The following is a 42,805-nucleotide window of genomic DNA, read 5'->3' as shown; positions in this document are numbered from 1 at the left end:
GTATTTTTCCAGCACGTGCAGAGGTACATCGGGAAGGGTAATTTCCTCCTGAATGATCTGTTTTTTGACCGCACGCTCAAAGATTTCTGACAGGCACTGCACTTGCGCCTCAAACAGAGTGTTGCCCGCACTCATGCCATTGCTCAAAAACAGGTTCTCTATCAGGTTGGAAGGGAAGTACACCTCTTCGCCGTCGGAATGGCGCACAAACGGCAACGCGCAAATGCCGCGCTTTGCATTGCCGGAGTTGGTGTCTATGAGGTTGGACCCAACCAGTTCATCCTCCGGGTTGTAGATAGGCAGGCAGTGGTCATCCAGAATACCCGACGGCAGCTCGTCATTGGGCCCGGGCTTGAACCACCGCTCTTTTGGGCAGTGAACAAACGCACTGTTGGCGATTTCCTCACCAAAAAACTGATCGTTGTAGAAGAAGTTGCAGTTCAGTCGCTCAATAAATTCGCCCAAAGCAGAACACAGGGCGCTTTCTTTAGTGGAGCCTTTGCCGTTGGTGAAGCACATTGGCGAAGCTGCATCGCGAATGTGCAGTGACCAAACGTGGGGCACAATGTTGCGCCACGACGCGATTTCGATCTTCATGCCCAGATCCGCAATCATAGTGGTCATGTTGGCAATGGTCTGCTCAAGCGGCAGGTCTTTACCCACAATGTAGGTGTTCGCCTCACCCTCTGGCCTGGCCATCAACAGGGCTTGTGCGTCTCCCACCAGGTTGTCGACGATTTCAATCTGGAACTCCGGGCCGGTTTGCACAACTTTCTTGACCGTACAGCGGTCAATCGAACGCAGAATGCCTTGGCGATGTTTCTCCGGCAGATCCTCTGGCAGCTCAACCTGAATCTTGAAAATCTGGTTATAGCGGTTCTCGGGGTCAACAATGTTGTTCTGGGACAAGCGTATGTTATCGGTCGGGATATCACGCGCCAAACAGTAAACTCGGACGAAATAAGCCGCACACAACGCCGAGGAAGCTAAAAAGTAGTCAAACGGACCTGGCGCCGAACCGTCGCCTTTATAGCGTATGGGCTGATCGGAAATCACCGAAAAGTCGTCAAACTTGGCTTCAATTCGGAGATTGTCGAGATAATTGACGTTGATTTCCATTACGAGGGTACCCGGTTTGTAGAATTTGACGCGCGACGGCCTTGAATTGCGACAGACTTGTATCGCGACTATTATCCAAATTTTGGTGCCACCCGTCTGTTCAATTTTTGAAATGTGGTTTCAGCGTCGCCGGCCGATCGGAAGAATAAACCGTTTGTGGGCTGGGTCTTGAGGGGTGGCTAAACTTTGCGCTTGTTTCCACGCGCGCGCGGGCTTTGGCCGAACCAACGCTGAAAGGCCCGTGAGAATGCACTCAGTTCGGAGTAACCCAGAAGGCTCGCGAGCTGAGTCTGGCTGATGTTGGAGTTTTTCAGATAACGCTGGGCCATGGACTTACGGGTGCTTTCCAACAGGCTTTGGAACGACGTGCCTTCTTCCGCCAGAAGGCGCTGCAACGAGCGCTTGCTCAGCAGCATGTAGTCGGCAACAAGATCGATGGTTACCCGACCGTTGGGTAAAAAACTGCGCAGCAGGTGCTGTACGAAACTCGGCAACTCCTCCGGCGTCAGTTGCTCCATGTCTTCAATAATGTGCTGGCGCATGAGTCGGTGCAGGGTTTGGTCGGCCTCGCCCAGTGCCGGCCCAACAAACTCTGCAGCAGTCGACACGCGACGCCCATCGCCAGCTCCTGCAGCGATTCGCCCACCGTGCGCGCATTCCGGATCAGGTAGAACAGGGGGCCAAAAATGGCAACGCCTTGGTACAGACCGTATTCAAGGCCAAACAGCGGGTTACCGGATTTTTCGGCGCACAGGTCCAGCAAGTTGAGAAATCTTGAATAGGGAATCAGGCTTTCGGGATTCGCAAGCGTATCTGCCGGCAACCTGGCGGCTTTCAACATATTCGTGGAATCAAGCCCGCTTTGCAGGCAATACTCGTTGAACAGAGCGAGCGAGGAGGCTCGCGAAAAGTCCGTCATGATCCGTGTCCCATACACGCTATCAGGATGATACCCACGAAAAGGGAGCGAACGTAAACGTTTCCTTACGCTACCTTGAAACGATTCACCATGGTCTGTAGCTCCGTTGCCAACTCTGAAAGCCCCGCGCTGGCTTGGCTGGTTTCTGCGGCGGCAGAGGCGCTCTGTTCAGCCACATCGGCGATGGTAACGATGCGCCGGTTCATATCATCTGCCACGGAGCTTTGTTCCTCGGCAGCACTGGCAATTCGGATGTTCATGTCGTTGATACTGGCCACGGACTGGCGAATGGCCACCAGCGCATCACCGGCGGCACCGGCCTCGATGACCACTTCGCTGGCGATGGTTTGGCCGTGCTTCATAACAGACACAGTGCTGCCGCTTTCTTGTTGCAATTGCTCAATCGTTTTCTGAATTTGGTCGGTAGATTCCGACGTGCGCCTGGCGAGTGCTCTCACCTCATCGGCTACCACCGCAAACCCGCGGCCCTGTTCGCCTGCGCGCGCAGCCTCGATAGCCGCATTCAGAGCCAGCAGGTTGGTTTGCTCGGCAATACCTCGAATAACATCCAGAACGCTGCCGATGGCCGCACTTTTTTCATCCAGTCTGCTAATGGCCTGAGCGGCTGTTTCTACTTGTGCTGCCAGTTCACGGATACGATCAACGGCATTAGCAACCACGGCACTGCCGCTATTGGATTCCTCGGAGGCCTGGTTGGCAGCTTCTGCACCCTGGGCGGCATACTGGGCTACTTCCTGGACGGTGGCGGCCATTTCATTCATGGCCGTGGCAATCTCTCTGGTTTCCTGTTGCTGATTGGCCACGGCGTCGCGATTGCGGTTGGAAATCGCTGCGGTTTGCTCTGATGCCGACGCCACCTGGGTTACCACCGTTGAAATTCGCGCAACCAGTTCGCCGAGGTCGTGCTGGATTTTCTGCGCGCTGCCTGCCACCTGGCCCAGTTCGTCCTGGGTGCTGCGGCGCACTGGCTGTGAGAAGTCACCGTCGGCCAGGCGTGCCAAATCGGTGACTAGCTCCCTTGCAGGCCGAACGATGCTGCGCTGGAGCAGCATCAGGAAGATAATAAATGCGATTACGATGGACCCCGCGATAGCCGCCACGCAGGCTTTGAGGTTTCGTGCCGTGCTGGTCTGGGTGGCGTTGGCCAGCGCCGAGGTGCGTTTTTCCATATGGGCGAGCAGGCTTTCTACGGTCTCCTGCGACTGTGTGCTCAGTCCCTGGACTACAGCGTAGGCGCTAATGGCATTGAAACCGGTGTCGTAAAAGAACTCGAGACCGTCTCGGTAACCGTCGCTCATCTTTTTATGGGCAGCGATAAACTGTTCCAGTAAGTCGACAGATTCCGGATCGGAAAGATCGCCAACGAGCGTTTGCGCATGTGTAATCAGGGTCTCTCCCCTGGACCAGAAGCTCTCCTCGAAGTCCCGCCGGCCCGGATCTGCGCCCAATAGCAATATCTGGTTCCAATCCGCCAGTTGTAGCTCCAGTTGGTGGCCCAGTTGGGTCACCTGCCGCTCGTTGACCACGTCGTGACTCAGCAGGTTCTGATAGCTTTGTATGCTTTGCCAGGCGGTGGCCATGGCGATCATCGCGGCCGTTACCACCAGCGCTGTGCCTAAACCGGTCGTGAGGAGCATCTTGTTGCGAATACTGGACGTGATCAAACGGAACATGGCAATTACTACCTTAGTGAGCACGGATCAATGACTTAAACAAAGTTTACGCGAGCTTGGTATCTCTTGGCGAGAATAGGATCGGTGCAAACTGACCACTTTTGTTGTTTTTTTGCATCATTTTACAAGCATAGTGTGTTTGAGCCCGTGGCCCTCAGGCAGGTTACTGGTTAGACTCAACAAGGTGCATAATGGTGCGTAAAAGCATAAACAACAGAGCTCCAGTTTGCGGGTGTAAGCAGGACCGGGCTTGTGCTGTGTATAGTGTTCCCGTCGATTAAACTCTGGCTTCCAGGAATGACGAACCAAGCGGCGAATGTGGATGCTCGATATGGCTATATTGAGAAGCCCGCAACGAATTCGGGATAGTGTGTAATGCGCATAGGTCGGAAACGCCTCGGGTGGGTGCTGTTCACGGTGTGGTTGGTTTCCATACTGGTGAGCGCGCTGGCTGTTCGTTACTTCTGGAACGAGGCACTGGAACGCAACGGTATTGAAACGCTGGAGTGGCAGGGGCTGGATCTGTCACTGAGTGGTGCGTCGCTGCTTGATCTGCGGGTGACTCAGGTCCAGCCGACGCGGAATCTTGTTATACGCGGCACCGATTTAACGCTCGGATGGCACTGGCCAGAATGGGGTGCAGAATGGCTCCCTCGGTTAACGGCGCTGCAGGTAGGGCATTTGGAGCTGTACTGGGCCACAAAACCCGATGTGCCGTCGGCATCGAAGCAGGCACAAGCCGACCAGTGGCCGCCTGGACTGCAGGCCTGGATGCCTTCGGAGGTTACCATTAAGCAGTTCGATGCGACCCTGCCTTGTGAGACGGGTCGTTGCTCTCTTGCAGGAAGTCTGTCGATTACCCGTTCGCCATCAAATCCGGATTCCGGACCTGCTTCTTCGCTTGCCATTGCAAACGCAAGCCTTCCTGTAGAAGCCAGGGTTCAGCTTGATCATGAAGGTCATCAGATAGACCTGTTGGCAGCCCTTTCGGGCTCCTGGGACGATGCGTTAAGTTTTTCCGCAGAACTGGATATCGACGGTATACGCTACTTATCTGCGAAGTCGAGTTATAGCAGCCGCAATGCGCACCGTCCTGTGTCTTGGGATGGCTCTTTTGAAATGCCGGACTTGCCCCAGACAGATTGGCTACTGGCATGGCTACAAGCCTGGCAGAGTCTTCCCCTTGAGGACTGGCCAAAGCAGCCACAGGCAGGGTCATTGCAGGCCAGTTGGGCGTTGCAGGGCCCTGAAATTGATAACTTCCTGGCCCAGGCCACGGGGCGTGTGAGCGTTCAAGCGCGGGTGCCTCAGCCTTGGCCGGCCCCCGGATTAGGAAAGATCAGCGGAAGCCTTGCGGTCGTTCTCAATGTTGCGCAAGGCCAGTGGCAGCCAGAAACCCTTGAAGCTGATATAGAGTTGGTTCATCCGGCGGCGTGGATCAAAAGAGTTCCGGCGCTGATGCGGCCTGATTCGTTAACCCTGGCTGTTCGGCCAGGGGACGCTTTAGAGCCTGTCTCTCCAAACAATGTCTCTCAAAATGTCTCTCCAACCGCAGCCGCTAGAACCGGGGTCAAGCGAACGCTGTTGCCGCTGAATGTGGATTTAAGCACGCGCGGAGGTGCCAACCTGTCCGTACGCTCGCATCTTGCCGTAGCAACCGGTGCGCCGTGGAGGGTTGAACTGGGCAAAACCCGGCTGAGCGCTGCGCTGCCGAAATGGGAAGTGGGCGGCTGGCTACTCACCAAACCCAAGGTTCAGGTAGCGCTTTCTGGCTGGTTGGATACCACCACGGCGGCACTGAAATTCAGTGCACCGACCGCAATCGAGGCAGACACCCTGTCGCCTGTTTCAGAATCAGCGGCTGTTAAAAAGAGTGCCCCTATCGTCAAAGGCCTTCGTGTTGAGCTTGCTCAAACTGACGTAAACGCCCGTTTCCGACTTGCGGAAGGTGAGCTGGATGCGTTTACTCTGAGCGGACCTGTTGGCGTGAAGGCACAGCAGATCGAGCATCCTCAGTTGCTGGCCCAATCCTGGCAGTTCAACGGCAGAGTAGACAGCAGACTCGCTCAAGTCAGCGTTACGGGTGTGCTCAAGGCCCACGCCGGAACAACAATGAACCTTGATTTGACCGTGCCGCATCGTGGTCTTCTGACGCTTGAGGGCAAGATGCGGATAAGCGGGAAGCAAGAAGCCGAGGCCCTGTCTCGAATAGTCGCCGCCTGCTCACCCTTGCTCACGGTGTCGGGAGGCACGATCAGCGCCAACGCTACTTATGAACAACCGCAAAACGGGGAAAAGCGATTGGCTGGCAAGCTGGTGTTTGCGGATTGGAGTGGCACATTTGATCGCACCGCCTGGAGCAGAATGAACGGCTCCGCTGACATTAGCGTTAAAAATGATCGCATCCGTGTGACAACGCCAGAACTGTCGGTGGAGCAAGTGAGCTCCGGGCTACCGATTGGGCCAGTACAGCTGGCCGCACACTATGAAGCACCTTTGGGGCAGATGGCTGCCGGGCAATTAACGTTGGAACGGGCCGAATCTGACGCCTTGGGTGGGCAGATACGCATTCAGCCCGGAAGCTGGAATTTGGCGAACGCGCCGGTCACTGTTCCCGTTGAGCTCACACAACTCAGCCTTGCACGCCTTTTGCAGATTTACCCGACTGAGGGGCTTGCAGGCACCGGTATTCTCAGCGGAACCGTGCCAGTACTGTTTGATCCTGCAACAGGAGTTAGCGTAGAGCAGGGCCGTATTGATGCGCTCAAGCCCGGTGGGCGGTTGCAACTTACGGCAGAGCGGTTGAAGGCGCTCGCTAGCCAGAGCAAGTCGATGGAACTGGTCGCCAAAGCCCTTGAGGATTTTCGTTACTCGATTCTGGACAGTGGTATCGATTATGGTGAAGACGGCACGCTGGTTCTAAATCTCCACCTTGAGGGCAGCAGCCCGAAAGTTGGCAATGGCCAGGCGGTGGTGCTGAACATCAATCTGGAAGAGAATATTCCCGCGCTGCTGACCAGCCTGCAATTAAGCGGCAGGGTGAGCGACGCTGTGACGGAAAGAGTCAAAAAATTACTGCAGAAGCGTGAGCCGGTTCCCGGCGACCTGTTACAGTAAAGGGTAACAAAGGAGTACATCGATATGACGCAATTTGGTTCCAGGATTTCCCGGCATGTGACCACTCTGCTCGCAGGTATGGTTATGGGTGGTTTGCTGGTCGCTTGCACCCCGACCGTTCAGGTTGCTGCGCCGAAGGAGCCGATTACCGTGAATCTGAACGTGAAGATTCAGCACGAGATTTACGTGAAGGTGGATAAAGATGTGGACGAACTGTTCAGCGAAAAAGGCCTGTTCTGATTGCACAGACGCTTCGCACATATTGGATTATTAAGGAGTTGGTCATGACATTATTTGCGCGATTCAGTGCCCTGGTCTTAACGTTCTGTCTGGCCCTGCCGGCCATGGCTATGAGCTTGGATGAAGCTAAGAATGCCCTGGAATCGTCGAAAAGTCAGGGTTTGGTCGGTGAGACACAGGCGGGTTATCTGGCCGCCGTAAATGCTGACCCAAAGGCTCAGGAGCTTGTCAGTGCCATCAACGATGCGCGCCGCGAAGCTTACAAGAAAATCGCTGAAAAACATGGCATTGCGGTCACCAAAGTCGAGACGGTCGCAGGCCAGAAAGCGGTCGAAAAAACCCCACCGGGACAGTACATTCAGGTGGACGACCGTTGGGTTAAAAAATAGGATAAACCGGCAGGCGTTCGGTCTTGCTGTATATAGGCTTTACTATAACCAGTCGATCTTAAAGCTTAGCCAGTATCTGCCGATAACCATTACATATACGTCCTTGCAGGAGGAAATGGTTATGGTAGAGCCAATTGTTGGTCGTGGACCGGATGCGACCGGTCGAGCAACCGCAGGCCCGTCACAGAGCAGGCCCGCCAGCCGGGTAACCGCTGAGTCGCGAGTCGACAAACAGGCGACGATTCGCACACCCGCGGACGCCATTAATGTTTTGCGCGCGCGCCTGGAACAACGGGTTCAGGAGGCCATGGGTGGTGGGGGAGGAGTAAAATCGCCCGTCGCGGATAAGTACGCTGCACAGTCTCAGCCACCTACCGCTTCTGACGTTGCCAGCCGCATTCTTGGATTTGTGCAAAACCGCCTGCAACAAGAAGCAGATGCCGGGGGAGATGTTGAGAAGCTTACGGATTTGCTGTCTCAAGCCCGCGCGGGCATCGAGAAAGGCTATGCGGAAGCCCGGGACCAGATTACGGCGTTGGGCATGATGAACGAGACGCTTGCCGGCGAGATAGATAAGGGTTTCGACCTCATCCAGGACGGCTTTTTGAATCTGGAGAAGCTGTTTTTAGGTAAAGAACCTGAAGTGGACAGCCCAACCGAAACCGGTTAACTCGCGCCAGAGCTTTCAGGGTGCTTTCCGGTTTCCAGGGCTTTGTTCATCATGTCTGTGGACTCTTCGTGTTTGCCTTGTCTGAGTAGCGCCTCGGCGAGGTTATTCCAGCCAGCGCTGATGTCGGGAAACTGGTCCGTCATGGCGCGATAGTAACCTTCCGCTTCGGACCACTGCGCCTGCTGATAGGCAATGTTACCCAATCCCAGCAATGCCGCCGGCTGATCGGGCCAGGTTCTGAGTGCCGCTTTGTAGGCGGACGTCGCCGCGATGGTCTGCCGGGTCGTTTCCAGATCGTGCGCTGCCATCAAAAAGGTGAGCGGTTCGGCTGTAGACGGTATCTTGTCAGGTGGCAAAATGACCCTCGCCCAGCGTTCCGAGCGGTTCCAGGTTGCCATAAACACCGTTGCGGGTTGGCGATAATTCGCCTGTATGCCCGAATGAAGTATCAGCGTCCTTTTTACGCTGTCATATCCGATAACCACCGCAAAATGCCATTGCGGCCACCATTCGAAGCGCAGATTTTGCAGAATAAGAACGGGGTGTCCCGCCCGGACCTCGTCCAGAATACTCTCAAGTTTTGGCGCCAGCGGATAAACCAGCATTCCATATTGGCGCGCCGCTGCCACCATCTCTACTTGCAGAGCACCTTTGCGCTGGGGTAGGTACACGCGGTCGACCAATTCATCCGGCAAAACGTCTACATTCTGAGCATTAAGCATCATCGCCAGTGATGCCGGGCCACACTGGTATTTTTCCTGTGGATGAAACGGCACGTTAGTAAGAATGGTGCTGGTAAGAGACCGGCGAGTAGACGCAATACTTGTCAGGTTGCTGCTCTCATACGCGTCCGGTCCATACGCGTCTGGCCAATGCGGCTGGTTGGCGCAGCCTGAGAGCAACACGCCCAGCAGCGCTCCCGACAGCACTCTCCATAACACCCGCAAACCAAAACGGCTTTGCCTTTGCCAGAACGTATGCACAGTAATGCGGTTAACGTATGCAGTTAATGAACGGAAAGATATCCGTTGCGCACAGCATGTCTGTGATGATGAAGACCAGCAGGAACAGCACGATGATGCCAACCACGCCTTCGCCGGCGGGAGCCTGGGCAAGCTGTTGCTTGAAATCCGCCAATTCGGAAGGCGTTAGGCTCTGAATTCTGTCTCTTACCTCTTGTTCGCCCACTCCCATACTCGCCAGCGTACTTTTAACCTCATCGCGCTCTAACATGCCCATCAGCGCATCGCGGTCGATATCAGCGCGCTGTTCGGTCAAGAGTTCGCCTGTGCCAACGATGCTTGCCGAGGCGGGGATCGCCCACATCGAACTCAAAATCATCATCAGCGTCATGATCGCCGAAACGGACTGGGTATAGGATCGAATTGCTTGCATCAAGCTGCTCCTGTTGTAGACCTGTTTGTATTTATGGGTTAGTCAACAGCTCAGTGTAAACGCTTGTGCAAGGTTTGCCGATCAAATTGAATTAATAACGATTAATGCCTTATCAAACCTGTTGCCGGAAAAGCATGGCTTTGATTCGACCAATTTCTCTCATGGGATTAAGGCCTTTCGGGCAATAAGCCGTGCAGTTGCCAATCCCTCTGCAGCGGAACACGCTGAACGGATCTTCAAGCTTCGCCAGGCGTTCGGTCGTTGCGGTGTCCCTGGAGTCGAGTAGAAAACGATGGGCTTGCAGCAAACCTGCGGGCCCCACGTATTTTTCCGGGTTCCACCACCAGGACGGACAGGCAGAAGAGCAGCAGGCGCAGAGAATGCACTCATACAAACCATCGAGCTTTGCCCGGTCTTCGGGGCTTTGGAGCCGCTCGATGGCCGGGCGGGGCTTGTCATTGATCAACCAGGGTTGAATGCTTTTGTACTGTTTGAAGAAAAGCGTTTGATCGACCACCAGATCACGAATAACCGGCATGCCTGGCAGTGGCCGAATGACCAGGGTGGTCGATTTTCCAAGAGCGTCACTTACCCGTGTGATACACCCAAGCCCGTTGCGACCGTTAATATTCAGGCCGTCAGACCCGCAGACGCCCTCGCGACAGGAGCGGCGAAAAGAAAGGGTGGGGTCAATGGTTTTAACGTGCTCAAGAACGTCCAGCACCATACGGTTCCGGTAACTCGAATCCACGGTCACATCTTGCTCATAGGGCGAGCCGTCGGTTTCCGGATTGTAGCGATAGAGCCGAACTGTGATGGTATCCATGGCGTGATCTCTCTTTGTTGCACTGAGATATTAAAAAATAGAGGCTTTTTATGCGCTGCATTTCGCGCATCTTGTTAAAACAGGCGTATTCGTTAACACATAAGTATTAGAAGTATTAACAGAGGCGAGGGGCTTACGCCTTTGCATCTGTCAAAAAAGCAGATTGCCGAATGATCTGCGTCATGAGCGGCGTGATCGGAGTAAATGGCCAACCCCCGGAGAGCTTCAGATCAGGCAAGCTTGCTACTATGCTGGGAGATACGTCATTGCCAGACCGAACAAACCGGAGAATACGCACCCCTATGATTACGCCCGCAAATACCACGGATAACCGCGCACTTGCCGAAGCCCGGTTGCCCCGGATGATGTTCGACTACGTTGATGGTGGTGCCTTTTCCGAGCAGACTCTCAGAGAAAACACGGAAGATTTCCAGAGCTTGCGCTTTCGCCAGAGAGTGATGCGGGATGTTGCCAACGTATCTGCCACCGCACGAATACTGGGCCAGGATGTTTCACTGCCGCTGGTGCTCGCGCCTGTAGGCCTTGCGGGCATGCTGGCGCGTCGGGGCGAGGTTCAGGCGGCTCGGGCAGCGCAAAAGAAGGGCGTGCCGTTTTGCCTGAGTACCGTCTCCATCTGCTCGCTGGAAGAGGTTGCCGAGTCAACCGATGTGGCCAACTGGTTTCAACTGTATGTGCTCAAAGACAGAGGCTACTCCAAGGCGCTGCTCAATCGGGCGCACAAAGCAGGGTACTCAACGCTCGTCTTTACGGTTGACCTCCCCAGGCTCGGTGTGCGATATCGCGATGTGCGCAATGGCATGAGCGGCGGCCTCTCACCCTGGGGGAAAATCCAGAAACTGTCTGACCTGCTTTCCCATCCACTCTGGCTTTGGGATGTTGCCGTTAAAGGCAAGCCGTTGACCTTTGGCAATCTTGCCGATGCGGTTCCGTCGGGCCGTAATCCTGAGGATTTCAAAGCGTGGGTCGAGAAGCAGTTTGACGCGTCTGTTACCTGGAAAGATCTGGATTGGGTGCGACAGCATTGGCCCGGCAAGCTTGTGATCAAGGGGATTATGGATCCCGATGATGCGCGTTCGGCGGTGGATGTCGGGGCCGACGGCATTGTGGTTTCCAATCATGGGGGGCGACAACTTGATGGCGCACCTTCAACCATCTCGGCGTTGCCCGCCATCGTAGAAGCCGTATCCGGGAAAACCGACATTCTGTTTGATGGCGGCGTGCAGTCTGGCCAGGATGTAGTCAGGGCGCTTTGTCTGGGCGCAAACACCTGTCTGGTGGGTCGCGCATGGGCTTACGCGCTGGCGGCAGGGGGCGAGGCGGCGGTTTGCCGGATGTTAGAAAACGTCCGCTATGAAGTGGAGTTGACGCTTGCCCTGCTGGGTAAAAATTCCGTGGAGCAGTTGAGTCCGGATGATCTTATCTGATCCATACTTGTTTTTCTGACCGATAAAACGGAGGCCCGATGATGGAAATTCGAATCAAAAGAGCTTATGACGCCGCCGCGCGCTCCGACGGCCCGCGTATTCTGGTCGACCGAATATGGCCCCGTGGCGTTGCCAAAGAGGATGCAGAACTTGAGGCCTGGCTGAAAGGCCTGGCACCCACTACCGAACTGCGAAAGTGGTTTGGCCACGACCCGGAGAAATGGACGGAGTTTCAGCAGCGATACCTCAAAGAGCTGAAACAAAACGATGCGGTTGAGGATCTGGAAAAATTGCAGTCGATTATAGAGAAACACAAGCGCCTGACATTGGTGTTTGCCGCCAAGGACACCGAACACAACAATGCGGTAGCCCTTCGCGACTTCCTCAGTAACGGTGATTTAAAGCAGGTTTAACGCCTGTTGCAGATCTGCGATCAGATCTTGCGCGTCTTCCAGCCCCACCGACAGCCGCAACATGCCGTCGGTGATTCCTCGGCGTTCTCGCTCCTCGCGGCTAATGCCGTGGTGGCTCGTGGCGCAGGGTTGGGATGCCAGGCTTTCCACGCCGCCCAGACTGGTCGCAAGCAGAAAAACCCGTAGATTGTCGGCGACTTTGGCGGCCTGTTCCCGGCCGCCCCTGATCTCCAGAGTCAGCACGCCGCCAAATCCGTCCATCTGTTGCGCTGCCAAATCATGGCCGGGAAAGTCAGGTAAACCGGGGTAGAGCACCTGTTTGATAGCCGGGTGGTTAACCATAGCCTGAGCAACGGCCATCGCGTTGTCGTTATGCTGGCGTACCCGTAAGGGCAGGGTTCGGAGGCTGCGCGAGAGTAGCGCAGCGGTTTCAGGGGCCAGAATCTGACCAAGATTTTTGCGCCATAGTGCAATTGGCCTGATCTGCTCGGCCGATGCCATAACAGCACCTGCGGTGAGGTCGCTGTGGCCACCAAGAAATTTGGTTGCGCTGTGGATGCTGAAATCGGCGCCTAGCACCAGCGGTTGTTGATTCACAGGTGAGGCAAAGGTATTGTCGACGGCCAAAAGGGCGCCTTTGGCGTGAGCTAGCAACGCCAGCTTGCGTATGTCCAGTATGCCGAGGGTCGGGTTAGCCGGGGATTCGCAGTACACCAACATACCGGGCCTGTTCAAAGCATCGGCCAGTTGATCGAATTCGCTCTGCAGCAGAAAAGTCACGGGTATGCCCAGTGGTTCCAGGTGTTGCGTTAATAATTCCTGAGTTCCGCCGTAAAGATCCCCAAAGCAGACAATGCCGTTGCGCCCATGGGCAAACAACGTTGCAGAAATAGCCGCCATGCCAGAAGCGAACGCCAGAGCATCTTCTGCATTTTCAAGGCCGGCCAGCCCTTGTTCAAGTTCCCGGATGGTTGGATTGCTGCCCCAGCGAGTGTAAAGATTGCCTGGCGTGCGGCCTTCAATTACGTCTTGCAAAGCTGCCGTGTTCGCGAAGCGATAGGTGGTTGTGTTGTAAACCGGCGAATAAGGGCTGCCGAAGCTATCCTGATGGCGACGGTTATGAATGATGCGGGTCGCTCTTGACGGTGCTCTTGACGGTGCTTTTGATGGCGCTTTTGACGGTGCCTTTGCCTGGCTAGGTTTGGGTTCGGACGGCATGGGTACTCCCTGACGATAGATATAACGCTAAAACGCTCCATGACAGCGTAACGGGGAATAGTCTGGCAGGCTTGGGCCAGGCTGACTACCTGGCAGGATGACCGCCGACAAGAGACATTACGCTAGTCGCGGTCAGCAGACGATTTACCGGCCTTCTGCTATGCTGCGCGGCTTCCCGTTTCACGCTTCTTGGGCCGGAGTCGTTATCCGTTGTGAACAACTGATGCTGGAGTGTTTGGTATGCCGGTTATGATTCAGGCGTTGGTGCCTGTGTTTGCGTTGATTGTATTGGGGTACCTGTTCCGGCGCTGGGCATTTCCGTCTGTAGACTTCTGGCCTCAGGCCGAACGGTTTACCTACTATGTGCTCTTTCCTGCCATGCTGGTATTCAAGCTCGGCCAGGCCCGGCTGCCGGCTTCGGCCTATGGCGACACCGCTTTGCTTATTGGTTCGATGTTGCTGGCGATGACGCTGTTACTGGCCGTTGCACAGTTTTTCTGGCGCTGGAGTGGGCCAGTCTTTTCTTCGGTATACCAGGGCGCTATCCGGTTTAATTCCTACGTGGGGCTTGCGGCAGGCGGAATGCTGTTGGGTGATGAAGGCCTGTCGCTCACAGCCATTGCCGTTGCCGTCATGGTGCCGATGTTAAATCTGCTGTGCATATTGATGTTTTCGCTGGTGGCGACTCCGGGGCCAGTGCGGGTGAAGCCCGTGTTGCGCGCAATTGCGTCAAATCCACTTATTATCGGGTCGGTCATCGGGGTTATCTGGAGCTTTTTCGAGATTGGCTTCCATCCGCTCATTGCCGGCACCCTGGCACCTCTGAGCAATCTGGCGTTGCCTATGGGGCTCATGACGGTTGGCGCAGGGCTTCAGCTTAAAGCCCTGCGGGGTGGTTCTGTGCCTTTCATACTGTCGTCAGTATTGAAGCTGTTGCTGTTCCCTCTGATGGCTGCCGGTCTCGCCATGGTATTGGGACTTGAAGGCACGCTGGTGCAGGTGGCCGTGCTTCTGGCCACGCTTCCAACGGCAACATCGGCCTACATTCTGGCCCGGCAGTTAGGCGGCGATGCGCCGCTGATGGCGGGCATCATCAGTGGCCAGACGCTTCTGGCCATGGTGTCCATTCCATTAATGCTGAGCATTCTCTGGTAGGCATTTGAGCGCGGCGTCGGCGATGCTCTGTTGGAAGGCCGCATAACCGTTGGCGGTTGTATCAATGTCTGTGGCCATCGGGTCCCACGTGCTGAAGGTGATATCCAACCCCTCGGTGATGGAGCGCCACCATTGTCGGTTGAATTGCGGCTCAGTTAGCAGGCATGGGTGCTTTGCAGCGCTCAAACGTTTTTGAACGTCCGCAATATGCCGGGCTCCCGGCGATAGTTCGGGATTCAGGGTCAGCACGGCCTCAACGTTCAGATTATAATGTTTCGCGAACCGGGTGAAGGCGTTGTGGTACGCAAACAGACTGACGTTCTGTAGAGGTTCGAGATGCTCTTGAATGTGCGTTTGTGTCTGGATAATGGACGCACGAAATGTTTTCAGGTTGCGATCCAGGGCGGATTTATCTGCCCCTTCGAGCTGCGCCAGGGCGTCCCGAATGCTTTCCGCCATGGCAATAGCCCTGAGCGGGTCTACCCAGATGTGCGGATCTTCCCCTTCGCCGTGATCATGCTCGTTGCGGTTAATTTCATGATCCTCGGGACTGTTTTCTGTATCAAGCTTCATCAGCGCAACGGAACGATTAGCAAATTCACGGCCGGTTAAGAGGCGATTCAGGAATGTCTCCATTTCCGGGCCCACCCAGAAGATGATGTCGGCGCTTTCCAGTGCCCGGCGTTTCGATGGCGTTATCGAATAGCTGTGGGGGCTGGCGCCCGCCGGTACCAGAGTGCTTGTGTGCATATCGTCCGTGGCGACCGCGCGCACCAGAAGTTCCAGCGGTTTGATGGACGTCAAAATACGCACATCGGCGAGCGCCGTGTTGGTATAAAGAACGACGCTGGCACTTAGCGCTAGAGCGAAAACTGTTTTGAAGCTACGCATGGAATATTTGGATCCTGACGTGTGTTTGCAATGTTATAATATTACATTACTGACGACGAAATCGCAAACCCTAGTGGTGCGTATGAGGGCAAATGCAATGATACGCTTAGCGATCATGCGAAATAATGCCCGGGCCGGTATAATGCCGGGTTTATCAAACGGCCACCGATTTTCAGGAAGGTTTCATGACTGTACGTACCCGAATTGCCCCATCACCCACGGGTGATCCACACGTTGGTACTGCCTACGTGGCCCTGTTCAACCTGTGTTTTGCCCGGCAGCATGGCGGGCAGTTTATTCTGCGTATAGAGGATACAGATCAGGTGCGCAGCACGGCAGAATCGGAACAGGATATTCTCAAAGCATTGCGTTGGCTTGGTCTCAACTGGGACGAAGGCCCCGACGTAGGTGGGCCTCACGGGCCGTATCGCCAGTCTGAGCGCAATCACTCCTACCGCCAGTACGCGGAAGACCTGGTGACTGCGGGCCACGCCTTTTACTGTTTCCGCACACCGGAAGAGTTGGAGGCCATTCGTGAGGAGCGCAAGAGCCAAGGCCTGAATCCTGGCATCAAAGGGAACCTTGAGCTGTCCGAAGAAGAGGTCAAGCGCCGCCTGGATGCAGGTGAGCCCCACGTGATCCGTATGAAGGTGCCGGATGAGGGCGTTTGCGAAATCGATGACATGCTGCGGGGCAATATCGAAATCGACTGGGCGCAGGTGGATTGTCAGATTCTGTTGAAATCCGACGGCATGCCAACCTACCACTTGGCGAACGTGGTTGATGATCACCTGATGGAAATCACCCACGTGCTGCGCGGTGAAGAGTGGATTAACTCAGCGCCCAAGCACAAGTTGCTCTACCAGTATTTTGGCTGGGATATGCCTGTACTGTGTCACCTTCCGCTGCTGCGCAACCCGGACAAGAGCAAGCTTTCCAAACGCAAGAACCCGACCAGCATCAATTTTTACGAGCGCATGGGCTTTTTGCCCGAAGCGGTCACTAACTACCTTGGCCGCATGGGTTGGTCGATGCCGGATGAGCGTGAAAAGTTCACGCTGGACGAGATGATCGCTAACTTCGACATTCAGCGTGTTTCTCTCGGCGGCCCGGTTTTCGACGTGGAAAAACTGCGCTGGCTCAACGGTCAGTGGCTGCGCGACGACCTCACCGACGAGCAGTTTATCGAGCGTATGCGCCAGTGGTGGTTTAACGAAGACGCGCTTAAAGCGCTGGTGCCGCATATCAAGGGTAGGGCGGAAGTGTTCTCGGATGTGGCACCCATGGCCCAGTTCATGTTCTCGGGCATGCTGGATTTGAAACCAGAAGACTTTGCCCACAACAAACTGGAAGAGAGTCAGATTAAGCGAGTGCTCCAGTTTACCTTGTGGAAGCTTGAAGCTCAGCGCCACTGGAGTAAGGACACTATTTTTGCGGATATCAAATTTTTGGCCAAAGCCCTGGATATGAAGATGGGCGACTTCATGTTTTCTGTGTTCGTGGCCATTGCCGGTACGCCGAACTCCTGGTCTGTTATGGACTCTATGGAGATGTTGGGGCCGGACATGACCCGATCTCGTTTGCGTAAGGCTTTGGACGTGCTTGGAGGCTTCTCCAAGAAGGAAACCAAGAAAGTGGAAAAAGAATACGCGGCGCTGGGCGATTAGCCCTGCTGGGCGGTTAACAACCATTTTGTTGAAGAAGTGAGCAGTCTGAACAGGGAAGTTCAGAAAACTGGAAAAAAAGTGCTGCCAAAGGTTGACGCCCACAGGGCGGATCCTTAATATACGCAGCCGTTGAGGGGCCATAGCTCAGCTGGGAGAGCGCAACACTGGCAGTGTTGAGGTCGACGGTTCGATCCCGTCTGGCTCCACCAATTTTAGTCCCCTTCGTCTAGTGGCCTAGGACTCCGCCCTTTCACGGCGGCAACAGGGGTTCGAACCCCCTAGGGGACGCCAATACGGCTTGACGGTTTAGTCCACCGGATAGCCATCAAAAAAACCGCCTTCGGGCGGTTTTTTTGTGCCTGCAAGAACGATTAGCGCGACGCAATGGCGCCCTTGCCAACGCCCTCATACGCCTTTACCCGAATGTTATCAGAGGGGCACTCAACTTTAAGTTGGCTTGCAATGTGCGCGGCAATCAGTTCCACGGTCGTATCCGTATTCAGCATGTATACCCGCGCCTCGGGCAGCGTTAGCGCGAATTGTCCCTGATTGGCCTCATACTCGAAGGTTATGTAGTGCACATCATGGTCTCCAACATAACGCCGAACCACGTCTTCCTCAGAACCTACGTAGATATCCTGCCAGAGCTTTGCCCAAGCACGCTCAAGGTCGTAATCCCGGTGGCCATTGCGATCAATGCGGATGGGTGAACGATGGCCGTGGGCAATGCGTTGGCAGTTTCCAAGGTGCTTTTTCAGTCCGTGAACATAGTGGTAATAGGCGCCTTCAATCACGTCTTCCCGGAGATTGATTTCCACCGAGATCACATTTGCAGGCAATACCGCCATCAGCTCTCGCTCAAGCAGGGCCGCCACCGCCGATGGCACTACTCGCTCTGAGGACAGCCAGACAACGGCTTCGTCTGGTGACCGGTGCACGATATGGCTGCCGTCGGTTAACGCCCAGCAAAACGTATCGGGTGTGTCCTGGTTCCACGACAGGCCTTCGTAGCCGCGAGGTATAACCAGCCGATGATCCACTCTCTCGTCGATGATACGTTTGATGGTGCGCTTGACGTTGCTGAAATCGAATACCATTCCCTGGTCATCAAGCTCGCCCCCAAGCACCACGTCGGCAATCCAGCTTTCCCCAACCAATCCCCGGCTGGGGTCCAGGTAAGCGAAATCAATAACGGTGAGGTTGTCTACAAACAGGTGGTTCATCAAATTTCCGGGCGGGTATGATTGAATGATCCCGGCATTCTATCAAAATTCATTGGGCGAGTGTCCGGTCAGTGATCAGGATTGCCGGGGGTAATTACCCCAACAGGCCGGCAAACCAGATAATCCCGAAACTGCACACACCAAGACAAAAAGCCAGCCCGACGGCATATACCCTGGGTGGAGCAGAACGCTGCTGCGCCACGAACAAATCAATGGTTCGCTGGGCAACGTCTTCTGCCGTCTCACGGGAGATCTCATGGGTTTGCTGCATGGCCTCAGATTGCAATGTTTGCCACAGCTCGCTATCGATGGTCTGTACGCTGGTAATATGGTCCTTCAGCTCAGCCATCTGGCCGCTTGTGAAACCAGAGTTTTCAGCAGAGCCATCAGAAGGTTCTCTCTTGAGATCTGCCAGTTCCCGGGTCAGATGTTGGCTTACCTCAGCCGTTACTTGGTCACGCAGGCGTGCGATACGCTCTTCTTGCACGTTTTCGTGCTTGGCATGTGACTCGTCCAGGGCGCGACTAAGGAGCTCAAACTGTTCGTCAAACAGCGAACTGAGCAGTTCGTGAAGGCGGTTATTTTGCACAGCCTGTTCGATCAGATCATCGACAGGTGGCATAAGGTTGGGCGAAGTGTCGCCATTCGAAGCAGGTTCCTGATCAAAATGAGGCGCAGCTGGCAGTGCACCTTGAGTGACATCGTTTGCCAGTTGGTCCAGCACCTGAGCGAAGTCGTCCGGCTGTGTAGGCTTTGTCAGAATGCTATAGACGCCAAACTCTCGCGCTTCGTTGGTAAACGATGAAGACTTCTGGGAGGTGCACATAATAACCGGTATGCCAGCGGTATCCGGGTTGTTTTTGATGGCCCTGGTCGCTTCTATACCGTTCATTCCCGGCATCAGGTGATCCATGAAAATGACATCCGGGTGCTCGTGGCTGTTGAGAAACGTGAGAGCCTCTTCAGCAGAGCTGGCCATATTGACGTTCATGTCGCGGCTTTCCAGCAATTTCCTCAGGGCAAAACGGGCTACCTTGGAATCGTCCACCAGAAGAGCATTGTTGATCGCCATCTTACTACCTCAAGCTGTTACTTTATGTTTCGGGCAGGATGCAGCCCGGTAAATTTTGCTCCGGTAAAACGACCGGCCATGGTTTCATCCTACCCAGAGAGTTCCGAGTGAGGTAACTGAAAACGTCTGAAGTTTGCGAGAATGCAGGGCAAATCACACTTTGGCCGGAAGTTGCTCCTGATTGAGTTGCTCCCACGCTCTCATATATACGTCTGCTTCGTATTCGTAAGGGGATTTGAACGGCGTGAGGACAAAATCGAAAATCAGAAAAAAGAAACCGACCGACGCCCAGGCAACGGCAATCGTGCTGAGTGTTGTAGCCTGCACTTCGGGGTTTGAGTCTACGAAGTTTTGCAGCAGGGGAATAAGGTCTGACGCGAGAACCACAGGGTTAAGGCTCGATAGCACCAGCGGTACCCAGACGGCCATGAATACCGGGAAGAAACCGAAAGACCAGATGAGACGCCGCATGAAATAGGCAGCGACTTCGCGCCAGAAACGCCGCCGTATCTCCGGGGCTTTGCGGATGCGCTCAAGATACCTGCGTCGTTCCAAGCAGTAGGCTGCTACGTCTTGAGCCTGCGAGTCGCTGGTTGCGCCTGAACCGGCCGGGCTTGAGGGTGTGCTCATGGATCTGGGGCTACCTTATCGCTGGGTGACGGATACATGATAATTGATACTACGTGTTACCCTGTCATTCTCCAATTGTTTAACGACAGGATAGTTTGAATGGCTGCAGTGATCGATAACGCAACCCATCCGGCTTTTGAGAAGCTTCGCAGTCACCGGATTGATACGCTTAACCTTGACGTTGAAGAGTATCGCCACAAAAAAACCGGTGCCCGCCATCTGCATCTCGCGGCGGATAACGACGAGAATGTGTTTTTTGTAGCGCTCAGAACCTTCCCGATGGATTCTTCTGGTGTTGCCCATGTTCTTGAGCACACGGCACTGTGCGGCAGTGAGCGCTACCCTGTTCGCGATCCGTTTTTCATGATGATTCGTCGTTCGTTGAACACGTTCATGAATGCGTTCACCAGCAGTGACTGGACGGCTTATCCCTTCGCGAGTATGAACCGCAAGGATTTTGATAACCTTTTGTCTGTATATCTGGACTCTGTGTTTTTCTCCAAGCTGGACCCGCTGGATTTTGCCCAGGAAGGTCATCGGTTGGAGTTTGACAAGCCGGACGATCCGGACACGGATCTGGTTTACCGGGGCGTTGTATACAACGAAATGAAAGGTGCCATGAGTTCTGCCACCTCGCAGCTATGGCAGAACCTGAGTAGCCATCTGTTCCCGACGACGACATACCATTACAACAGCGGTGGCGAGCCGGATCACATCGTGGACCTGAGCTACGATGACCTCATCCGTTTTTACCGGCACCATTACCATCCCAGCAACGCGATTTTTGCCACCTACGGTAATATCCCGGCGCACGAGCACCACGAACGATTTGAGGAACTTGCGCTCAAACGTTTTGACAAGTTGGATATTGAACTGCCAGTGCGCGATGAAAAACGCATGTATGCGCCGGTTCGCGTAGAGCAGGGTTATGGTGTCAATGAGGGTGAAGACACCGCCAACAAAACCCACATTGTTGTGGGCTGGCTGTTGGGCCAAAGTTTTGATCTGCAAGAAAACCTGGAAGGACAGCTGTTGTCTGCTGTTCTGCTGGAAAACAGCGCGTCGCCATTGATGCGTGCGCTGGAAACCACCGATATTGGCCAGGCGCCTTCCCCCATGTGTGGGCTGGAAGATTCCAACCGGGAAATGACCTTCGTTTGCGGTATCGAAGGCAGCGAGCCCGAGAAGCAAAAAGACCTGGAAGCGCTCATTGAAAATACGCTTGAAACCGTGGCCCGGGAGGGCGTCAGCCAGGAACGTCTGGAAGCTATCCTGCATCAGCTTGAATTGCATCAGCGTGAAATTGCCGGAGACAGTTTTCCCTACGGTTTGCAGCTTATCATGAGCGCGATTGCGCCCATGGTGCACGGCGGTGATCCGGTTGAACTACTTGATCTGGAGCCGGTTCTGGCCACACTGCGCGAAAAAATTCGCGATCCCCAGTTCATACCCGGCCTTATTCGCCGCAAGCTTCTGGATAATCCGCACCGGGTAACGCTGACTTTACGCCCCGACGACAAGCTTGATGCGCGCCGTCAGCAGGCAATTCGCGAAGCCCTGGCAAAACGCAAAGCGCAACTTACCCACGAGGAAGTGACGCAGATCGTTGATCGCGCCAAAGCGCTAGAAGATCGCCAGACGCGCAAAGATGACGATTCCATTCTGCCAAAGGTAGATCTCACCGACGTGCCGCTGCAAATGCCGGAACCTGAATCTCGCTTTGATGGTGATATTTCGGCAACCCTCTTTGCGCGGGGCACCAACGGACTGGTCTACGAGCAGATTGTGCTCCCTCTGCCGGAATTGACTGAGCAGGAGTTGTTGTTGTTGCCGTATTACAGCGCTTTGATATCCGAAGTCGGCTGCGGCGATCTCGATTACCTGCAAATGCAGGATCGAATTTCAGCGGAATCCGGGGGCATTGGTGCCTCGTTTACCGCCAAAGGCGGCATTGACGACGTCCAGAGCCTGTCTGGCTACATGATCTTCAGCGGCAAAGCGCTCGCTCGCAATCGAACCGTGCTGACAGAACTGCTTCGAGACGTGTACACCAACGCCCGATTTGATGAAAAAGACCGTATACGGGAAATTATTGCCCAGATCCGAGCCCGCCGTGAGCAGGCCGTAACCGGCAGTGGGCACGCGCTAGCCATGGGTGCGGCGGCGCAGGGCATGGGCCCGGGAGCTTGGTTGGCGTTCCGGCTTGGTGGCCTGGCCGGCATTCGCGGCACCAAGGAATTGGACCAATCCCTGAAGGATCCGGCAGCACTTGATGCTTTTTGTAAGAGCCTGGCCGGGTTGCACAACAGAATTCGCAAACAGGCGCGAGAGTTCCTGTTGATTGGCGAGGAAGAGCAGCTTCCAGCTTTGATCGACGATCTGAAAACGTGCTGGCAGGGTGATGAAGGCATTAAATCCGCAAACTGGAAGATGGACCCGGTGAGCTATGTTACCCGCGAAGCCTGGCTGACATCCACGCAGGTCAACTTCTGCGCCCGCGCTTATAGTACCGTGCCGGTCGACCACCCCGATGCAGCGGCGCTCACCGTGCTCGGTGGTTTTTTGCGTAATGGCTATTTGCACCGGGTTATTCGCGAGAAAGGTGGTGCCTACGGCGGCGGGGCGGCCCAGGACAGCGTAAACGGCAACTTCCGATTTTTCTCATACCGGGATCCGCGCCTGGCCGAAACCCTTGAAGATTTCGACAAGGCGCTGGTGTGGCTTCAGGAAACAGATCATGACTATCAAGAGCTCGAAGAGTCCATTCTTGGCGTTATTGGTCAGCTTGATCGCCCGCATTCGCCGGCGGGTGCGGCCCGTCATGCGTTCCACAACAAGTTGTTCGGGCGCAGCCCTGAGCAGCGGGGACGTTTCCGTGCGCGGATCTTGTCGGTAACGCTTGAGGATCTCAAGCGGGTCGCCGCTACCTGGCTGGTACCCGAAAAAGCCAGCACCGCGGTGGTGACGGGCCCGGAGCATCGTAAGCTTGTTGAAGGGCTTGGCCTGACCATTCAGGAGCTGTAGGTAAAAACGCAGGCAGGCCAATGTGAGCCTGCCTGCGTGTCAGCGCAGGTCGGTTTAACGGTTCCGCTTCAATCCCGTAGCCACCATGATGCGCGTCGCGATTTCTTCGACCGAATAAGCCGTGGTGTTCAGAAACGGAATGCGTTCCCTCCGGTACATGAGTTCAATTTCTTCGATCTCGTGCATGCATTGCTGAATGGACGAATAGCGGGAGTTGGGCCGCCGCTCATTGCGGATGGTTGCCAGTCTTTCGGGCTCAATCGTCAGGCCAAAGATCTTTTCCTTGTGCGGGCGGAGGGCTTTGGGCATCTGCTGATCGGTAAGATCCTCTTCCGTAATCGGGTAGTTGGCGGCTTTAACGCCGTACTGCAGCGCCAGATAAAGGCAGGTGGGGGTTTTACCGCTGCGGGATGCGCCTACGAGGATCAGGTCGGCTTCATCGTAATGTCGGGTGCGGGCACCGTCATCGTTGTCCAGAGCAAAGTTCACCGCATGAATGCGGCGCTCATATACCCCTCCGTTGCTGATCGCATGGGACTTGCCCACCGAATACGATGAAGACGATTTCAGCTCTTGCTCCAAAGGGCTCAGGAATGTCCCGAAAATATCCACCATAAAGCCCTGTGCGTCCGAGATGATGTTACGAATAGCACCGTCCAGAATGGTGTCGAACACTAGCGGCCGGGTGCCATCGATTTCGGCTGCATTATTAATGCGTTTCACCATGTCCCGGGCTTTGTCTACATCGTCAATATAGGGCACGGTAACTCGCTCGAACTCTATTTTTTCGAATTGCGCCAGAAGGCTGTGACCGAGCGCTTCAGCGGTCAGGCCAGTGCCGTCGGAAATAAAGAAGGCTGTACGTTTCATGGTGTTAGTCCGGCTCCCTAGGTAAAATCCGAAGGTTACAGTATCATACACGCCAAGTTCGAGACTCCGCAGTGGTTGTTGTCCGCTTTTTACGCTTGATACCGCTGGCCCGGTTTATTTTTTGCCTTACAGAATTGAGGGAGACACGCTTTGGAAGATTACATAATCTGGTTTGATCACCTGGGAATGTCCGATGTTGACCGGGTAGGCGGTAAAAACGCTTCCCTCGGTGAAATGATCAGTAATCTGGCCAACGCAGGGGTGTCGGTTCCAGGTGGCTTCGCCACCACCGCACATGCCTACCGTGAGTTTTTGGCCAAAGATGGCCTGAAGGACAAAATCGACAACATTCTCGACAGTCTTGATATTAACGACGTGAACGAGCTTGCCCGTGTCGGCGCAAAAATACGCCAATGGGTTATTGATACGCCGTTCCCGGACGCCCTGGAAATCGCGCTCAAGGAAGCTTACGAGACAATACTCAACGGCAACGACAAAATGGCCGTGGCCGTGCGCTCGTCTGCAACGGCCGAAGATCTGCCGGATGCGTCCTTTGCGGGGCAGCAGGAAACTTTTCTGAACGTTGTCGGGCTTGAGCAGGTGCGCACGTCGGTGAAAGAGGTGTTCGCCTCTCTCTTTAACGATCGCGCCATTTCCTACCGCGTTCACCATGGCTTTGATCACAAGCTGGTAGCCTTGTCTGCTGGCATCCAGAAAATGGTGCGCAGTGAAACGGCTTCCAGCGGCGTTATGTTTACGCTGGATACGGAATCCGGTTTTAGGGGTGTTGTGTTTATCACCGGTTCCTACGGCCTTGGCGAGACGGTGGTTCAGGGAGCGGTGAACCCGGACGAATTCTACGTTCACAAGTCGACTCTCGATGCGGGCCGCCCGGCGGTACTTCGCCGTAATCTTGGTAGCAAAGCGATCAAGATGATTTACCACACAAAGCCCGGCTCAGGCGAGCTTGTGGAAACGGTGAAAGTGGACCAGGAGGAGCGCGACCGTTTCTGTATTACCGACGCAGAGGTTGAGGAGTTGGCCAAACAGGCCATGATTATCGAAAAGCATTATCAGCGCCCCATGGATATCGAATGGGCGAAAGACGGTGACGACGGCCGCATCTACATCGTTCAGGCACGCCCCGAAACGGTCAAGAGCCGGGCATCCGCGAACGTTATGGAGCGTTATCTGCTGAACGAAACCGGCAAGGTTCTGGTAGAAGGTCGCAGCATTGGCCACAAGATCGGGGCGGGCCCGGTCAAGATTATAACCAGCATCAAGGAAATGGATCGCGTGCAGGCCGGCGATGTATTGGTAACGGACATGACCGATCCAGACTGGGAGCCCGTCATGAAACGGGCCGCTGCCATTGTAACTGATCGCGGTGGCCGTACCTGTCATGCCGCCATTATTGCCCGAGAGCTTGGTATTCCGGCGGTTGTCGGTTGTGGTGATGCCACGGATCTGCTGAAGGAAGGCCAGGAAGTGACGGTTTCCTGTGCCGAGGGGGACACCGGCCTGATCTATGAAGGCGCACTGGATTTTGAACTGCGTGAAAACACCGTCGATTCCATGCCCAACATTCCGTTCAAGATCATGATGAACGTGGGTAACCCGGATCGGGCCTTTGATTTCCAGTCATTGCCCAACGAGGGCGTTGGTTTGGCGCGCCTTGAGTTCATTATCAATCGCATGATTGGTGTGCACCCGAAAGCGCTTCTGAACTTTGATGGCTTGCCCAGAGACATCAAACAAACCGTAGAGAAGCGTATCTCCGGTTACAGTTCACCGGTTGATTTTTACGTGGACAAGCTGGTTGAGGGTATTTCTACTCTAGCCGCTGCGTTTACGCCCAAAAAAGTCATCGTGCGCCTATCTGATTTTAAATCCAATGAGTACGCTAACCTGATCGGCGGCACGCTTTACGAGCCGGATGAGGAAAACCCGATGTTGGGCTTTCGGGGTGCGTCGAGGTACATCTCGGAAACGTTTCGTGATTGTTTCGAGTTGGAATGTCGCGCGCTCAAAAAAGTGCGCGATGTGATGGGCCTGACAAACGTCGAAGTGATGGTGCCTTTTGTGCGCACTGTTGGAGAGGCAGAGCAGGTGGTTAAGCTGCTGGCGGAGAACGGACTCAAGCGCGGTGAAAACGGCCTGCGTTTGATTATGATGTGCGAGCTACCGGCCAACGCGCTGCTTGCAGATCAGTTTCTTGAGCACTTTGACGGGTTCTCCATTGGCTCCAACGATTTGACCCAGCTGACACTTGGCCTGGACCGGGATTCGGGCATTATTGCGCATCTGTTTGATGAGCGAAACGACGCTGTCAAAGTGCTGCTGTCCAACGCGATTCAGGCGTGCAAAAAGGCCGGCAAGTATATCGGTATCTGCGGTCAGGGCCCGTCTGACCATCCCGATCTTGCAAAATGGCTGATGGATCAGGGTATTGATACCGTATCCCTTAATCCGGATTCGGTGCTGGATACCTGGATCTTCCTGGCGGATGAGAAAATAGACTGATTAACGTTCTGCACGAAAGGAGCGAAATAGCGTGGCAACGATTATTACCCCGGATTTGTGTGACGAGTATCCGGAAGTTGAGGTGGTGGCACCTGGCTTCAATAATTACGGCGGAATAAAAGCCTTCGGTGGCGAAATCGTCACCGTAAAGTGCTTTGAAGATAATTCGGTCGTCAAGGAGCAAGTAGGGTTGCCCGGCAAAGGGCGGGTGATGGTCGTCGACGGCGGCGGTTCAATGCGGCACGCGCTGCTGGGCGATATGCTCGCTGAAAAAGCCGCCAGTAACGGTTGGGCGGGGCTGATTATTTATGGCTGCGTGAGGGATGTCGACGAGATAGGCAAAACGGATTTGGGGGTCCAGGCGCTTGCGACCTATCCTCGAAAGAGTGAAAAGCGCGGCTTGGGCGACCTGGATGTGCCGGTGACGTTCCATGGCGTAACGTTCCGGCCGGGGCACTACGTATACGCTGACAATAACGGTATTGTTGTATCACAGAGGCCCTTGGTTTAGGGCCTCGCCTTTGGTTAACAAGTGCGAGGGCAGGACTGCAGACTAACGGGTGACTTTGCTGATGTTGGTTCCCAACAAGAAGCCGTCACCCTCCGATTCGCACCGGATGACCTCACAGATCGTTTCCAGCGGAGGGAACTGATCACTGCCTGGGTGCAGTACCGTGTTCAGTTCTTCTCCCACGGCCACCGGGTTGCGCACAAACAGCTGCATACCCGTTGCGCTGAGGTCCCTGCAGGTACCCGCAAACGTGTTGCCCTTGCTATCGGTGATCTCGATTTCCGATTCAACCTGCATGCGATGAAAATCGCGCTTCTCTGAATAGTCCTTCATAACGTTCAGGCCCAGTTATCGGCTTTTCTTGTGGGTTTGAGCATCGGTATAACCAACGCGAGAAGTACCCCTCCGAAGACGAGCCCGGCCCCTACCAGCATGAAATCGGATTCTTTGCTGGCTTCAAGTCGCTCGTTCTCTGCGGTAAGCACTTCGAGATCATTACGCAGCTTCTGACTTTCCTCCAGTAACTCCCCGTTCCGACGCTTCAGATTAATCGAATCCGACGCAATATTCTTAATGCGCCTGAGCTCTTGCTGCAACTCCTCCGAGCGGGTCGACAAAGACGACTCTGCGTTGCTTAGTGAATCTCTTTCACTGGAAACCTCGCTCAGCTGGCCTTTCAGCGTAGACAGTTCAGTCTGGGCCTGTTCAAGCTGACGGCTTACGGTTCTCAGCCGGTCTGCGGCAATCGGTGTGTCACTGAGATACTGGCTGGATACCCAGCCGTCGTTGCCTTTTGGGGTGCGTACTCGAGTATAGCCGGAATCAGATGTTTCAATAACTTCCAGTGCGGTGCCGCTGGGCACAGCGTTCTCAATGATACGGTATTGAGAACCGGCGCCAGATCGCACGGGAAGATAGAGTTGATCATCAACCCAAGCGGTTTTGGCCTGAGCCGCAGCGATGGAGGACAGTATAAAAAGCGCACTGATGGCAAGGCGAAAGAGCGTCACTGGCAAAATTCCCACGATATTCGGTTTAAAAAATACGTTGTGTCAAAGCCGCAATTTTGTCACAGATTTCCGGTTGTTCAAGCGAGCTGTCATTACAATAAGCTCATGGAAGGATTCCCGCGACCCCGGCGATTCTAAGGCAGCACAACCTTGAACGGCTTAACGATCACTTTATGGTAAACGCCCGCGTCCACATAGGGGTCGCTGTCTGCCCAGGCCTGAGCTGCGACCAGAGAATCGAATTCCGCGATGACAAGACTCCCCGAAAAGCCCGCGTCGCCGGGGTCGGCGGTATCAACAGCCGGGTGAGGTCCTGCCACCAGAAGCCGCCCTTGTGCTTTCAGTTCGTGCAGTCTCTCGACGTGAGCCGGTCTTGCGGTCTGGCGCATAGGCAGGCTGTTATCGACATCTTCACTGATAATGGCGTAGTACATGCAGTTCTCCGGGTCTGTGATCGAGCTTGTTAAGTAATGCATGGAGTTGAATGGCTGGTACACTGTTTCACACCACCCTGTTTCGCACCAACCCTGTTTGACCAACGTTGGTGTGCCACTTACTTCACTCTGGAATTTTTGTGACTATACCGCAAGACCCTGTTTTGTGCATTGATCTGCATTGCCATAGCACCGCGTCAGACGGGGCTCTCACGCCAACAGAACTCGTCAATCGGGCTGCAGAAAAAAAGGTTACGCACCTTGCTCTTACTGATCACGATACCATTAACGGTCTCGAAGAGGCGCGCAGCGCAGCAAAAGCCAACGATATCGTGTTGATTCCGGGAATCGAGCTCTCCTGTGTCTGGCGTAGCAACACAATACACATTGTGGGTCTGGATTTTGACATCGACAACCAGGATTTCCAAGAGGCACTGGCGCAGCAGAACCGCAATCGCTGGGCGAGGGCGAGTATGATTGCCGAGCGGCTGAGTAAGCTTGATATTCCTGATTTGCTGAAACGTGCCACCGCAGAGTCCGGTGGCGACGTGCCAGGGCGACCACACTTTGCAAGGGTGTTGGTTGAAGCGGGTATCGTGAAAAACGCCGCGCAGGCGTTCAAGCGTTACTTGGGTAGTGGCAAGGCGGGTGATGTGAAGGCGTATTGGCCTGAGTTGCCGGAGATCGTGCGGTGGATTAATTCAGCCGGCGGAATTGCCGTGTTGGCTCATCCGAGGAAATATAAGCTTACGGCAACGAAGCTTCGAGACCTTACAGCCGATTTTCGCCGCGCGGGCGGGCAGGCTATCGAAGTGTCGACCTCAGGACAATCCAGTGGAGACCTGGGCTTCCTGACGGAGCTGTGCATGCGAGAGAAACTGTTGGCGTCTCAGGGCAGTGACTTTCACTTTCCCGGCGCACCCTGGTGTGAGTTAGGTCGCATTATGAAAATGCCAGACGGGCTGGAGCCGGTCTGGCATAAGTTCAGGCAAGTTCCTGGCCTTAACGCGTCGGCTTAATCCGGCGCGTGGAACAGCAGATAAAGGTCCGTCAATGAGTCCGGAATAGCGTCTGCCATCTGACTTGACAATTTTTCGCTGTTGCGAACGTTCTGGAAATCTTCGTCGTCAAACAGGCCCGACAACGTAAGCATAGGCACCATCAAATCGGCGGCCTCCTCCTCGCTTGCGGCATCCAGCCACTCGTCCTCATGTTCCAGAAACGTGTCGACAAATCCCGCGCACCAATTCTCAAGTGCGTTCATGGGATCCCCGTCCTCAGGCTCTGGCAATTCCAGAGACTGACCCATTTCAAGTGCCTGAGCCATGGCTCCCGCCAGTTTTGTGACGCACTGGCGGAAGGTTTCCGGTATTCCGCCGCCAGGTGTCTCATCGGTACCTGTAACCAGGCGGAAGATCGTTTCTACGCTCGGTTTGACCGGTCCGACAACGCTGGCGCAAACAGCCCCATGGAAGCCGAAAAAATCCAAAGCATCGTCGCCCCAGGGATCTGCAAACAATATGTCTTCCAGCGCTTCAATGTCGGAATTGCTCAGCATGCCTTAATTACTCCCGGAATTTTTCGCGGCTTCGGCTAATCGTTGACGCTTGCGAACTTCACGGGGGTCGTTGTAAGCACGCCCGGGTGTTACTGGAACGCCCGTTTCCATTTCCGGCTTTGCGGCAGGCTCTGGCGCTTTTTCGCTCTGGGCCGTTTCGGAAGGCGCTGTCGGTGATTCTACTGGTGATTCTGCCGCAGGTTTTTTCGCCGCAGTCGCCTTGCTCCGGCTTCTGGCAGGCGTTGCTCTCGGCTTCTTCACAGGAGGCGCAGTGTTTTCATCGCTAGATGGGTTCGTCTCTGTGCTGGCCACCGATTTTTCAGTTTCTGCGGTTGAAGGTTCCTTGGCTGAAGGCTCTTCACCTTCTTTGGCTGAGAGCTCTTCACCTTTTCTAGCTGAGAGCTCTTTATCGTCGCTGCCTACGGGTTTGCTGGCTACCGTGGTTTCACCGGTCTGAGCCGCTGGCTTCGGACTTGTGTCCGCCGGAGACTCGACTGCTGCCGGGTCTGCGGCCGCTGTTGCATCGGTAGGTGCCGCTTTCGGCTTAGCGGCGGGAGCCTTTTCTTCGGCGCTTGAAACTGCAGAAGCCAGATCTGCAGGCTTTTCAACCTGCGATACTGCCTGCGTCTCAGGCTCAGGTGTCGAAGCTGCCACGGGTGCCTTCTCTTCCTTGCTCTCGGCGGCGGCCACCGGCTTTTGCGCAGGCTTGTCTTCAGAAGCTACTTTCTGTTCAGGTAACGTCTGTTCGCTTTGCTGTGTTACCGGTGTTTTGGCTGCGGCTTGGTCCGCGCTTTTGCCTGCTACCGAAGTTGATTTTACATCGGCATTATCGCCGTCACGATCGCCTTCTGGTTGGGTATCTTTCTGGTGTTTCTCGTTGCGAGCGTTCTTGCGAGCTGCGGGATTAGACGCAGGCGTCTCGGAAGATGATCCGTCGCGATTACGCGGGCGGCGCGGCTTGCGACGAGTTTCGTCAGACCCGGGCTTTTCAGCAGCAGGTGCTTTTTGCGGCGCCTCTTGCTGATTCGTGTCTTTTTGATCCGCGTTGTTTTTGGCGTCACGCTGAGGCCGGTTGCGGCTCTGTCCGCGACTCTGGCTGTCTTTGCGACCATCACGACGGTTATCGTCACCGCGATTGTCGTTGCCTTTACTCTCGGGCACTTTATTTTCGGTGCCCTTGTCGGCTGCCTGGCGATTCTGGCTAGAACGATTCGGGTCATCGTTGCGGTTGCGGCCGCGCGAACGAGAATCATCGTTGCGGTTTTGCTGGCCGCTACCTGGACGACGATCATTGCCAGAGCGATTGTTGCTGCCGGAGCTCTGGTTGCCAGAACTCTGATTACCGGAGCTCTGACCGTCGCGCGCAACGCGGGTTTTGCGACGATCCTGACGTGCTGGCTGGCTGCGTTGATCCCCGGATTTGGCGTTCGCGTTGTCGCGGGTTTCGGTTTGCGGCTCTTCTTCACCACTGAAGAAGAAAGAAATCTTGCGGCCAATGCGACGAAGAATGCTGTCGTCCTGTTCTGTTGAATCTGTGCTCTGTGCTTCTTTAGGTGTCGAGGCAGGGGCAGCAACCGGGCGAATAGCCCTAACGGCAGCCTGTTCGCGAGCCGGTTTCTCTGCTGCAGGCACCTCAAGCACCTCTTCTTCACGCTCACTGTATTCTTGCGCTACCTGATGGCTTGAGATGTGCTCGGGCGTGGATTCATCATCGCGCATGCGCAGAATTTCGAAGTGCGGCGTTTCCATGTGGGGAACGGGCACAACGACAACACTGACTTCTTGGCGAGCTTCAATATCCGCCAGTTGTTTGCGCTTTTCGTTGAGTAGGAAAGTGGCCACTGAAACCGGCACAATCGCCCGGACTTCGCCTGTCTTCTCTTTGGACGACTCTTCGTAAATCAGGCGCATGATGCTCAGGGCAAGGGATTCGATACCACGAATGGTGCCCTGGCCTTCACAGCGGGGGCACACTTCACTGCGGGTCTCGCCCAGCGAAGGCCGCAGCCGCTGACGAGACATCTCAAGCAAACCGAACCGGGATATTTTTCCAACTTGCACCCTTGCCCGGTCAATTTCCAGCGCTTCGCGCATTTTCTGCTCAACTTCGCGCTGGTGCTTGGCGGGAGTCATGTCGATAAAATCGATGACAATCAGGCCGCCCATATCGCGTAGGCGAAGCTGACGTGCGATCTCTTCCGCTGCTTCCAGGTTCGTCTGATAAGCAGTCTCTTCAATATCGTGACCTTTGGTGGCACGAGATGAGTTGATGTCGATCGATACCAATGCTTCGGTAGGATCGATAACGATCGATCCGCCAGAAGGGAGTTTTACTTCCCGTTGGAAGGCGGTTTCGATTTGGCCCTCAATCTGATAGCGGCTGAACAGTGGGATCTCGTCCTTGTACAGCTTGATCTTGTTCTCGAAGGTGGGCATGACCGCCCGTACGAAGTTCAGAACATCTTCGTAAACGCTCTCCGAATCGATCAGTACCTCGCCGATATCCTGGCGTAGGTAGTCACGCACCGCCCGGATAATAACGTTGCTTTCCTGATGAATGAGGAAGGGAGCTTTGCGCTCGCCGGCTGCCTGGGTAATGGCCTCCCAGAATTGCACCAGGTAATCGAGGTCCCACTGCAACTCTTCAGTGGTACGGCCGATGCCGGCGGTGCGCACGATGATACCCATGGACTTGGGTACCTGTACGCTATTCATCGCTTCTTTCAATTGTGCCCGCTCTTCACCCTCAATGCGGCGCGAAATGCCACCGGCATGGGGGTTGTTGGGCATCAGGACAAGGTAGCGGCCTGCGAGGGAAATAAACGTGGTGAGGGCGGCGCCTTTGTTGCCGCGCTCTTCTTTGTCGACCTGAACGATGACTTCCTGGCCTTCAGCAATCACTTCCTTGATGTTGACCTTGCCTTCCGACTGGCCAGAGGATTTTTTGAAGTAATCCCTGGAGATTTCTTTCAGAGGAAGAAAGCCGTGGCGGTCAGCGCCGAAATCAACGAAGGCGGCTTCCAGGCTAGGTTCAACCCGGGTAATGCGCCCTTTGTAGATGTTAGCTTTTTTCTGCTCGCGGGAGCTGGATTCGATATCGAGATCGAACAGGCGCTGGCCGTCAACCAGGGCGACGCGCAACTCTTCTGGATGAGTTGCATTAATAAGCATTCTTTTCATGGAAAGAAGATTTTCCTGTCGTTTAATTTTGACAGAAAACCAGAGGGCGACGCATCTGCGAAGCAGGACGAGCGTGCCGAGAGCCCCGTTACATTAGGGGCGCAGCGGCGGACAGACAAATCAAACCGTCTCGGGGTATGATCCTGTTGATCTGAGACCACCGCTGACATCCCGCCTGCCTGATGGCAGGAGGGTATCGTGTAGGGTTCGTGTCTGTTGGCGCATATAATCCGTTTTCAAGTTCACACAAGTGCCTGGGTCTCACGTCGTATTCGTAAGCTGGACGGCCCGGCCTTGCGTGGCAGTGATTCTTTGCGATATCGCCCGGCGGTTTTCCGCACGGTTTCAGTTTTTCCGGTGCCAGTTCGCCGCTTCTTTAGCGGGTCTGACCTGGCACTTCGGAAGCGTTTCTTGCGCCTTGCCCGATAGTGATTGGGCGTTCGGCGTTCAAACTCTTGAATAGTGTCGGTATACTTCTGCCGCTCCGGCTTCTGACTCGATTTGGCCAGGCCGTAGACAAACGACAGATCACACCGGAATATAACAGTATTCAGGGCACCGTTCAATCCCGCTCGCACCGCCCGTTAACCACTGCATCGTTCACCACTGCATAGAGGAATCGTATGTCTCGCAAGCCTGCTAACGGAAAGCCGGTCAAGGCTCAGGCCAAAAAAGCGCCGCCGCGCTCAGGCGACGGGGCTGGCTCCAAACCGGCAAGTAACGAGCAGGCGTCCGTTCAGCCGAAGGTTCTGTGGGTAACGGTTGACGAAGACAATCATGGGCAGCGGTTGGACAATTTTTTGCTGGCGCAGCTCCGGGGTGTGCCCAGAAGTATTATCTATCGCATTATTCGGAAAGGCGAAGTGCGGATTAACAAGGGGCGCGTGAAGCCTGATACGCGCGTTGCCACGGGCGATCAGGTGCGTATTCCTCCGGTTGTTCGAAAAGAAAAAGCGCCCCAGGCTGCGCCGGGCAGCCGGGTTCAGAGCATGGTGGAGGCCGCCGTCATATTTGAAAACGAGCAAATGCTGGTGGTCAATAAGCCCTCTGGTATTGCGGTGCATGGTGGCAGCGGCCTCAGTTTTGGCCTGATCGAGGTGCTTCGAGCGGCGCGGCCGGAGGCGCGGTTTCTTGAGCTTGTACACCGTCTGGACAGAGACACCTCCGGGCTTGTGATGGTCGCCAAAAAGCGATCAGCGCTGCGTTATCTCCAGGATGAACTCAGACAGAGGCGCATTCGTAAGCAATACCATGCGTTGGTGGCCGGGAGTTGGCCCGCTAAGCTCAATCGCGTTGATGAGCCGTTGTTACGCTATGAAATGCCTAATGGCGAGCGAAGAGTAAGGGTGGATGAGGCCGGTAAGGCCTCGCTAACGGCCTTTCGTTGTCTGGTACGCTATGCCGGCTACAGTCTGGTGGAGGCGTCACCGGTCACCGGGCGTACCCATCAGATTCGCGTTCACAGCGTCTACGCCGGTCATCCGATCGCAGGGGATGACAAATATATGGATGATGTCAGTCTTAAGGCATTCCGGTCGGTGGGCGGCCAGCGTTTAATGCTGCACGCCAGGGTACTTGAGTTGGCTATGCCCGTAACCGGCGAGGCTGCACGGTTCGAAGCACCTTATGATGATGTGTTCAGCCACGTACTTAACCGGCTCGAAGTGCGGGCAACAGGAGCGGATTAATGGATGTGAAAGTTGTTATTTTTGATTGGGACGGAACGCTCGTCGATTCCGTAGACCATATTGCCGACAGCCTGCATCAGGCGGCTACCGAGTTAGGGCATCCGGCGCTGGAGAGAGAGGCCTATCGTGACATTATTGGTCTGGGCATGGTTGAGGCGCTGGAGCGGCTTTACCCCGGAATCAGCCGCCAGGAGATGACCCGTATTCGGGAGGGCTACGCCGATTATTTTTTCCGTAAAGTGACGACGCCACAAAATATATTCGAGGGTATGGCAGACGTTGTCGCCGACCTGAGAAGCGCTGGGCGTGGGTGCTCTGTGGCAACGGGGAAAAGCCGCAAAGGCCTTGAGTCTGCGCTTACGTCCAGTGGGCTGGGGCGGCATTTTGACATTACCCGCTGTGCCGACGAAACCCGATCCAAGCCGGACCCGCGCATGCTTGAGGAGATTCTGGTGTTTTACGGGATCGAGCCTGCAGAGGCGGTTATGATCGGCGATACCCGCTACGATCTTGAAATGGCCCAGCGCATCGGAATGCCGTCGATAGGCGTTGAATGGGGTGTGCACAAGCGCGACGTGCTTGGCGGCTACGCACCTCATGCCATTGTTGATTCTGTGCCGGATCTTCGTGGCGTTCTCGGTTTGTAATTAATCTTCGAGTTTTTGTTTCTGACAGGATAGACGCATGAGTGAATGGGATTCCGATAAGACTTCAGAGTGGAATGATGCATCTTCAGAGCCGCAAGCAGCGCCTCGTTCAGGGCGCAGTCGGCCGGACTTGCCGCCAACATCGGGTCGCGACTGGCGACTGATTGAAAAGCTGGTGATGTCTCTGCAATCCGAACAGCGCAAAAGCCGGCGCTGGGGAATTTTTTTCAAGCTGCTTACGTTTACCTATTTATTCGCGTTACTGGCGATCGTCTGGGCGCCGTTTAGCGGCAGCATGGGTGTAACGACTGGCAAACATACGGCGCTGGTTGAAATAAACGGCCCAATTGCTGCGGACGAACTCGCCAGCGCCGATAACATTGTGGGTTCTTTGCGCTCAGCTTTTGAGCAAGAGGATTCCGTGGCGGTCATCCTGCGCATCAATAGCCCGGGAGGAAGCCCGGTTCAGTCCGGCTATGTGTATGACGAGATCAAACGGTTACGGGCAGAGTATCCGGAAAAGAAAGTGTATGCGGTGATCTCGGATGTCGGCGCGTCCGGCGCTTATTATATTGCTTCTGCAGCGGATGAGATCTACGCAAACCGGGCCAGCCTGGTGGGATCTATCGGTGTTGTAGCCGGCGGCTTTGGATTTACCGGTATCATGGATAAGTTGGGTGTTGAGCGCAGGCTTTACACGGCCGGTGAAAACAAGGGCTTTCTGGACCCGTTCTCACCGGAGCAAGACCAGGAGGTGGCGTTCTGGCAAGACGTGCTGGAGACCACTCATCAACAGTTTATAAACGCCGTTAAAGAAGGGCGTGGCGATCGCCTCGCGAACGATGACCGTTTGTTTAGCGGTTTGGTCTGGAGCGGCGAGCAAGCATTGGAGTTGGGCCTTATTGACGGGCTTGGCAGTGCTTCCCATGTTGCAAGACAGATCATCGGCCAGGAAGACATGGTTGATTACACCCATCACAAAGGCCCGCTGCGCGATCTTGTGGATCAGTTAGGGATGTCTTTTGGTCAAAGTGTTGTTGAGCAGTTGACTGAGTCCCGTCTGGAGTTGCGATAGCGCAAGCTTGCTAAGGCTCGAGGAGCGGGTTTCTGCCCCATGCCGTTAACATGTTGGTCAGTGCAATCAGGGGGAGGCCGATCAGGCTGTTCGGATCTCTGCCCTGCAGAGCCGTGAACAACGTGATGCCCAAGCCTTCCATCTTGAAGCTACCGGCACAGTCGTAAGGCTCTTCCTTGCGCAGATAGGCATTGATTTCCTCCGCGGACAGATTCCGGAAATGAACGGAAAACTCTTCGCAGCAGGTTTGCAGGTTTCCTGAGCTGGCGTCCAACAGCGCAAGCCCGGTCAGGAAGTTAATGTTCTGACCGCTGCTTTGGGCCAGTTGTGCAAAGGCATTCGAGTAATTTCCCGGTTTGCTTAGCAGGGTGCCATCTGGCAAGGCGGCTACCTGATCGGAACCGATAATCCAGTGCCCCGGGTATTCAGACGCAAACGCCCTGGCTTTAAGCTCAGCCAAGCGTATGGCGAGGTTGTGGGGCGTCTCTCCCGCAAAAGGGGATTCATCAATGTCGGGGCTGGCGCTCGAGAAGGGTAGTCCAAGTCGTTTGAGAAGGTCGTGGCGATACCGGGATGAAGATGCCAGTAACAGGGGTTTTCCGGACATAGAGTCGATCCTTTCGGGATTTGTGCGTCGTTTTTAAGTGTGCGTATCGTAGAATACACCTACGGAATCCGGAACCCCCGTTCAAAACCCAACGAAGTCTTTGACAGAAGCGCGCTCGGCCCCTAGAATTGCGCGCCTATGTCAAACGCGTCTAATACCGAGTTACCTAAAATAGTCGACCCTTACAAGTTGGCGGAGCATACCAGCGTGCTGGAGGGAGCGATTCCTCTGAGTGCGCTCACTCGTTTCCGCAAAGCTGTTTTGGGATTCGACGACGACGCTACTTGTCGGGTAAATCTGTCCTTTTACATGGATGGAGAGCGCCGCCGGGTTGTGTCTGGTGAACTCGAGGCCTCTGTCAGGCTGGAATGTCAGCGCTGTATGGAAAGTATGAATTCTGTGCTGGTCTCCCGGTTCGCGTTGGGGCTTGTCACCAGTGATGAGCAGGCGCAACGGTTGCCAAGGGAGCTCGAGCCGTATCTGACGGACGACTTCAGTGCAGATCTCTGGGCGATGGCGGAGGACGAGTTGTTGTTGGTTCTGCCTCCGTACCCGCTTCACGACAGGAATGAATGTCCTGCGAAAGAAGATCTGGAAGCGTACGAACCCGGCAATTCTTCAGCTACAGCGGAAGAAAAGTCGGGCGATAACCCGTTCAGCGTGCTGGCGGGTCTCAAGAAAACCAAGCATTAATGCGGGCGTGGGCATCTTTTCGGAGGCCGGCGCAATCAAACGAACACATGTTACTTGTAGCGATATTCACGCAAAGTTTACGTTAACAGGTCAGGAGTATAACCATGGCTGTACAGAAGAATCGCAAGACCCGTTCCAAGCGTGGCATGCGCCGTGCCCACGATGCTCTGAGCCCTGTTGCTCTGAGCACGGATTCCACAACTGGCGAAGTTCATCGTCGTCACCACGTGTCTCCTGATGGATTCTATCGTGGCAAGCAGGTAATCGAAGCCAGCGACGAGTAAATTCGTTGCATAGCCGCACGAACCTCAGTCGAATGGAAAATCGGTGAAGCCGGTCACCAGTGAGATTGAAGCGAAGCCTGTCACCATAGCGGTTGACGCTATGAGTGGCGATCGAGGGCCAGCGGTGGTGGTCGCCGCGGCCCTTGAAGCGGTGCGTGAAAATAAAGCCTTGAGTTTTGTTCTGGTTGGAATCCGGAGCGAGCTTGAGGCTTTTTTGCATAACGGGCATCCACGAATCCGCATTGTGGAAGCGGCCGACGTTGTTCGTATGAATGAGCGCCCCTCCCATGCGCTGCGGCACAAGAAAAATTCGTCCATGGCCATTGCCCTGGCCCTGGTTCGCGATGGAGAAGCTCAAGGGTGTGTCAGTGCGGGAAATACCGGGGCCCTGATGGCTTTCGGGCGGTCGATTATTCGCATGTATCCAGGCATTGAGCGCCCGGCAATTGCCAAGCTGATTCCCTCCCTTCGGGGGCGCTGCCATGTTTTGGATCTTGGCGCGAATGTCGATTCCAGCGCCGAGAATCTTTACCAGTATGCGTTGATGGGGTCACTTATGGCATCCGCGATCTGCGGGCAAGGTGAGCCGCGCGTCGCGCTGTTGAATGTCGGAGAAGAGGAAATAAAGGGCAACGAGCAGGTGCGTCTTGCTTCCCATATGCTCGCCCAGTGCGACTTTATTAATTACATCGGTTACGTAGAGGGCAGTGACCTGTTCCGTGACGTCGCCGATGTGGTTGTGTGTGATGGTTTCGTCGGTAATATTGCTCTGAAAACGGGGGAAGGTGTGGCGGGGCTGCTTATTGAACTCATGGAGCAAACGTTCAGCCGCACACTTTACGGGCGCTTCGTGGGTATTCTTGCGCGCCCTGTTATTGCGCGCCTACTGCGTTTGATGGACCCCTCCCGGCATAACGGTGCCAGTCTTTTGGGGCTGCAGGGTGTGGTTATAAAAAGCCACGGCAATGCCAATGAGCGCGCCATGCTTTCCGCCATTCGTCAAGCCGTTCGCGAGGTTGAGCTGGAAGTACCGCGCAGGATTAATGAGCGTCTTGATGATCTCATGCTGTAAGTGTCCCGAGCGTCCCGGGTGGGAGCCGCTTACATTTTGGAGGCGCGCTCGCGCGAAACCCATACAGCTTGTACTATTGGCTAATCTCTTGAAACTTCCAATGACGATAAGATCCCGTTTATGAAAACAGCCTTTTTGTTTCCCGGTCAGGGTTCCCAGTCCGTTGGCATGCTCTCCGTGGCTGCCGAATCTTGGCCCATGATCAATAAAACCTTTGCTGAAGCCTCTAGCGTGCTTGGTTATGATCTCTGGCACTTGTGTCAGAAAGGCCCGGCGGAAGAGTTGAATCAGACAATGGTTACTCAGCCAGCACTCCTTACAGCCAGCATCGCGCTATGGCGCCAGTGGTTTGCAGCAGGCGGTCCCAGGCCGCAGTTCCTGGCAGGCCACAGTCTGGGCGAGTATAGCGCGCTGGTTGCGGCAGAGAGTCTCGATTTTGTAGAAGCCGTGAAGCTGGTGCGACTGCGTGGCGAATTGATGCAGGAAGCCGTGCCTTCGGGTGAAGGGAAAATGGCGGCTATTCTTGGCCTTGAAGACGCGGACGTTATCGCGGCCTGCGATGAGGCCGCCAACGGCGACGTTGTCGCAGCTGTGAATTTCAATGCGCCTGGTCAGGTGGTAATTGCTGGCCTTGCGGCTGCCGTTGATAGGGCTATTGAAGCTTGCAAAGCGAAAGGTGCGCGCAAAGCGTTGGCGCTTCCAGTCAGTGTCCCCTCCCATTGCGCTTTGATGCAAGGCGCCGCTGAGGAGATGGGGCGTGCGTTGGACGAGGTGCGTTTTAATGATGCTGTCATACCTCTTATACAGAATGTTAACGCCGCAGCGGTGACAGATTCCGCTACACTGAAGGCCAATCTTCTCAAGCAGCTTTATTCCCCGGTGCTGTGGGCCGACTCGGTTCGTAATCTGGTGGCTAGCGATGTTACCGTTGCGATTGAGTGCGGAACGGGAAAAGTGCTTGCAGGCTTGGCTAAGCGGATTGATCGAGAGCTTGCCGTTCACGGGATCGAAGATCCTCAAGCGTTGAAAACGGCGCTTGCTGCAAACGAATCGTCTTGAAGAAAGGGAGTTGCGAATGTCTTTGGAAGGCAAAACAGCACTGGTAACCGGTGCGACTCGGGGAATAGGAAAGGCTATTGCTCTTGCGCTTGCAAAGCAGGGTGCAGAAGTAGTGGGTACCGCCACAAGCACAGAGGGAGCTGCGTCTATTACGGACAGCTTTCACGCCGCAGGTGCTAAAGGCTACGGCATCGTCATGAACGTTGCTGACCCCGAAAGTATTGAGGTGGGGCTGAAAGCGATAACGGATAAATCCGGTGCGCCTCTTATTCTGGTTAATAATGCCGGTATAACCCGTGATAATCTTCTGATGCGGCTGAAAGACGATGATTGGGCATCAGTGCTCGAAACCAATCTCTCAAGCGTGTACCGTACCAGCAAAGCCGTATTGCGTGGCATGGCGAAAGCCCGTTGGGGTCGCGTTATCAACGTCAGTTCCGTGGTGGCCAGCATGGGTAACCCTGGTCAAGCGAACTATTGCGCCGCCAAGGCGGGCGTGGAGGGTTTTACCCGGAGTCTTGCGAAGGAAATGTCGAATCGTGGTATCACCGCTAACTGCGTTGCACCCGGGTTTATCGACACAGACATGACAAAAAAACTGGACGACAGGCAGCGTGAAGCTATGCTGGAAATAATACCTGCGGGTCGTCTGGGGCAGCCGGAAGAAGTGGCGGCTCTGGTCGCATTTCTGGCGTCGGATATTGCCGGCTACGTGACTGGAGAAACCATTCATGTAAACGGCGGAATGTACATGGGATAAGCTCCGGTTTCGGAGCTCGTGCGCAACCCCTTGGTGCACAACATGTTTAACCGGATCCCTGCTTGTTCGAAAGCAGGGTTTACACTAAACTGGCAGCGTTTGAGTTGCTTGGTCGATACACAAAGTGAGGACATTATGAGTACAGTTGAAGAGCGCGTAAAGAAGATCGTTTGTGAACAGTTGGGCGTTAAAGAGTCCGAAGTTCAGAACTCGTCTTCTTTTGTAGAGGATCTTGGCGCTGACTCACTGGACACCGTTGAGCTGGTGATGGCATTGGAAGAGGAGTTTGAAACAGAAATTCCCGATGAGGAAGCCGAGAAGCTTGCCAGTGTTCAGAACGCGATCGACTACATCGTCGCGCACACCTGATACTCTGCTTTCAAGAAAGCTAGGCAAAAGGCCGTCCTTGCCATTAAGCGAGGGACGGCTTTTTTATTGCCTGAAATAACCCGTGTTTCGGGTTTATTCAGTAACAGCGCGAGATAAAACCGGGTGAGCGGGGCTATGAGCAAAAGACGGGTCGTTATAACGGGTATGGGAATGTTGTCTCCTCTTGGGAACGATGTTGCGTCTTCCTGGGAGGGTGTCCGGGCAGGTCGTAGCGGAATTGCCAGGATCGATCGCTTTGATGCGTCTGAATACAACACCCGCATTGGCGGTGCGATTAAAAATCTGGACCTGGAGCCATACCTTTCGCCTAAAGAAGCCCGAAAACTTGACGCGTTTATTCATTATGGTCTGATTGCGGCCCAACAAGCGATAGATAACAGTGGGCTCAATGAATACGACGAACTGGATCGCGATCGTGCCGGCATTGCGATTGGATCCGGCATTGGTGGGCTGGAATACATCGAGAAGAACGTGCTGACGATGGAGAAATCCGGCCCGCGAAAGGTTTCACCGTTCTTCGTCCCGGCGTCAGTCATCAACATGATTTCCGGCAATGCAGCGATTCGGTTTGGTTATCGCGGGCCCAACATTGCCATTGTTACGGCCTGTACGACGGGCACCCATAACATAGGGTATGCGGCTCGCACTATTGCCTACGGCGATGCCGATGTAATGCTTGCCGGTGGTTCTGAAATGGCGACAACGCGCACGGGTGTTGCCGCGTTTTCGTCTGCACGCGCTCTGTCGACCCGCAACGATGAGCCTGAAAAAGCCAGCCGCCCATGGGATAGAGACAGAGACGGATTTGTGCTCAGTGATGGCGCCGGGGTAGTGGTGCTGGAAGAGCTCGAACATGCCTTGGCGCGTGGCGCAATCATACAGGGTGAACTGGTCGGTTTTGGAATGAGTGACGATGCCCACCACATAACAGCGCCGCCTGCGAGCGGGGAGGGTGCCGCACGATCAATGAACAATGCGCTTCGGGACGCCGGCCTGAAACCCGAAGACATTGATTACATTAATGCCCATGGAACCTCAACACTGGTCGGTGATGTAGCGGAAATTGCTGCGGTGAAGCAGGTGTTTGGTGATCATGCAAACCAGGTGGCTATGAGCAGTACGAAATCCATGACCGGACACCTGTTGGGCGCGGCTGGGGCTGTTGAGACCATCTTCTGCGTGTTGGCCATCCGTGACGGTGTGTTACCACCGACGATCAACCTCGATAATCCCGCTGAAGGCTGCGATCTTGACCTTGTTCCCAATGCCTGTCGCACCGCCGAAGTGCGCGTAGCCTTATCTAACTCTTTTGGTTTTGGTGGCACTAACGGCACCTT

At 54.9% G+C, this 42,805-nt stretch carries 41 protein-coding genes and 2 tRNA genes; 24 read left to right on the top strand and 19 right to left on the bottom strand.

Annotation, left to right across the window (positions count from 1 at the left end; translation table 11 throughout):
* The 4 genes from ENI00_RS01560 to ENI00_RS01545 all read right to left on the bottom strand — a co-directional run.
* Positions 1-1,119: YcaO-like family protein (locus ENI00_RS01560; RefSeq protein ID WP_304097806.1), on the bottom strand; the 1,119-nt coding region annotated here is incomplete at its 3' end.
* Between the two features lie 179 nt (positions 1,120-1,298).
* Entirely contained in the window at positions 1,299-1,727 is a 429-nt protein-coding gene (locus ENI00_RS01555) for a helix-turn-helix transcriptional regulator (protein WP_304097803.1), read from the bottom strand.
* On the bottom strand, positions 1,625-2,038 hold the full coding sequence (locus ENI00_RS01550; protein ID WP_304097800.1) for an AraC family transcriptional regulator ligand-binding domain-containing protein: 414 nt from the start codon (positions 2,036-2,038) through the stop codon (positions 1,625-1,627). The genes ENI00_RS01555 and ENI00_RS01550 overlap by 103 nt, the downstream gene beginning before the upstream one ends.
* Positions 2,039-2,103: 65 nt before the next feature.
* Complete coding sequence (locus tag ENI00_RS01545; RefSeq protein WP_304097797.1) at positions 2,104-3,732, bottom strand: methyl-accepting chemotaxis protein; 1,629 nt, start codon at positions 3,730-3,732, stop codon at positions 2,104-2,106.
* A gap of 375 nt (positions 3,733-4,107) precedes the next feature.
* On the opposite strand from ENI00_RS01545, the gene ENI00_RS01540 reads away from it, so the two are divergent.
* The 4 genes from ENI00_RS01540 to ENI00_RS01525 all read left to right on the top strand — a co-directional run bounded on the left by ENI00_RS01540 (position 4,108) and on the right by ENI00_RS01525 (position 8,148).
* Positions 4,108-6,849 carry a YdbH domain-containing protein gene (locus ENI00_RS01540; RefSeq protein WP_304097794.1) on the top strand — a complete coding sequence of 914 codons (2,742 nt, stop codon included), beginning with the start codon at positions 4,108-4,110 and terminating at the stop codon, positions 6,847-6,849.
* A 78-nt stretch (positions 6,850-6,927) separates the two neighbouring features.
* The gene (locus ENI00_RS01535) at positions 6,928-7,089 is read left to right on the top strand and encodes a YnbE family lipoprotein (protein WP_304097812.1); all 162 of its coding nucleotides are present in this window, start codon (positions 6,928-6,930) and stop codon (positions 7,087-7,089) included.
* Between the two features lie 44 nt (positions 7,090-7,133).
* The gene (locus ENI00_RS01530) at positions 7,134-7,478 is read left to right on the top strand and encodes a YdbL family protein (RefSeq protein WP_304097792.1); all 345 of its coding nucleotides are present in this window, start codon (positions 7,134-7,136) and stop codon (positions 7,476-7,478) included.
* Positions 7,479-7,599: 121 nt separating this feature from the next.
* Positions 7,600-8,148 carry a DUF5610 domain-containing protein gene (locus ENI00_RS01525; protein ID WP_304097790.1) on the top strand — a complete coding sequence of 183 codons (549 nt, stop codon included), beginning with the start codon at positions 7,600-7,602 and terminating at the stop codon, positions 8,146-8,148.
* On the opposite strand, the gene ENI00_RS01520 is transcribed toward ENI00_RS01525, so the two are convergent.
* From ENI00_RS01520 to ENI00_RS01510, 3 genes are all read right to left on the bottom strand, one after another.
* Entirely contained in the window at positions 8,145-9,077 is a 933-nt protein-coding gene (locus ENI00_RS01520; RefSeq protein WP_304097787.1) for a PA2778 family cysteine peptidase, read from the bottom strand. The genes ENI00_RS01525 and ENI00_RS01520 overlap by 4 nt on opposite strands.
* Before the next feature lie 64 nt (positions 9,078-9,141).
* Positions 9,142-9,543 carry a PA2779 family protein gene (locus ENI00_RS01515; RefSeq protein ID WP_304097784.1) on the bottom strand — a complete coding sequence of 134 codons (402 nt, stop codon included), beginning with the start codon at positions 9,541-9,543 and terminating at the stop codon, positions 9,142-9,144.
* 112 nt (positions 9,544-9,655) lie between these two features.
* The gene (locus ENI00_RS01510) at positions 9,656-10,369 is read right to left on the bottom strand and encodes a succinate dehydrogenase iron-sulfur subunit (protein WP_304097781.1); all 714 of its coding nucleotides are present in this window, start codon (positions 10,367-10,369) and stop codon (positions 9,656-9,658) included.
* Between the two features lie 302 nt (positions 10,370-10,671).
* On the opposite strand from ENI00_RS01510, the gene ENI00_RS01505 reads away from it, so the two are divergent.
* Positions 10,672-11,814: an L-lactate dehydrogenase gene (locus ENI00_RS01505; RefSeq protein ID WP_304097777.1), complete on the top strand. Its 1,143-nt coding sequence runs from the start codon at positions 10,672-10,674 to the stop codon at positions 11,812-11,814.
* Positions 11,815-11,852: 38 nt separating this feature from the next.
* Positions 11,853-12,227, top strand: a complete 375-nt coding sequence (locus ENI00_RS01500) for a DUF488 domain-containing protein (RefSeq protein WP_349740305.1) — start codon at positions 11,853-11,855, stop codon at positions 12,225-12,227.
* On the opposite strand, the gene ENI00_RS01495 is transcribed toward ENI00_RS01500, so the two are convergent.
* Entirely contained in the window at positions 12,213-13,445 is a 1,233-nt protein-coding gene (locus ENI00_RS01495) for a trans-sulfuration enzyme family protein (RefSeq protein ID WP_304097774.1), read from the bottom strand. The two genes, ENI00_RS01500 and ENI00_RS01495, sit on opposite strands and share 15 nt — an antisense overlap.
* A gap of 240 nt (positions 13,446-13,685) precedes the next feature.
* Between ENI00_RS01495 and ENI00_RS01490 the strand changes: the two genes are divergently transcribed.
* Complete coding sequence (locus tag ENI00_RS01490; RefSeq protein ID WP_304097771.1) at positions 13,686-14,600, top strand: AEC family transporter; 915 nt, start codon at positions 13,686-13,688, stop codon at positions 14,598-14,600.
* On the opposite strand, the gene ENI00_RS01485 is transcribed toward ENI00_RS01490, so the two are convergent.
* The gene (locus tag ENI00_RS01485) at positions 14,577-15,491 is read right to left on the bottom strand and encodes a zinc ABC transporter substrate-binding protein (protein ID WP_304097768.1); all 915 of its coding nucleotides are present in this window, start codon (positions 15,489-15,491) and stop codon (positions 14,577-14,579) included. The genes ENI00_RS01490 and ENI00_RS01485 overlap by 24 nt on opposite strands.
* 185 nt (positions 15,492-15,676) lie before the next feature.
* On the opposite strand from ENI00_RS01485, the gene gltX reads away from it, so the two are divergent.
* The 3 genes from gltX to ENI00_RS01470 all read left to right on the top strand — a co-directional run bounded on the left by gltX (position 15,677) and on the right by ENI00_RS01470 (position 17,449).
* Positions 15,677-17,158 carry a glutamate--tRNA ligase gene (gltX, locus tag ENI00_RS01480; protein WP_304097765.1) on the top strand — a complete coding sequence of 494 codons (1,482 nt, stop codon included), beginning with the start codon at positions 15,677-15,679 and terminating at the stop codon, positions 17,156-17,158.
* A gap of 133 nt (positions 17,159-17,291) precedes the next feature.
* Positions 17,292-17,367, top strand: a tRNA-Ala gene (locus ENI00_RS01475).
* A 6-nt stretch (positions 17,368-17,373) separates the two neighbouring features.
* Positions 17,374-17,449, top strand: a tRNA-Glu gene (locus ENI00_RS01470).
* Positions 17,450-17,529: 80 nt separating this feature from the next.
* Here ENI00_RS01470 and ENI00_RS01465 read toward each other — a convergent pair.
* The 3 genes from ENI00_RS01465 to ENI00_RS01455 all read right to left on the bottom strand — a co-directional run bounded on the left by ENI00_RS01465 (position 17,530) and on the right by ENI00_RS01455 (position 20,083).
* Positions 17,530-18,381: a 6-carboxytetrahydropterin synthase gene (locus ENI00_RS01465; protein WP_304097763.1), complete on the bottom strand. Its 852-nt coding sequence runs from the start codon at positions 18,379-18,381 to the stop codon at positions 17,530-17,532.
* A gap of 94 nt (positions 18,382-18,475) precedes the next feature.
* On the bottom strand, positions 18,476-19,453 hold the full coding sequence (locus ENI00_RS01460; protein ID WP_304097760.1) for a response regulator: 978 nt from the start codon (positions 19,451-19,453) through the stop codon (positions 18,476-18,478).
* 153 nt (positions 19,454-19,606) lie between these two features.
* On the bottom strand, positions 19,607-20,083 hold the full coding sequence (locus ENI00_RS01455) for a hypothetical protein (protein WP_304097758.1): 477 nt from the start codon (positions 20,081-20,083) through the stop codon (positions 19,607-19,609).
* A gap of 99 nt (positions 20,084-20,182) precedes the next feature.
* Here ENI00_RS01455 and ENI00_RS01450 point away from each other — a divergent pair, with 99 nt between their 5' ends.
* Positions 20,183-23,107, top strand: a complete 2,925-nt coding sequence (locus tag ENI00_RS01450) for an insulinase family protein (protein WP_304097755.1) — start codon at positions 20,183-20,185, stop codon at positions 23,105-23,107.
* A 54-nt stretch (positions 23,108-23,161) separates the two neighbouring features.
* On the opposite strand, the gene ppsR is transcribed toward ENI00_RS01450, so the two are convergent.
* Complete coding sequence (ppsR, locus tag ENI00_RS01445) at positions 23,162-23,977, bottom strand: posphoenolpyruvate synthetase regulatory kinase/phosphorylase PpsR (protein WP_304097752.1); 816 nt, start codon at positions 23,975-23,977, stop codon at positions 23,162-23,164.
* 150 nt (positions 23,978-24,127) lie between these two features.
* Between ppsR and ppsA the strand changes: the two genes are divergently transcribed.
* Together ppsA and rraA are read left to right on the top strand one after the other, a co-directional pair.
* Positions 24,128-26,500: a phosphoenolpyruvate synthase gene (gene ppsA / locus ENI00_RS01440; RefSeq protein WP_304097750.1), complete on the top strand. Its 2,373-nt coding sequence runs from the start codon at positions 24,128-24,130 to the stop codon at positions 26,498-26,500.
* Positions 26,501-26,531: 31 nt separating this feature from the next.
* The gene (rraA, locus tag ENI00_RS01435; protein ID WP_304097747.1) at positions 26,532-27,011 is read left to right on the top strand and encodes a ribonuclease E activity regulator RraA; all 480 of its coding nucleotides are present in this window, start codon (positions 26,532-26,534) and stop codon (positions 27,009-27,011) included.
* Between the two features lie 42 nt (positions 27,012-27,053).
* Here the strand turns inward: rraA and ENI00_RS01430 are convergent, their stop codons facing one another.
* The 3 genes from ENI00_RS01430 to ENI00_RS01420 all read right to left on the bottom strand — a co-directional run bounded on the left by ENI00_RS01430 (position 27,054) and on the right by ENI00_RS01420 (position 28,455).
* Positions 27,054-27,344 (bottom strand): PilZ domain-containing protein, encoded by a 291-nt coding sequence (locus ENI00_RS01430; protein ID WP_304097745.1) that lies wholly within the window; start codon positions 27,342-27,344, stop codon positions 27,054-27,056.
* A gap of 5 nt (positions 27,345-27,349) precedes the next feature.
* Positions 27,350-28,021: a TIGR04211 family SH3 domain-containing protein gene (locus tag ENI00_RS01425; protein WP_304097743.1), complete on the bottom strand. Its 672-nt coding sequence runs from the start codon at positions 28,019-28,021 to the stop codon at positions 27,350-27,352.
* 134 nt (positions 28,022-28,155) lie between these two features.
* A complete protein-coding gene (locus ENI00_RS01420) occupies positions 28,156-28,455 on the bottom strand; it encodes a YciI family protein (RefSeq protein ID WP_304097740.1) in 300 nt (99 codons plus the stop codon).
* A 140-nt stretch (positions 28,456-28,595) separates the two neighbouring features.
* Between ENI00_RS01420 and ENI00_RS01415 the strand changes: the two genes are divergently transcribed.
* Positions 28,596-29,474: a PHP domain-containing protein gene (locus ENI00_RS01415; RefSeq protein WP_304097738.1), complete on the top strand. Its 879-nt coding sequence runs from the start codon at positions 28,596-28,598 to the stop codon at positions 29,472-29,474.
* Here ENI00_RS01415 and ENI00_RS01410 read toward each other — a convergent pair.
* Both ENI00_RS01410 and rne read right to left on the bottom strand, forming a co-directional pair.
* Positions 29,471-30,013: a YecA family protein gene (locus ENI00_RS01410; protein ID WP_304097734.1), complete on the bottom strand. Its 543-nt coding sequence runs from the start codon at positions 30,011-30,013 to the stop codon at positions 29,471-29,473. The two genes, ENI00_RS01415 and ENI00_RS01410, sit on opposite strands and share 4 nt — an antisense overlap.
* 3 nt (positions 30,014-30,016) lie before the next feature.
* Positions 30,017-33,193 (bottom strand): ribonuclease E, encoded by a 3,177-nt coding sequence (gene rne / locus ENI00_RS01405; protein WP_304097731.1) that lies wholly within the window; start codon positions 33,191-33,193, stop codon positions 30,017-30,019.
* Positions 33,194-33,816: 623 nt separating this feature from the next.
* Between rne and rluC the strand changes: the two genes are divergently transcribed.
* From rluC to ENI00_RS01390, 3 genes are read left to right on the top strand one after another with little or no spacing between them, the layout of a single operon-like run.
* Positions 33,817-34,881: a 23S rRNA pseudouridine(955/2504/2580) synthase RluC gene (gene rluC / locus ENI00_RS01400; protein ID WP_304097729.1), complete on the top strand. Its 1,065-nt coding sequence runs from the start codon at positions 33,817-33,819 to the stop codon at positions 34,879-34,881.
* Positions 34,881-35,528 (top strand): HAD family hydrolase, encoded by a 648-nt coding sequence (locus ENI00_RS01395; RefSeq protein ID WP_304097727.1) that lies wholly within the window; start codon positions 34,881-34,883, stop codon positions 35,526-35,528. Before rluC ends, ENI00_RS01395 begins: the two co-directional genes overlap by 1 nt.
* A gap of 37 nt (positions 35,529-35,565) precedes the next feature.
* Complete coding sequence (locus tag ENI00_RS01390) at positions 35,566-36,603, top strand: S49 family peptidase (protein ID WP_304097724.1); 1,038 nt, start codon at positions 35,566-35,568, stop codon at positions 36,601-36,603.
* A 10-nt stretch (positions 36,604-36,613) separates the two neighbouring features.
* Here ENI00_RS01390 and ENI00_RS01385 read toward each other — a convergent pair whose 3' ends face one another.
* Positions 36,614-37,210 carry a Maf family protein gene (locus ENI00_RS01385; RefSeq protein WP_304097721.1) on the bottom strand — a complete coding sequence of 199 codons (597 nt, stop codon included), beginning with the start codon at positions 37,208-37,210 and terminating at the stop codon, positions 36,614-36,616.
* A 138-nt stretch (positions 37,211-37,348) separates the two neighbouring features.
* On the opposite strand from ENI00_RS01385, the gene ENI00_RS01380 reads away from it, so the two are divergent.
* The 7 genes from ENI00_RS01380 to fabF form a co-directional block, all read left to right on the top strand.
* Positions 37,349-37,903, top strand: coding sequence for a YceD family protein (locus tag ENI00_RS01380; protein WP_304097718.1), 555 nt, complete (start codon positions 37,349-37,351; stop codon positions 37,901-37,903).
* A 104-nt stretch (positions 37,904-38,007) separates the two neighbouring features.
* On the top strand, positions 38,008-38,187 hold the full coding sequence (gene rpmF, locus ENI00_RS01375; protein ID WP_072796902.1) for a 50S ribosomal protein L32: 180 nt from the start codon (positions 38,008-38,010) through the stop codon (positions 38,185-38,187).
* Between the two features lie 43 nt (positions 38,188-38,230).
* The gene (plsX, locus tag ENI00_RS01370; RefSeq protein ID WP_304097712.1) at positions 38,231-39,259 is read left to right on the top strand and encodes a phosphate acyltransferase PlsX; all 1,029 of its coding nucleotides are present in this window, start codon (positions 38,231-38,233) and stop codon (positions 39,257-39,259) included.
* A 120-nt stretch (positions 39,260-39,379) separates the two neighbouring features.
* A complete protein-coding gene (gene fabD / locus ENI00_RS01365) occupies positions 39,380-40,318 on the top strand; it encodes an ACP S-malonyltransferase (protein ID WP_304097709.1) in 939 nt (312 codons plus the stop codon).
* A gap of 16 nt (positions 40,319-40,334) precedes the next feature.
* Positions 40,335-41,078, top strand: a complete 744-nt coding sequence (fabG, locus tag ENI00_RS01360; protein ID WP_304097706.1) for a 3-oxoacyl-ACP reductase FabG — start codon at positions 40,335-40,337, stop codon at positions 41,076-41,078.
* A gap of 135 nt (positions 41,079-41,213) precedes the next feature.
* Positions 41,214-41,447 (top strand): acyl carrier protein, encoded by a 234-nt coding sequence (acpP, locus tag ENI00_RS01355; protein WP_304097703.1) that lies wholly within the window; start codon positions 41,214-41,216, stop codon positions 41,445-41,447.
* A gap of 135 nt (positions 41,448-41,582) precedes the next feature.
* Positions 41,583-42,805: beta-ketoacyl-ACP synthase II (gene fabF, locus ENI00_RS01350; RefSeq protein WP_304097700.1), on the top strand; the 1,223-nt coding region annotated here is incomplete at its 3' end.

Source organism: Marinobacter antarcticus (assembly GCF_011049865.1).
GTDB lineage: Bacteria > Pseudomonadota > Gammaproteobacteria > Pseudomonadales > Oleiphilaceae > Marinobacter > Marinobacter antarcticus_A.
This window is presented reverse-complemented; position numbering and strand designations above follow the sequence as displayed.

Bases quoted from the DNA above. Each gene is read 5' to 3' on its own strand.
- ENI00_RS01550 (WP_304097800.1), bottom strand. From the start codon at position 2,038: ATGACGGACTTTTCGCGAGCCTCCTCGCTCGCTCTGTTCAACGAGTAT.
- ENI00_RS01545 (WP_304097797.1), bottom strand. From the start codon at position 3,732: ATGTTCCGTTTGATCACGTCCAGTATTCGCAACAAGATGCTCCTCACG.
- ENI00_RS01540 (WP_304097794.1), top strand. From the start codon at position 4,108: ATGCGCATAGGTCGGAAACGCCTCGGGTGGGTGCTGTTCACGGTGTGG.
- ENI00_RS01535 (WP_304097812.1), top strand. From the start codon at position 6,928: ATGGTTATGGGTGGTTTGCTGGTCGCTTGCACCCCGACCGTTCAGGTT.
- ENI00_RS01530 (WP_304097792.1), top strand. From the start codon at position 7,134: ATGACATTATTTGCGCGATTCAGTGCCCTGGTCTTAACGTTCTGTCTG.
- ENI00_RS01525 (WP_304097790.1), top strand. From the start codon at position 7,600: ATGGTAGAGCCAATTGTTGGTCGTGGACCGGATGCGACCGGTCGAGCA.
- ENI00_RS01515 (WP_304097784.1), bottom strand. From the start codon at position 9,543: ATGCAAGCAATTCGATCCTATACCCAGTCCGTTTCGGCGATCATGACG.
- ENI00_RS01510 (WP_304097781.1), bottom strand. From the start codon at position 10,369: ATGGATACCATCACAGTTCGGCTCTATCGCTACAATCCGGAAACCGAC.
- ENI00_RS01505 (WP_304097777.1), top strand. From the start codon at position 10,672: ATGATTACGCCCGCAAATACCACGGATAACCGCGCACTTGCCGAAGCC.
- ENI00_RS01500 (WP_349740305.1), top strand. From the start codon at position 11,853: ATGATGGAAATTCGAATCAAAAGAGCTTATGACGCCGCCGCGCGCTCC.
- ENI00_RS01495 (WP_304097774.1), bottom strand. From the start codon at position 13,445: ATGCCGTCCGAACCCAAACCTAGCCAGGCAAAGGCACCGTCAAAAGCG.
- ENI00_RS01490 (WP_304097771.1), top strand. From the start codon at position 13,686: ATGCCGGTTATGATTCAGGCGTTGGTGCCTGTGTTTGCGTTGATTGTA.
- ENI00_RS01485 (WP_304097768.1), bottom strand. From the start codon at position 15,491: ATGCGTAGCTTCAAAACAGTTTTCGCTCTAGCGCTAAGTGCCAGCGTC.
- gltX (WP_304097765.1), top strand. From the start codon at position 15,677: ATGACTGTACGTACCCGAATTGCCCCATCACCCACGGGTGATCCACAC.
- ENI00_RS01465 (WP_304097763.1), bottom strand. From the start codon at position 18,381: ATGAACCACCTGTTTGTAGACAACCTCACCGTTATTGATTTCGCTTAC.
- ENI00_RS01460 (WP_304097760.1), bottom strand. From the start codon at position 19,453: ATGGCGATCAACAATGCTCTTCTGGTGGACGATTCCAAGGTAGCCCGT.
- ENI00_RS01455 (WP_304097758.1), bottom strand. From the start codon at position 20,083: ATGAGCACACCCTCAAGCCCGGCCGGTTCAGGCGCAACCAGCGACTCG.
- ENI00_RS01450 (WP_304097755.1), top strand. From the start codon at position 20,183: ATGGCTGCAGTGATCGATAACGCAACCCATCCGGCTTTTGAGAAGCTT.
- ppsR (WP_304097752.1), bottom strand. From the start codon at position 23,977: ATGAAACGTACAGCCTTCTTTATTTCCGACGGCACTGGCCTGACCGCT.
- ENI00_RS01430 (WP_304097745.1), bottom strand. From the start codon at position 27,344: ATGAAGGACTATTCAGAGAAGCGCGATTTTCATCGCATGCAGGTTGAA.
- ENI00_RS01420 (WP_304097740.1), bottom strand. From the start codon at position 28,455: ATGTACTACGCCATTATCAGTGAAGATGTCGATAACAGCCTGCCTATG.
- ENI00_RS01410 (WP_304097734.1), bottom strand. From the start codon at position 30,013: ATGCTGAGCAATTCCGACATTGAAGCGCTGGAAGACATATTGTTTGCA.
- rne (WP_304097731.1), bottom strand. From the start codon at position 33,193: ATGAAAAGAATGCTTATTAATGCAACTCATCCAGAAGAGTTGCGCGTC.
- rluC (WP_304097729.1), top strand. From the start codon at position 33,817: ATGTCTCGCAAGCCTGCTAACGGAAAGCCGGTCAAGGCTCAGGCCAAA.
- ENI00_RS01395 (WP_304097727.1), top strand. From the start codon at position 34,881: ATGGATGTGAAAGTTGTTATTTTTGATTGGGACGGAACGCTCGTCGAT.
- ENI00_RS01390 (WP_304097724.1), top strand. From the start codon at position 35,566: ATGAGTGAATGGGATTCCGATAAGACTTCAGAGTGGAATGATGCATCT.
- ENI00_RS01385 (WP_304097721.1), bottom strand. From the start codon at position 37,210: ATGTCCGGAAAACCCCTGTTACTGGCATCTTCATCCCGGTATCGCCAC.
- ENI00_RS01380 (WP_304097718.1), top strand. From the start codon at position 37,349: ATGTCAAACGCGTCTAATACCGAGTTACCTAAAATAGTCGACCCTTAC.
- rpmF (WP_072796902.1), top strand. From the start codon at position 38,008: ATGGCTGTACAGAAGAATCGCAAGACCCGTTCCAAGCGTGGCATGCGC.
- fabD (WP_304097709.1), top strand. From the start codon at position 39,380: ATGAAAACAGCCTTTTTGTTTCCCGGTCAGGGTTCCCAGTCCGTTGGC.
- fabG (WP_304097706.1), top strand. From the start codon at position 40,335: ATGTCTTTGGAAGGCAAAACAGCACTGGTAACCGGTGCGACTCGGGGA.
- acpP (WP_304097703.1), top strand. From the start codon at position 41,214: ATGAGTACAGTTGAAGAGCGCGTAAAGAAGATCGTTTGTGAACAGTTG.